Annotated in this window: 56 protein-coding genes and 3 pseudogenes (1 of these 59 running past the window's edge); 27 read left to right on the forward strand and 32 right to left on the reverse strand. The window is 55.5% G+C overall.

Annotated elements, in window-relative coordinates:
* Positions 1-760: 760 nt before the first annotated feature.
* A complete protein-coding gene (locus AC007G_RS22545) occupies positions 761-1,708 on the forward strand; it encodes a hypothetical protein (protein WP_369121831.1) in 948 nt (315 codons plus the stop codon).
* Positions 1,709-2,001: 293 nt separating this feature from the next.
* Positions 2,002-2,333: pseudogene (locus AC007G_RS22550) on the forward strand (ISNCY family transposase); the annotation flags it as partial.
* Positions 2,334-2,440: 107 nt separating this feature from the next.
* Here the strand turns inward: AC007G_RS22550 and AC007G_RS22555 are convergent.
* The 6 genes from AC007G_RS22555 to AC007G_RS22580 all read right to left on the reverse strand — a co-directional run bounded on the left by AC007G_RS22555 (position 2,441) and on the right by AC007G_RS22580 (position 8,319).
* Complete coding sequence (locus AC007G_RS22555; protein WP_223306625.1) at positions 2,441-2,989, reverse strand: DUF4451 domain-containing protein; 549 nt, start codon at positions 2,987-2,989, stop codon at positions 2,441-2,443.
* Positions 2,990-3,153: 164 nt separating this feature from the next.
* On the reverse strand, positions 3,154-5,028 hold the full coding sequence (locus tag AC007G_RS22560; RefSeq protein ID WP_142631060.1) for a potassium transporter Kup: 1,875 nt from the start codon (positions 5,026-5,028) through the stop codon (positions 3,154-3,156).
* 23 nt (positions 5,029-5,051) lie between these two features.
* Positions 5,052-5,546 carry a DUF1003 domain-containing protein gene (locus AC007G_RS22565; RefSeq protein WP_142631059.1) on the reverse strand — a complete coding sequence of 165 codons (495 nt, stop codon included), beginning with the start codon at positions 5,544-5,546 and terminating at the stop codon, positions 5,052-5,054.
* Positions 5,547-5,878: 332 nt separating this feature from the next.
* Positions 5,879-6,214: a YcgJ family protein gene (locus tag AC007G_RS22570; RefSeq protein WP_133959621.1), complete on the reverse strand. Its 336-nt coding sequence runs from the start codon at positions 6,212-6,214 to the stop codon at positions 5,879-5,881.
* A gap of 158 nt (positions 6,215-6,372) precedes the next feature.
* Positions 6,373-6,807 carry a GNAT family N-acetyltransferase gene (locus AC007G_RS22575; RefSeq protein WP_032696184.1) on the reverse strand — a complete coding sequence of 145 codons (435 nt, stop codon included), beginning with the start codon at positions 6,805-6,807 and terminating at the stop codon, positions 6,373-6,375.
* Between the two features lie 177 nt (positions 6,808-6,984).
* The gene (locus AC007G_RS22580) at positions 6,985-8,319 is read right to left on the reverse strand and encodes an aminotransferase-like domain-containing protein (RefSeq protein ID WP_142631058.1); all 1,335 of its coding nucleotides are present in this window, start codon (positions 8,317-8,319) and stop codon (positions 6,985-6,987) included.
* Positions 8,320-8,422: 103 nt separating this feature from the next.
* Between AC007G_RS22580 and AC007G_RS22585 the strand changes: the two genes are divergently transcribed.
* From AC007G_RS22585 to AC007G_RS22595, 3 genes and pseudogenes are all read left to right on the forward strand, one after another.
* Positions 8,423-9,313, forward strand: a complete 891-nt coding sequence (locus AC007G_RS22585) for a DMT family transporter (RefSeq protein WP_049264339.1) — start codon at positions 8,423-8,425, stop codon at positions 9,311-9,313.
* 551 nt (positions 9,314-9,864) lie between these two features.
* Positions 9,865-10,458 carry an AvrPphF family type III effector gene (locus AC007G_RS22590; protein ID WP_072009529.1) on the forward strand — a complete coding sequence of 198 codons (594 nt, stop codon included), beginning with the start codon at positions 9,865-9,867 and terminating at the stop codon, positions 10,456-10,458.
* 103 nt (positions 10,459-10,561) lie between these two features.
* A pseudogene (locus AC007G_RS22595) lies at positions 10,562-10,648 on the forward strand (hypothetical protein); the annotation flags it as partial.
* A 206-nt stretch (positions 10,649-10,854) separates the two neighbouring features.
* Here AC007G_RS22595 and AC007G_RS22600 read toward each other — a convergent pair.
* Both AC007G_RS22600 and AC007G_RS22605 read right to left on the reverse strand, forming a co-directional pair.
* Entirely contained in the window at positions 10,855-11,217 is a 363-nt protein-coding gene (locus AC007G_RS22600) for a glyoxalase/bleomycin resistance/dioxygenase family protein (RefSeq protein ID WP_032687708.1), read from the reverse strand.
* Between the two features lie 109 nt (positions 11,218-11,326).
* Positions 11,327-11,782: a winged helix-turn-helix transcriptional regulator gene (locus tag AC007G_RS22605; protein ID WP_047664906.1), complete on the reverse strand. Its 456-nt coding sequence runs from the start codon at positions 11,780-11,782 to the stop codon at positions 11,327-11,329.
* Between the two features lie 142 nt (positions 11,783-11,924).
* Between AC007G_RS22605 and AC007G_RS22610 the strand changes: the two genes are divergently transcribed.
* Positions 11,925-13,166, forward strand: coding sequence for an MFS transporter (locus AC007G_RS22610; protein WP_142631057.1), 1,242 nt, complete (start codon positions 11,925-11,927; stop codon positions 13,164-13,166).
* On the opposite strand, the gene AC007G_RS22615 is transcribed toward AC007G_RS22610, so the two are convergent.
* Positions 13,134-13,319, reverse strand: a complete 186-nt coding sequence (locus AC007G_RS22615) for a hypothetical protein (RefSeq protein ID WP_260612565.1) — start codon at positions 13,317-13,319, stop codon at positions 13,134-13,136. The genes AC007G_RS22610 and AC007G_RS22615 overlap by 33 nt on opposite strands.
* A gap of 94 nt (positions 13,320-13,413) precedes the next feature.
* Between AC007G_RS22615 and AC007G_RS22620 the strand changes: the two genes are divergently transcribed.
* The 3 genes from AC007G_RS22620 (at position 13,414) to AC007G_RS22630 (ending at position 15,386) form a co-directional block, all read left to right on the forward strand.
* A complete protein-coding gene (locus AC007G_RS22620) occupies positions 13,414-13,995 on the forward strand; it encodes a nuclear transport factor 2 family protein (RefSeq protein ID WP_032687672.1) in 582 nt (193 codons plus the stop codon).
* Between the two features lie 193 nt (positions 13,996-14,188).
* Positions 14,189-14,797 carry a maltose acetyltransferase domain-containing protein gene (locus tag AC007G_RS22625; protein WP_185935647.1) on the forward strand — a complete coding sequence of 203 codons (609 nt, stop codon included), beginning with the start codon at positions 14,189-14,191 and terminating at the stop codon, positions 14,795-14,797.
* Positions 14,798-14,837: 40 nt separating this feature from the next.
* The gene (locus AC007G_RS22630; RefSeq protein ID WP_142631056.1) at positions 14,838-15,386 is read left to right on the forward strand and encodes a DUF924 family protein; all 549 of its coding nucleotides are present in this window, start codon (positions 14,838-14,840) and stop codon (positions 15,384-15,386) included.
* Between the two features lie 12 nt (positions 15,387-15,398).
* Here the strand turns inward: AC007G_RS22630 and AC007G_RS22635 are convergent, their stop codons facing one another.
* Positions 15,399-16,418 carry a LacI family DNA-binding transcriptional regulator gene (locus tag AC007G_RS22635; protein WP_032699823.1) on the reverse strand — a complete coding sequence of 340 codons (1,020 nt, stop codon included), beginning with the start codon at positions 16,416-16,418 and terminating at the stop codon, positions 15,399-15,401.
* A 198-nt stretch (positions 16,419-16,616) separates the two neighbouring features.
* Between AC007G_RS22635 and AC007G_RS22640 the strand changes: the two genes are divergently transcribed.
* Both AC007G_RS22640 and AC007G_RS22645 read left to right on the forward strand, forming a co-directional pair.
* A complete protein-coding gene (locus AC007G_RS22640; RefSeq protein WP_046852494.1) occupies positions 16,617-17,741 on the forward strand; it encodes an aryl-sulfate sulfotransferase in 1,125 nt (374 codons plus the stop codon).
* A gap of 60 nt (positions 17,742-17,801) precedes the next feature.
* Positions 17,802-19,127, forward strand: a complete 1,326-nt coding sequence (locus AC007G_RS22645; RefSeq protein WP_032699821.1) for a uracil-xanthine permease family protein — start codon at positions 17,802-17,804, stop codon at positions 19,125-19,127.
* Positions 19,128-19,137: 10 nt separating this feature from the next.
* Here AC007G_RS22645 and pgtA read toward each other — a convergent pair whose 3' ends face one another.
* Genes pgtA through AC007G_RS22660 form a run of 3 tightly spaced genes read right to left on the reverse strand, consistent with a single transcriptional unit; the run spans position 19,138 to position 23,565 of the window.
* Positions 19,138-20,382, reverse strand: a complete 1,245-nt coding sequence (pgtA, locus tag AC007G_RS22650; RefSeq protein ID WP_032687668.1) for a two-component system response regulator PgtA — start codon at positions 20,380-20,382, stop codon at positions 19,138-19,140.
* Positions 20,348-22,375 (reverse strand): two-component system sensor histidine kinase PgtB, encoded by a 2,028-nt coding sequence (gene pgtB / locus AC007G_RS22655; protein WP_142631054.1) that lies wholly within the window; start codon positions 22,373-22,375, stop codon positions 20,348-20,350. Before pgtB ends, pgtA begins: the two co-directional genes overlap by 35 nt.
* Positions 22,372-23,565, reverse strand: a complete 1,194-nt coding sequence (locus tag AC007G_RS22660; RefSeq protein ID WP_099973228.1) for an ABC transporter substrate-binding protein — start codon at positions 23,563-23,565, stop codon at positions 22,372-22,374. Before AC007G_RS22660 ends, pgtB begins: the two co-directional genes overlap by 4 nt.
* Before the next feature lie 526 nt (positions 23,566-24,091).
* Between AC007G_RS22660 and pgtP the strand changes: the two genes are divergently transcribed.
* Positions 24,092-25,477 carry a phosphoglycerate transporter PgtP gene (gene pgtP, locus AC007G_RS22665; protein ID WP_032696173.1) on the forward strand — a complete coding sequence of 462 codons (1,386 nt, stop codon included), beginning with the start codon at positions 24,092-24,094 and terminating at the stop codon, positions 25,475-25,477.
* 84 nt (positions 25,478-25,561) lie between these two features.
* On the opposite strand, the gene oxlT is transcribed toward pgtP, so the two are convergent.
* Positions 25,562-26,836 carry an oxalate/formate MFS antiporter gene (oxlT, locus tag AC007G_RS22670; RefSeq protein WP_046852492.1) on the reverse strand — a complete coding sequence of 425 codons (1,275 nt, stop codon included), beginning with the start codon at positions 26,834-26,836 and terminating at the stop codon, positions 25,562-25,564.
* A 306-nt stretch (positions 26,837-27,142) separates the two neighbouring features.
* Between oxlT and AC007G_RS22675 the strand changes: the two genes are divergently transcribed.
* Positions 27,143-27,610, forward strand: a complete 468-nt coding sequence (locus AC007G_RS22675; protein ID WP_047664913.1) for a GNAT family N-acetyltransferase — start codon at positions 27,143-27,145, stop codon at positions 27,608-27,610.
* Between the two features lie 24 nt (positions 27,611-27,634).
* Here AC007G_RS22675 and AC007G_RS22680 read toward each other — a convergent pair whose 3' ends face one another.
* On the reverse strand, positions 27,635-28,834 hold the full coding sequence (locus tag AC007G_RS22680; RefSeq protein WP_032687665.1) for an MFS transporter: 1,200 nt from the start codon (positions 28,832-28,834) through the stop codon (positions 27,635-27,637).
* 108 nt (positions 28,835-28,942) lie between these two features.
* Here AC007G_RS22680 and AC007G_RS22685 point away from each other — a divergent pair, with 108 nt between their 5' ends.
* Entirely contained in the window at positions 28,943-29,890 is a 948-nt protein-coding gene (locus AC007G_RS22685; RefSeq protein WP_142631053.1) for an AraC family transcriptional regulator, read from the forward strand.
* Positions 29,891-29,920: 30 nt separating this feature from the next.
* Here AC007G_RS22685 and AC007G_RS22690 read toward each other — a convergent pair whose 3' ends face one another.
* A complete protein-coding gene (locus tag AC007G_RS22690) occupies positions 29,921-30,199 on the reverse strand; it encodes a VF530 family protein (RefSeq protein WP_046852490.1) in 279 nt (92 codons plus the stop codon).
* Positions 30,200-30,484: 285 nt separating this feature from the next.
* On the opposite strand from AC007G_RS22690, the gene AC007G_RS22695 reads away from it, so the two are divergent.
* From AC007G_RS22695 to AC007G_RS22710, 4 genes are read left to right on the forward strand one after another with little or no spacing between them, the layout of a single operon-like run.
* Positions 30,485-31,513, forward strand: a complete 1,029-nt coding sequence (locus tag AC007G_RS22695) for an isopenicillin N synthase family dioxygenase (protein WP_032687662.1) — start codon at positions 30,485-30,487, stop codon at positions 31,511-31,513.
* Positions 31,514-31,536: 23 nt separating this feature from the next.
* Positions 31,537-32,343, forward strand: coding sequence for a MetQ/NlpA family ABC transporter substrate-binding protein (locus tag AC007G_RS22700; RefSeq protein WP_032687661.1), 807 nt, complete (start codon positions 31,537-31,539; stop codon positions 32,341-32,343).
* Complete coding sequence (locus AC007G_RS22705; RefSeq protein ID WP_073554066.1) at positions 32,340-33,131, forward strand: methionine ABC transporter ATP-binding protein; 792 nt, start codon at positions 32,340-32,342, stop codon at positions 33,129-33,131. Before AC007G_RS22700 ends, AC007G_RS22705 begins: the two co-directional genes overlap by 4 nt.
* On the forward strand, positions 33,128-33,787 hold the full coding sequence (locus AC007G_RS22710; protein WP_162180096.1) for a methionine ABC transporter permease: 660 nt from the start codon (positions 33,128-33,130) through the stop codon (positions 33,785-33,787). The genes AC007G_RS22705 and AC007G_RS22710 overlap by 4 nt, the downstream gene beginning before the upstream one ends.
* 51 nt (positions 33,788-33,838) lie before the next feature.
* Here AC007G_RS22710 and AC007G_RS22715 read toward each other — a convergent pair whose 3' ends face one another.
* Positions 33,839-34,906, reverse strand: a complete 1,068-nt coding sequence (locus AC007G_RS22715) for an NAD(P)H-dependent flavin oxidoreductase (protein WP_142631052.1) — start codon at positions 34,904-34,906, stop codon at positions 33,839-33,841.
* 90 nt (positions 34,907-34,996) lie between these two features.
* Between AC007G_RS22715 and AC007G_RS22720 the strand changes: the two genes are divergently transcribed.
* Positions 34,997-35,839, forward strand: coding sequence for a LysR family transcriptional regulator (locus AC007G_RS22720; protein WP_046852488.1), 843 nt, complete (start codon positions 34,997-34,999; stop codon positions 35,837-35,839).
* On the opposite strand, the gene AC007G_RS22725 is transcribed toward AC007G_RS22720, so the two are convergent.
* From AC007G_RS22725 to AC007G_RS22740, 4 genes are all read right to left on the reverse strand, one after another.
* The gene (locus AC007G_RS22725) at positions 35,836-37,011 is read right to left on the reverse strand and encodes a YbfB/YjiJ family MFS transporter (protein WP_046852487.1); all 1,176 of its coding nucleotides are present in this window, start codon (positions 37,009-37,011) and stop codon (positions 35,836-35,838) included. The genes AC007G_RS22720 and AC007G_RS22725 overlap by 4 nt on opposite strands.
* Before the next feature lie 206 nt (positions 37,012-37,217).
* On the reverse strand, positions 37,218-37,838 hold the full coding sequence (locus AC007G_RS22730; RefSeq protein WP_032687653.1) for a LysE family translocator: 621 nt from the start codon (positions 37,836-37,838) through the stop codon (positions 37,218-37,220).
* A 125-nt stretch (positions 37,839-37,963) separates the two neighbouring features.
* On the reverse strand, positions 37,964-38,509 hold the full coding sequence (locus tag AC007G_RS22735) for a GNAT family N-acetyltransferase (protein ID WP_032687651.1): 546 nt from the start codon (positions 38,507-38,509) through the stop codon (positions 37,964-37,966).
* Positions 38,506-38,952 (reverse strand): VOC family protein, encoded by a 447-nt coding sequence (locus AC007G_RS22740; protein WP_032687649.1) that lies wholly within the window; start codon positions 38,950-38,952, stop codon positions 38,506-38,508. The genes AC007G_RS22735 and AC007G_RS22740 overlap by 4 nt, the downstream gene beginning before the upstream one ends.
* A 201-nt stretch (positions 38,953-39,153) precedes the next feature.
* On the opposite strand from AC007G_RS22740, the gene AC007G_RS22745 reads away from it, so the two are divergent.
* The 3 genes from AC007G_RS22745 (at position 39,154) to tam (ending at position 41,821) form a co-directional block, all read left to right on the forward strand.
* On the forward strand, positions 39,154-40,344 hold the full coding sequence (locus AC007G_RS22745) for an MFS transporter (RefSeq protein ID WP_046852486.1): 1,191 nt from the start codon (positions 39,154-39,156) through the stop codon (positions 40,342-40,344).
* Positions 40,345-40,572: 228 nt separating this feature from the next.
* Complete coding sequence (locus AC007G_RS22750; RefSeq protein ID WP_004862141.1) at positions 40,573-40,863, forward strand: hypothetical protein; 291 nt, start codon at positions 40,573-40,575, stop codon at positions 40,861-40,863.
* 193 nt (positions 40,864-41,056) lie between these two features.
* Complete coding sequence (tam, locus tag AC007G_RS22755; RefSeq protein WP_142631051.1) at positions 41,057-41,821, forward strand: trans-aconitate 2-methyltransferase; 765 nt, start codon at positions 41,057-41,059, stop codon at positions 41,819-41,821.
* A gap of 294 nt (positions 41,822-42,115) precedes the next feature.
* Here the strand turns inward: tam and AC007G_RS22760 are convergent, their stop codons facing one another.
* The 7 genes and pseudogenes from AC007G_RS22760 to sad form a co-directional block, all read right to left on the reverse strand.
* Positions 42,116-42,556, reverse strand: coding sequence for a GNAT family N-acetyltransferase (locus AC007G_RS22760; RefSeq protein WP_142631050.1), 441 nt, complete (start codon positions 42,554-42,556; stop codon positions 42,116-42,118).
* A gap of 298 nt (positions 42,557-42,854) precedes the next feature.
* Entirely contained in the window at positions 42,855-44,306 is a 1,452-nt protein-coding gene (locus AC007G_RS22765) for a tagaturonate reductase (RefSeq protein ID WP_142631049.1), read from the reverse strand.
* A gap of 105 nt (positions 44,307-44,411) precedes the next feature.
* Positions 44,412-44,936 (reverse strand): GNAT family N-acetyltransferase, encoded by a 525-nt coding sequence (locus tag AC007G_RS22770; protein WP_142631048.1) that lies wholly within the window; start codon positions 44,934-44,936, stop codon positions 44,412-44,414.
* Between the two features lie 81 nt (positions 44,937-45,017).
* Positions 45,018-46,438 (reverse strand): annotated as a pseudogene (locus tag AC007G_RS22775) (GGDEF domain-containing protein).
* A 112-nt stretch (positions 46,439-46,550) separates the two neighbouring features.
* Positions 46,551-46,919 (reverse strand): DUF4186 domain-containing protein, encoded by a 369-nt coding sequence (locus AC007G_RS22780; RefSeq protein WP_032687639.1) that lies wholly within the window; start codon positions 46,917-46,919, stop codon positions 46,551-46,553.
* A complete protein-coding gene (gene glsB, locus AC007G_RS22785) occupies positions 46,919-47,845 on the reverse strand; it encodes a glutaminase B (RefSeq protein ID WP_032687638.1) in 927 nt (308 codons plus the stop codon). The genes AC007G_RS22780 and glsB overlap by 1 nt, the downstream gene beginning before the upstream one ends.
* 79 nt (positions 47,846-47,924) lie before the next feature.
* Positions 47,925-49,310: a succinate-semialdehyde dehydrogenase gene (gene sad, locus AC007G_RS22790; RefSeq protein ID WP_032699805.1), complete on the reverse strand. Its 1,386-nt coding sequence runs from the start codon at positions 49,308-49,310 to the stop codon at positions 47,925-47,927.
* Between the two features lie 118 nt (positions 49,311-49,428).
* Between sad and ptrR the strand changes: the two genes are divergently transcribed.
* Entirely contained in the window at positions 49,429-50,307 is an 879-nt protein-coding gene (gene ptrR / locus AC007G_RS22795; RefSeq protein ID WP_032687636.1) for a putrescine utilization regulator PtrR, read from the forward strand.
* Here ptrR and AC007G_RS22800 read toward each other — a convergent pair.
* Positions 50,261-50,743, reverse strand: a complete 483-nt coding sequence (locus AC007G_RS22800) for a GNAT family N-acetyltransferase (protein WP_142631047.1) — start codon at positions 50,741-50,743, stop codon at positions 50,261-50,263. The two genes, ptrR and AC007G_RS22800, sit on opposite strands and share 47 nt — an antisense overlap.
* A gap of 143 nt (positions 50,744-50,886) precedes the next feature.
* Between AC007G_RS22800 and AC007G_RS22805 the strand changes: the two genes are divergently transcribed.
* Positions 50,887-51,831: an L-lactate dehydrogenase gene (locus tag AC007G_RS22805; protein WP_142631046.1), complete on the forward strand. Its 945-nt coding sequence runs from the start codon at positions 50,887-50,889 to the stop codon at positions 51,829-51,831.
* A 74-nt stretch (positions 51,832-51,905) separates the two neighbouring features.
* Here the strand turns inward: AC007G_RS22805 and AC007G_RS22810 are convergent, their stop codons facing one another.
* Together AC007G_RS22810 and AC007G_RS22815 are read right to left on the reverse strand one after the other, a co-directional pair.
* Positions 51,906-52,694, reverse strand: coding sequence for a PhzF family phenazine biosynthesis protein (locus tag AC007G_RS22810; protein ID WP_032687631.1), 789 nt, complete (start codon positions 52,692-52,694; stop codon positions 51,906-51,908).
* 9 nt (positions 52,695-52,703) lie between these two features.
* The gene (locus tag AC007G_RS22815; RefSeq protein ID WP_142631063.1) at positions 52,704-53,495 is read right to left on the reverse strand and encodes a PhzF family phenazine biosynthesis protein; all 792 of its coding nucleotides are present in this window, start codon (positions 53,493-53,495) and stop codon (positions 52,704-52,706) included.
* 204 nt (positions 53,496-53,699) lie between these two features.
* Here AC007G_RS22815 and AC007G_RS22820 point away from each other — a divergent pair, with 204 nt between their 5' ends.
* Positions 53,700-54,899 (forward strand): sugar transporter, encoded by a 1,200-nt coding sequence (locus AC007G_RS22820; protein WP_142631045.1) that lies wholly within the window; start codon positions 53,700-53,702, stop codon positions 54,897-54,899.
* A gap of 89 nt (positions 54,900-54,988) precedes the next feature.
* Here AC007G_RS22820 and AC007G_RS22825 read toward each other — a convergent pair whose 3' ends face one another.
* Complete coding sequence (locus tag AC007G_RS22825; protein ID WP_032687629.1) at positions 54,989-55,657, reverse strand: MarC family NAAT transporter; 669 nt, start codon at positions 55,655-55,657, stop codon at positions 54,989-54,991.
* Between the two features lie 240 nt (positions 55,658-55,897).
* Between AC007G_RS22825 and marR the strand changes: the two genes are divergently transcribed.
* Both marR and marA read left to right on the forward strand, forming a co-directional pair.
* On the forward strand, positions 55,898-56,332 hold the full coding sequence (marR, locus tag AC007G_RS22830; RefSeq protein ID WP_004862187.1) for a multiple antibiotic resistance transcriptional regulator MarR: 435 nt from the start codon (positions 55,898-55,900) through the stop codon (positions 56,330-56,332).
* 17 nt (positions 56,333-56,349) lie between these two features.
* Positions 56,350-56,390 carry the beginning of an MDR efflux pump AcrAB transcriptional activator MarA gene (gene marA / locus AC007G_RS22835; protein WP_004862191.1) on the forward strand. It continues 340 nt past the right edge of the window, so only the first 41 of its 381 coding nucleotides appear in the window; its start codon is at positions 56,350-56,352; the stop codon falls past the right edge of the window.

Consider the following 56,390-nt stretch of genomic DNA (forward strand, 5'->3'; position numbering starts at 1 on the left):
TTATTGTCAGCTCAAGCCGCATGGCTCTCCTGCGGAGGGCTTAATATTGGGATAATATTGAAACATCAAAGACAGATGCAGATAAGTACAGAAAACCGATAATAACAATTAAACAGCAAGTCTATATAAGAGAATAACAGAACATATATAAAAGAATTAACCCCGGTTGGCGATTTGGCGATGGTAGCACGGATATTTAAATCTGTAAAACGGTTATGTTTATTTTTCTATTCCCCCACCCTGTCGGGTGATTCCGGCGCAGTCCTGACCCTGAGTGCGCTCCCTGTAATGCACCATGCGCAACGCCAGAGTCAGTGGCAATGCAAAACCATGACTAAGGCCAAAATCACCCCAAAACCGCATACAGGCAGTCAGCGGTCACGATGCAAGCAAAATACCAGGCACTGTATAAATAAACAGCCCTGCAATTGTCAGGCATATGCGCCCTCTCACACTGGCAACCCCCCTGTTCCGCCCTGTTTATTGCATCTGTACAGCCATCTGAGCGCATCCGGCTGCAACCTGACGCATTTGTATGTGCCGTAATAATGATGCCACACAGCGCGCCTGACGGTTTGTACCATCATCTGTCACAATTCATTGTTTGAAAAGTTTTATATTTTATTTTTTGAAGTGATTACATAAATATAATCCATCTCTCCGGCATGAGTGCCTGACTGAAGGTGAATCGAAAAAGAAGGACCCGCCCCGATTCTTTTTACTCCCTTCCCTTTCAGTTAAATCACGCAGGAGAAATATCATGCCCCGCTACAAAAAAGGCATCCGTAATAATTGCTTTCATCAAAATTATACTCATGACGTATTGTTCCCCGGCGCAACATTCAGAACCCGACATAATGGAGAATGCGCCATTCTTGGTCGCTCTGATGATAAATCAAGGCGAGGCTATTATGTCGTGGAATTCAAAGACAGTGGCATCATCAAGGAAGCCTATGGCTCGCATATTAAAACTGGTTCTGTATCAGACGAAGCTTTTCCATCATCGGAGGAAGAACGACGAAAGTTACTGATGACACCAAAATATTACGGCGTCGGATATATTGGTAATGGATGTCATTCAACTATTGAAAACACCCGAACACACCAAAGAACGAGAGCATTCATACTCTGGCATAACATGCTGGCAAGGTGCTACATGACAACCAAAGGGAAGCAGTATTTTAAAGGCTACAAAGGTGTCACTGTATGCGAGCGATGGCATAACTTTCAGAACTTCTGCAATGACCTTCCAAAATTGCATGGCTACAACAAATGGAAGGATAATCCGGGAGAGTATGAGCTCGATAAGGATTACTCACATCGCCGGATTTATTCTGCTGACACGGTGGCATTTATCAGCACAGAAGAAAATGCCAGGGAAGCTGGATTACGACGCGTTGCCATGAAGATTCCTTCCGGGCATTATCATGAAATAAATAAAATTCGAGATAAGATATTAATGGAGGCTGAAGATGAATTAAAAAACAATCAAATTAATTATGAAGTTGTTCTTAACGGGAATATGAAAGTAATCCTGTCTGAAACCCCTTATGGCACAGTGTTGTTCTGGCCTCTCACGAAAAAGATTCAGCGTAATTGCTACATGATTGATGGTGATGTACAGGTTTATGTTCATTACCTGCGCTGGCTCATACTTCAGTGGGAAAACAGAAATCCCGACATAAACTGTGTTGCCACAACCTGTTGATGATGCTATAAAATAGTCATAAAATAACCAGCATTTCACAATGCTATCTATTAATAAGAAAAAACGAACATTCAGGATGTATCTGTAATTCCGCTGTTGCAGTGATTTTCTATGCCAGAAAACAAGTAACAACGTCTGGCAGTTCATTGCAGAAGGCTAAATGCCAGCACTTCGTGCAGTCATTTAACATGTTCAACACATTATGCGCACCAATGATGTGATAGCAAAATTGTAGTATCCGACCAGGACTAAGTTAACCATCAAGGGATTCTGATGACGGCGAGTTTTTCACGTTGGATGAAGTTAACCGACTCAAAACCAGTCAGGATGTTGTCGACCGGCGTTTGACAACACAGACGGCCGCGCAGCGCCTGGGTATCTCCGATCGTCAGTGTCGATGTCGTCTTCTTTCGCGTTATTGTGAATCTGGTCCACTGGGTATGGCTAGCCGTCGTCGCGGAAAACCAAGCAATAATGAGCTGCCTGTTGGTCTTGCCCGATATGCACTCAACCTAATCCGTGAACGTTATACCGACTTTGGATCGACGCTGGTCACGATGTCTATCAGTCGAAAGAAACTGTCCGGTCGCTTATGGTTAAAGCCAGTCTCTGGGTTCCCCGCAAATAACGAGCACCAAAACTTCAGCAACCACGCTATCGACGTGCCTGTTGTGGTGAGCGGATCGCTTTCTCTTGTCTTCGTTTCCTTATCTCCTGTCACTGCTGTCGAATTTATCTAAAACTCCACTGTGCCGTAATGACAAATACTGACGGTATGATAATGCCAACATCCATCCCAAAATAAGACGTAAAATTATACTGAAAGCCATGATAGATATAGGGGGAAAAGCCTATTCCTGTCGCTTTCTTAAAATCATGGTATGAACCATGATCGCCGCAATCACTGAAAGCATCAAAGAAAAACTCACCTACATATCCATATATTCCCTTAAAAACCCAGCCGTTATCCCAACCTGCCCAATCCCTTCTTACGCCGGCAGCCAGGCATCTGTCATCAAAGCTGTTTTTCATCGTGCCTAGCACAAAACTATATTTTGAATCATCCGAGAATTTTCGCTCCACGGAGATGAAGTTATTTTCAAAATTCTCAGTATACTGCCCGTGATTGTGCGTTAAATGATAAACATATGAGCCCGTATTTATTGAGTACAGGTTTATTTCATCCGCAGAACAGTACCATGTAACCAAATACAAACTTCCGCACCACCACCATGTGGTATATCGTTTACGGCCATCCGGTTTATATTGCGCATTATCCATACACCCTCACATTGACTAAAGTACTGAAAATTATGGCTACATTTCTAATGAGCCACGGATTAGACAATTTTACTGAGCTTTGACAATATGCTAATTTTGCTCCAACGCTGACTCCGAAGCCGATAAAACCGCCGCCGGATGAACGCCATTTCTCTACTACCGCGCTAAATTGCTACCCGCCGACCAATTTCCACCACCTGATCGCCCGGCAAGCGATAGTAATTGGTAATGTGGGTACTGTTTCTCACCATAAACGCAAAACAGTTACGCTGCCACGCGACCATGCCATGCCCCTCAAGCGCGATGATCGTCTCGTGCCCCAGATACCAGGTGATCTCTTCAGGAACAAACGGAACCGCCAGTCCTGGGACGCTATGAAGAAGCTCTGGAATATGCGGTTGCTCCATAAAGCCATAATGCGCAACGCCCTGCAGATAACCCGGTGCCCGCTCGGTAAGCACCAGTCGCCTCCCCGCTTCCACATAAGGGATGTTCTGTACTTCAATGGTCAACGAGATGACTTGCTGTTGCAGAGCGCGATTGCGCGCGACGTGCCAGCGCATGACCGGCGGCACACCATTCTGACTACGCGTTAAAAACACCGCAGTACCCTGAACGCGAGGAACCTGCAGCCGGTTGATTTTATTGAAGAACTCATCGACAGCCATCACTTTCTCATTAATCGCGCGAGACGTGGCCTTCACACCGCGGTTCCAGATAAGCATAACGCCGCAAACGATCGCCGCCAGCATAAGCGGGATATAACCGCCCTCCATCACTTTCACCAGATTGGCAATCAGAAAACTGCTGTCGATCAGCAGAAAACTGACGGCAACCAGAGTGCTGGCAAGCAGATTCCAGCCCCAGATTTGCCGCATAGCCATGAACAGCAGTCCGGAGGTCATCAACATCGTCAACGACACTGCGATCCCATAGGCTGCGGCGAGGTTCTCCGATGACTTAAACGCAATTGCGAGACCAACGGTAACGACCATCAGCAGCCAGTTAATCGTGCCGATATAGATTTGCCCGTAGCTCTCCGCGGTGGTTTGTTTGATATGCAAGCGCGGAAACCAACCCAGCTGAATTGCCTGTCGGGTCATTGAAAACGCCCCGGTAATAATGGCCTGACTGGCAATGATGGTGGCCAGAGTGGCAAGAATAACCAGTGGAATTTGCAGGAACGGTGGACAAAGACGGAAGAAGATATTCTGTGAAATGTCCGCACCTGCAAGAATTATCGCTGACTGGCCTGCATAGTTGAGTAATAACGCCGGAAACGCCAGGCCAAACCAGGCCATCCAGATTGGTTTTCTGCCGAAATGGCCCATATCCGCATAAAGTGCTTCAGCTCCAGTGACACACAGAAAGACACCGCCTAATACCAGGAAGCTGCTGAAACCATTTGAAAGTAAAAAGGAGACACCGTAAGCCGGATTAATCGCCAGCAGCACTGCCGGATACTGGACGATACCCGATATTCCCAGCGCGGCAATTGCCACAAACCACAATGTCATCACCGGACCAAAGATTTTACCTATTTTAGCGGTGCCAAAGGGTTGAATGGCGAATAAGGTAACCAGAATCACTACCGTGGCAGGCAGTATAAAAGAGTGCGCCTCGGGAAAGATAATATTCAGCCCTTCGAGGGCGGAAAGCACGGAAATAGCCGGCGTAATTGCGCCATCTCCGTATATCAGCGCCGCACCAGTCAACGCAGAAAATGTCACCCACTTACTATCTTTACCTTTATGTACCAGCAATGACATCAGGGCCATGATTCCGCCCTCGCCATTATTATCCATACGCATGGCGAAGATGGCATATTTAACGGAAGTAACCAGAATAAGCGTCCAGATGATAAGCGATAATAAACCCAGAATGACGTCGGGAGTGGGACTATCGCCGGATAACAGAAGTATCGTTTTTAACGTATACAGTGGGCTGGTGCCGATATCACCAAAAACCACCCCCAGCGCTCCTCCTGCCAGTATGATCTTTCCTGATGTCCTGTGGTTCGCTGAGTGATTATTGTCCATGATTCCCCGTCCATCTGCTTGTTTTATTTAATATTCTTATGTTGGGTGAGCTGTAGCGTTAATTTCTCAATGCGTTCAGCCATTTGCCGCGTCAGGTCCGTTAATTCGGTATTTTGCTGCAATAAAATCATCAACTGTTCAGATTGCCGCTGTGCGAGCCCCTGTCTCTGGCTTATATCTTCCGCCAGCTCCTCACGGTGCTGTGCATCGGCTAACGCGTGCGCCCCATCGCGCTCTGCCTGTCGGGTTTGCGCCAGCAGGATCAGCGGCGCCGCGTAGGCTGCCTGTAAACTGAATGCCAGATTAAGCAAAATAAAGGGATAAGGGTCAAACCGGGTCCATCCGATAATATTGATAAGGATCCAGACAACGACAATGACCGTCTGTGCCACCAAAAACGTCGGTGTGCCAAAAAAACGGGCGAATGCTTCAGCTTTCAGGGCAAACCACTCATCACCAAACGTATGCGAGTAGCGGGATAATGGTCGATGAAAGCGGAAAATATCCTTCTTATTCATAGGACACCCATAAGATAAGTTGCATTCCTGAAAGAGAAAAGCGGTTGTTCTGTATTAAGAATATAGCTAAAGGTACCCGGATTGGCTGGCTATCCTTATGAAAGGAAGCCGGTATGTTCAGGAAAACAGCGACGTCGGGCGATCGAGACGGAACGACAGCGCGCAGGGCGAACGGAGCCTCATTGGCCCCGGATGGAAGAGCGTGGTCGGCGAGCTAACGTTGACAACACCGGCGCGGGACACGTCCGGCAGATAATAAAACGGATTCAGGACAGGGATCGCAAAGCCGCAAGTGACTTCCCTGCCCTTCACCACGGGTGAGCGGGAAGGACTTATTTCCCGAACAGCAGCCGGGTATATTTTGTCGAAATTGCCCCGCTGTGTTTACCATCTGCACCATAATATCGGTCTTCACGGCACAGCTTCTCCTTAATGTCGCAGAACGTGCCGCCGGCAAAGGTAAACGAACTCGGGTCAAATTTACCCTGTGAACTCAGTCGTTTCGCCGCTTCTTTGCCCAGATATTTCTCAGTCATGGCTTGAGAAACGCCGTCTGTCGCCGTGGCGCAGATGTACTTATCACACAGGACCTGTGCTTCCGGCGAGTAAAGGGAAACCGGTTGTTTCGCACAGACGGGGATTGCTGCCGTCGCCAGCAGCAATATCAATAAGCATGGTTTTATGTGGATATGCACTGAATAATCCCGTTCAATAATCTATGTGTCTTTCGGATAATCCGCATTGCTCATGCTGAGCGATGTCAGACTATTTGAATATATTGTCGATGTCTACCGCAGATAATTCTGCAAGTCGGCAAACTGGCGGCTTATCTGATATAACCCTGCTCACGCATTTTCACTAAACCTTCATCGTTCAGGCAGACCATACCCGTCGTGAGTAATTCAAATCCGTGACGCTGATAAAATCCGGTTTTATCCGGCACCGAATAAATAAAAATTTTCCCGTAGGGTAACAGCACATCACATATTGTCTGCATTAACTGACGGCCATAGCCTTGCCCCTGATAACGCGGATCTACGGCCACATCGGCCAGATAGCTACACCAGGTGAGATCGCTTATTGCTCTGGCTACCGCAACCAGCTGGCCATTGTGAAAACCAAACCAGCAGAACGTACTGTGGCGAAAGGCCTGTTCAAGCAACGAGATATCGCGTTGCCCCAGACCGGAAGCCGCGATAAGCTCAGCCAATGCCCGCCAGTCAACCGAGTTAAGCCCCTCTTTACCTTGCAGCGTCATCATGGTGGTACCCTTTAAAACCGCAGATATAAGCGATCGTTTATAGCAGGGAACGGTTGAAATTTATATGTGTGATAAATATTCATTCGCAGGTCAGCAGACGATGAACTTTCTGGCGCGTATTCTGTCTTCTGCCGCGGATACCGAGTCCGGACCTCCCTTCCCTGCGTTTTTTTCATGCTAACGATATTGTTCTGATTCGATAGCCTCGCGGACCTGAAGCAGCGCCGTGCGTAAATGGGTGATATTCACCGAACCAAGCGCAATCCGGATAGCCTGTGGTACCGCCAGTGATGTAGAGAATGGCTCAGCCGTTGAAACGGAAATATTGTTATTCATCAGTCGGCTGGCTACCCGGTCGGCCCTGGACTCATCCGGCAGCGGGAGCCAGGCAAAATAGGACCCCGGATGGGTGATACAAGCCATATCCCCGAGCGCTTCTCTCAACATGGATTGCCGCTGGCGCGCGTCCCGTCGCTTCAGCATTTCAAAACGGGCGACGGTCCCATCTTGTATCCAGTTACATACCAGGGTCGTCATAATAGACGGCGTATTCCAGCTCGTTGCGCGGACCGCTCGTTCCAGTGCCCCTCGGTAAGCGTCAGGGCAGATAACGGCGCCGACTCTCAGTCCGGTGGCGACATTTTTGGAAAATCCGTTGATGTAGAGAGTACGTTCTGGTGCAAAAACGGCGACCGGCGGAGGTGGACGATTAGCCAGATAGGCATAAGCGGCATCTTCAATGATCACAAGATCATGAGCGCGGGCAATGTCGGCCAGTGTTTTACGTTGCCGTTGGCTCAGCACCCAGGCCAGCGGATTATGTAACGTCGGCATGGTATACACGGCGCGCACATCTCTTTTTTGGCAAAGTTGCTGCAAGGCGGCGAAGTCCGGACCGTCGGACAGAGAAGGTATCGCGATAAGTTCGAGATGGTATAGCGCGGCCAGGGCTTTAAAGCCGGGATAGGTCAGCGCATCAACGGCCACCACATCGCCGGGTCTGAGCAGGCCCATCACCGCGATAGCCAGTCCATGCTGGGCGCCGTTGACGATAATCACATTCTCCGCTGAAGGTTGAAAGCGGTTCCCGGCAAGATGCCCGGCAATGATCTCGCGTTCGCTAAGCCTGCCGGCATGAGGCTGATAGCGTAAATGTGATTCAATATCACCGGCGGCGGCAACCCGTCGCAGAGCGTCACGTAGGGCATCGCCCTGCCCAGCTAAGGTCGGATAGTTAAAATTCAAATCAAGGACATCGCTGGCCACAGCATGCTGATCGACGCCGTGGCCTGGCGGCAGCGCAATCTCTCTGACGAACGTCCCACGCCCGGTCTCCCCGCTGACCAGCCCCATCGCTTCCAGCTCTGCATAGACCCGCGTCGCCGTTGCCAGAGAAATATGCTCCTTTGCCGCAAGATCGCGATGAGTTGGCAAACGCGTCCCCGACGTGATGTCACCGCTGCGAATCAACGCCGCAAACCGATCGACGATGGCTTTATAACGGGCTTTCATCCAATGTATCCATGACAATAATTTGATTGTATCAGATTCGTGAGATTGCCATCGGCGCACCCGATGCTCAAGATGATGAGTGTCCCCGCAACGTGAGGTCATAGTGGTAAATTCTACAGCATATAAAGCCGCACCAGGTTCAGTTTCCGGCTGGCTAAATGGTCTGCTCGGCGTCGTGATATTCAGCGGCTCTTTACCCGCCACGCGGGTCGCCGTGCTCGATATGGACCCGTTTTTTCTGACCTTCCTGCGGGCAACTATTGCCGGGGCGTTAGCGATGATACTCATTTTTGGCTTCCGGGAAAAACGCCCGCAGGCGGGCCAGCTGTTACCGCTGGTCGTGGTATCACTCGGTGTGATCGTCGGTTTCCCTTTACTGACCGCAATGGCGTTGCAGCACGTGACGTCGGCGCATTCCATCGTCTTTTTAGGGTTGCTGCCGCTCGCCACGGCGATTTTCGGCGTAATTAGAGGCGGCGAGCGGCCAAAACCCATTTTCTGGATCTTCTCTCTGCTGGGGAGTCTGCTGGTCATGGGATTTGCGTTATCCCAGAGCGCCGCCGTTTCACTGACCGGGGATCTGCTGATGCTGGCCGCCGTGATTGTCTGCGGTCTGGGGTACGCGGAAGGGGCGAAACTGACTCGCGTGCTGGGCGGCTGGCAGGTCATCAGTTGGGCGCTGATTATTTCCCTGCCCTTTATGCTGATGGCATCCATTCTGACTCTGCCGGCCTCTTTAAGCCAGATCTCTGCTTCCGCCTGGCTGGCGCTAGGCTATGTTTCACTCTTCAGCATGCTGATCGGCTTTATCTTCTGGTACAAAGGGCTAGCTATTGGGGGGATTGCCGCCGTCGGTCAGCTACAGCTGTTACAGCCGTTCCTCGGGCTGACGCTATCGGCTACGCTCCTGCATGAAACCGTCAGCCCGCTGATGATGCTGATCACGCTGGGCGTTATATTATGCGTGATCGGCTCGCGAAAATTTGCCAGGTAACATGTATTCCTGGCCCTGGTATCGACTTGATTCAAAGGGGTACAGGGCTATGGCGTTTGCTTTCTGCCACGACGCCCTCCATCATCGCCTCAGCTCTGGCAGCCTGAAGCGATGGTGGCCCGGGCTGGATCAAGCCCCCGCACGCGACTACTCTGAATAGTTGGTCCCTGGCTCAGATAACCCAGGCTTATCCCCGCTGAACAAAAGGCACCCCAATGAGTGAAGTCAATATGGTGTGGTGATATTTTATTTTTGAATGCCATAGTTGACATTTATTTACTAATAAATGAACGTGTGTTTTTTTGTTATTTATTTATCGATGGTGGGAAAGGGATAAATATATATTTTATTTTGACTGGGATCCTTGTTTGTTGGTTTATTACTCTGCACTCGATGAGTATACTGTGGTTTCTGGGGTGGTTTTTCGAGTTGATTGAATGGCGGACTGTTTATTGACTGAGGTTTAAAAGTCAGTTAGATTGATCGTGTGTTCTCAAATATATTTGAAAGTATTGTGTTATTATAATATATAATTTGGAATGGATTGCTTTATGTTTTCAAGAAATCATCCTCACCGACAACCTTTTAATGCTAAAAATAGCAGGCACGCTGAAAAAGTGACAGATAAAATCCTTTCACGTGCCAATTTTGGAGAAGACTATTCTCCTGTGTTATGGTCCAGATTCTCTCATTTGGATATGTGGCCTACAACAGCACACATAATGGCTTTACTCGGTATTAATCCAGAAACTAACTTAGTCCGTGTGACTGCACCCGAATTCGTCAATCGAGAAAAAATGCTCATATCAGGGCATACTAATCCTGTTGCAAAAATAGAAGATCCGTATGATCTGAAACAGCACCCTTTAGTGCCAGGGCTTATGCTTCCAAGAACAAAACCGGCCCAGTCACTGGGCTTAGAATGTCTGAATGTAGTATACACAAATACAAAAATTTCTTTAGATAAAGCCAAACGCATGGTTTCTGGATACAGAAAAACGCAAAATGATATTATCATTACTTTTAAAATAAAAGATGTTCTTTTATGTGGAGGGAAGATATACCGAGATGCCTCATCTTCGCTTGAAAATGTACTGATTATCGGGTTGCCAAAAGGTTCACAGATACCCTTTAGAATTATTTGACGTTAACACAACTCGAATATATGGCGTTTGTCGTGTTCACCACTCGATGGTTCATCCTGCGCTTGCTGATGGGCCAGTAACAGTTGTTGCGCCTGCTCACACTTACGCCCCGCAATTTCTGGCCTCGGTACAGACCATGGAGATTGTGCCGAGCTTTGCGGTCGGTTCCATGATGACTTTCTCGAGATTTTAGCTGGCAAGCTGGCAAGCCTGAACGTGCAGCGGTTAAGCAAACTGCCGTGATTTGGCTGGCAGCAAAAAATGAGACGGGCGCTGATTGAGTCACCGCACCATCATGGCGTAGAGGCCAGAAGACCTCTACCCGAGATGGGATCTTGATGCCGGGATGATAAATAATCACCGGTGGCCAGTCGGTAGCCCATCGGCAAAGAGAGATTACCAGGCCTCTGGTTCCCGCAGCATATGGACAATATTGCAGGGATTCATGATCCATCCCCCTTTAAACCCTTCCGGTAAGGGCTCAACCGCGTCGCAGCGCACGACGCCATGCTGTTCAACATGTTTTTCCGCCGCGTGAAAATCGGGTGTGAACAGTTCCAGCCAGACTTCCGCCTGACTGAGGCCCGGCGCTTCATCGATCCACAGTCGGTTTGGGCCAAGGATGAAGCCGGTGGCTGGCGCTTTATCCGTAATCTCCGGAAGCCTGAGCGTTTGCCGGTAGAAATCCAGCGTCTGCTGATACTGGTGCGGGGGAACCTTCATCGCAATATCAATTCCCCCCTTAATTTCAGTATTCATAAAGCTGACCTCATTTCGCGGGATGAACATTGCCCGGCGATGCGCGCTTGTTGCCTGCGCCGGGAAGTGGAATGAGTATAGCTTACCGGAGGCGCCTGACTTTCCGCCGCTACTCGCCTTTTACCACTCGCCGACGATGGCAATCCTGCGGCGCCAGCGGTTTGCCATCAGCAGAGCGCACCTCCAGCGGCATAACCGCCCGGTTCGACGCCTTATCCAGCAGTACCGAATGCACCTCTCCGCGTTCAAACATGTAGCGCTCTCCCCACTGCCGCATGGCTACCACGATGGGAAATGCTGCGCGACCACGCTCGGTCAGCACGTACTCTTTATAAGCGCTGCCGTCAGATGCCGGACAGATCTCGAACACGCCCAGATTAACCAACTGCTTCAGGCGCGAGGCGAGGATGTTTTTTGCCAGACCGAGATTCTTTTGAAATTCACTGAAGCGTCGGACATCGTCAAAGGCCTCACGAATGATCATCATGCACCAGCGTTCGCCGATTGCCTCCAGAGTCCTGGCGACCGGACATTCACCGTCGGTGAGTGATTTCTGCTTCGCCATTCGGCATCTCCTTCTTTCACTGGGCGAATTGCACTGCCGCCAGAATAAGCGCAAACGAAACTAGTTGCAAAAAAAAACCTTTATGATTAATTATGGGCAATCTGGTTTTAAAAAGAAACCACTATTCACGCGGAAAAACATCATGAAGACGAAGCCATGCCTGAAAGAAGAGACGGCGTTAACGGACTACGCAGCCGAGTCCGATCGGGAGGAACAGCGGTTAACGCCGTGGCTCACCTTCCTGTTTTCGCTGACGGCGGCGCTGGCCGTCGCCAATGTCTATTTTGCCCAGCCTTTGCTTGAATCGATGGCAACAAGTCTCAGCGTACAGCCCGGAACGGTAGGATTGGTGGTAACCATGACGCAGATCGGCTATGCGGTCGGTCTGCTGTTTATTGTGCCGCTCGGCGACCTTGTGAACCGCAAATATCTGGTTATCACCCAGCTGTTGCTACTGGCGACCGCGCTGACGGTCGCGGGGTTGTCACAACGCTGGTTCATGTTCCTCGGCGCCATGGCGCTTGTCGGGATCATGGCGGTCGTTGTGCAGATCGTGGTGGCCTGTACCGCCGCGCTGGCCGCCCCTGCCGAGCGCGGTAAAGCGGTAGGCAGGGTCACCAGCGGCGTAGTGCTGGGGATTCTCCTCGCCCGCTTAACCTCAGGGGTGATTGCCGATCTTGCCGGATGGCGCGCGGTATATCTGAGCGCAGCCAGCCTGATGCTGTTGCTGGCCGCGGTGCTTTCTCAGACGATGCCGGCCGCCAGGAAAGTGCCCATGTCAGGAAGCTATCTGGCGCTGATGGCATCGGTTTTCCACCTGTTGATGACGGAACCGACGCTATGGGTCAGAGGCATCTTTGCGCTGCTGATTTTTGCCGCCTTCAGCGTCTTGTGGACGGCTCTGGTTTTACCTCTCAGCGCTCAGGGTCTTTCGCATACGCAGATCGGGTTGTTTGGCCTGGCGGGCATCGCCGGCGCCCTGGCCGCGTCAAAGGCCGGACACTGGGCCGATCGCGGGGCAGCACAGCGCGTCACCGGCATCTCTTTGGCATTACTGCTCTTTGCCTGGGCCCCGATCGCCCGGGCCGAAACCTCCCTGCCGCTGCTGGTCATCGGAGTCATCATTCTGGATTTCGCCGTACAGGCAGTCCATGTCACGAACCAGAGCCTGATATTTGCCGCACGGCCCGACGCGCAAAGTCGGTTAGTCGGAGCGTACATGGGCTTTTACTCTGTCGGCAGCGCGCTGGGGGCCGTGGTGGCGACGCAATGTTATGCGCTTTGGGGCTGGAACGCAGTGTGTCTGGCTGGTGCCGGCATCAGCGCGGCGGCGCTGATTTTCTGGCTGGGGTTACGGAAAAGATCGCCTGTCCGTTGGATGTAACGGGGTGGCGACGGTGCGACCATCATCTTCCCGCGCCCCGCCTGATATACCGTGATACCGGGTGGTACTATTATCGGCTATGTAGCCAACATCTATCTGCCCGGCAAACATCGCCGTCACCTGCTGCTGCGGGCCGATCTCCGCGATCGTCACCTCCGCATCCGGGTCGCGCTTTCTGAACTGACTATTTGAATTTAACCCTGCCGTTACGCAAACTGAAGGCTGTCAACTAACAGGAACTGAAGCGATGAACAATCAACAACAAGACCGCCAACAACTCAACGACCTGGTGAATGGCTGGATGCATCGCGACCTCGGTGAATGGGCCGCGCTACGTCAGCTGTTTCACCCTGATGGCACGATCGAAATCACGTGGTTTGAAGGGCTGGCGCGCGATTTTGTCGACGGTTCCATGCGGATGGGAGCATCGGACCTACGCACCAAACACCTTATCGGCACACCCGTGATCACCTTTAACGCCAGCGGGAACAAAGCCATCCTTGAGACCAACGCCATGATCATCGCTGAAAACGTCAAACTCAATCTGGGCTGTGAATGCCATAACCGGTTTTACGATCTGGCAGAAAAAAGAGACGGAGTGTGGAGGCTGTTTCACCGGCAGAGCATTTACGATATGGGTACCTTTACCTTCCCGCTCGGTCCGGTTGAGATTGACCCGTCGGTAGCGCAGGCTTACCCCCGTGAATACGCTGCTTTGGCCTATCTCCTGGAACAGAGCGGTTTTCCGCTGGGACGGATTTTTGCTACCCGCGGCAGCGAACTGGAAGTGAAGATGAAAGCCGAAGCGAAAAGCTGGCTGTTGGCCTAAGCACACTATCAACAATCCGGGTTCGATTTTTAACACAAATCCGTGATATGTATAAAAAAGTATTTTTTATAGCCTCAAGGATGTCTCGGCTTATCACCCTGGCGAGACCCCGCCCTTGGTCCGGGCGGACGCGCGATGGCACGTAAACCAGATGCGGTAGGCCCTCTACTTCAGCAATACAAAGGATCTCAAGATGATGACGCAACGGGAACGACTCGCCAGTGGCTACCTGTATACCGATATGGATGAGGGGATGCCGGAAGAGCGGCTGCGGGGAAAAATGCTGGCGTATGAATTTAACCATACGTCCCCCGCAGAACCCGAGAAACGCGTGGCGTTGATCCGCCAGATGATGGGCCGCATCGGGAATAACGTATGGATTGAGCCACCGCTGCACGTGGCCTACGGCAGCCAAATCAGTATCGGCGATAACTTCTACGCAAATTTTAATCTGGTGGTAGTCGACGATGGCAAAGTGATTATCGGCAATAATGTCATGATTGCCCCTAACGTCACCATCTCGACCACCGGACACCCGATTGACCCCGCGGTTCGCATCACCGGTCAGCAGTTTTCACAGACCGTCACGCTGGAAGACAATGTGTGGATCGGTAGCGGCGCAATCATTAATCCTGGCGTGACCATTGGCCGTAACAGCGTGATAGGCGCCGGTAGCGTGGTAACAAAAGATATTCCCGCCAACGTCGTCGCCGCCGGCGTTCCCTGCCGGGTGCACAGACCGATCGGCGAACAAGATCGCCGGAACGCGCTGGCAGGTTTGCCGGTGATGGATGCGGAGTAAAACCACAGGCAGCCGTTGAGGATTCATAACAGGAGTGAAGATGTCGGTTAACACGATGAGAGACGCCCACGAAATTCTGGAGTTCTGGTTTCATCAAACCCCGCCTGAACGCTGGTTTCGCTCGGACGAGGACTTTGATGAACAGATTCGTCACCGCTTTTCTGCGGTTCATCAGGCAGCCTTGCGCGGTGAGCTGGCCGAGTGGCGGGAGAGCCTCTCCGGCCGGCTGGCGGAAATCATCGTGCTCGATCAGTTTTCACGCAATCTGTTTCGCAATAGCCCACTTTCATTCGCGGCTGACGGTATGGCGCTGGTCCTGGCACAGGAACTGGTCAAACAACCTGACTTTGACCAGCTTCCTGTTGAAAGACGCGATTTTGCCCTGCTGCCATTTATGCATTCGGAATCGCCAATCATTCATGATACTGCGCTCACGCTCTATCAGCGCTACGCGAGCACACGTTCACTCAGAGCAGAAACCGAGCACAAGCGGGTGATCGACCAGTTTGGCCGCTATCCGTATCGCAATCAGGCGCTCGGCAGGAGCTCGACGCCGGAAGAGCTTTGCTGGCTTCAAAAGCAACGGTAGTCGTCACCGCGCTCAGCTCAATTCAGGCAAACGGCTTGAGGCTCTGACCACCAGTTCCGGCATCTGACCGCGGCTGCCAGCGACGTTTTGCCCGGCCAACACGGCAAACAGTAGCGTAATCGCCTGCCTGGCGACCTCATCGAGATGCATGTTCACCGATGTCAGCGGCGGCTGGGATTCTCGGGCACGAATACCGTCGTATCGGGTGGCTAAACGCATTCGTTGGGGGATCGCGGTGGCGGTTTCGTGAAAGGCGCGAACCGCCCCGCTGGCAAAGGTGTCGACCAGCACCAGAAGACCATCCACATCGGGATTATCCTGCACCAGCCGACGCGCGGCCTGATAGCCAGCGGTTTCCCCCTCCTCTTCATTGAGGTAATAGATGACCGGCGCCTGCCGTCCTTCGCACCAGAGCTGGTAAGCGGCTTCTGTTTCCAGCGTTGAGGCCCGACGCGTTGTGCCGACAAAAAGCGCGCACCGGTCGGCGCCTTGCGTCTGCAGGTGCGTCAGCAGCAGCGTGGCCGTGGCGGCAGAATGGAGATCCACCCACGGAACCGGAGTTGGCGTTCCCGGCGTGCGGCCAATGGTAATACAGGGGATCCCTGCCTGCTCAAGCGCACGCAGCTGCGGATCGTTTTCCGCGGGTTCCAGCAGAATCGCGGCATCAAAGGTCACCATATCCAGCGGGTTCTTTCCCGGCGGCACCAGGATCAGCGCATGCTGCTTCTCCAGCGCCATAATCGCTGCGGTAAGCGCAATTTCCATCATAAAACCCAGCTTCGACGCCCCGGACGCAATGGTCAGCGGCAGAGAAGAGAGAAGTGCAATGGTGTTTGTTTTTCCGGTTCGTAGCTGGCGCGCGCGAATATTCGGGGTGTAGTTGAGCGCCTGAATCGCCTCTTCGATTCGCTGTCGCGTCTCAGGTTCAACAAAACGGGTGTTATGCAACGCATTGGAGACGGTACCCGGCGACACGCCAGCGTGACGGGCAACATCGATCAGTTTTGCGCGTTTCTTATCGTGAACAGACATAGACCTGGCGTTCCCTGTGTTTTTACGCTCAGGGTAGCACATTTCCCTCGTATGATTTTCCGCACTATGACATAACAAAATCATATTAAAAAAGTGGCTATCACCCGTAGCTCTGAAACGGTCGTTCCTATCTAATGTTGTTTCATTAAAACGTTTTAATGAACAATTTTGACGGCAAATCGTTCCTCAGGAGGCTACGTGGCACACTTATCTCAGGATCCGGCTTTTACCCTCGGGCGTCGTCCGAGCGGATTGACCCTCGCCAACAGGGAGAAAAGCTTTGGCGGCTATACCCTCTTTGCCCCACAGACTGCCGAAGGTCGGGTCTATCTGATTGATGAACAAGGAGAGGTGGCGCACCAGTGGCAGCTCCCGGTTCGCGCCGGACGTGATGCGGTGCTGTTACCTAACGGTAACCTCGGCTATAACGGCAGCCATCGCACCTCGGCGAATCTCTATCCGGCCTGGGACCTGTGGCACGGCGGCGATTTCTATGAAGTCACGCCGGATAACGAAGTGGTCTGGCATTACGAGGATATTTTCCATCATCACGATGCGCAGTGGCTGGCGAACGGTCATCTCCTGTACACCGCCGCCGCCCCGCTGCCGGCGGAAATAGCCGCCCGGGTTACCGGCGGCGACCCGCGCCGCGATGCGCCGGATGGCATCATTCAAAGCGATGTTGTCAAAGAGGTTAACCGCGACGGCGAAGTGGTATGGGAATGGCGCGCCTGGGAGCATCTGTCGCCGGAGGATTATCCGGTACATACGATCTTCGATCGCCGTCACTGGCCGATGATCAACGGCCTCTCGGTTACCCGTGAGGGGCTGGTGCTGATGAGCCTGCGCACAACATCCGGCGTCATTGCCGTAGAGAAAGAGAGTGGCAACGTTGTCTGGCACGCGGGAGCGGATATTGTCGCCCAACAGCACACGCCGGTCGAGATGGCCAATGGCACCATTCTGGTGTTTGATAACGGCAATCTTCGTCAGGGGGTAACCTCTCCGCACTCAACGGTGCTGGAATTCGATCCACACACCATGGCTATCACCTGGCAATATCGCGATATTTTCCCCCCTGCTTTTTTCTCGCCCTATATGGGAAGCGCTCAGCGCCTGGCGAACGGCAACACCTTTATTTGCGAATCGGCATTTGGCCGTCTGTTTGAAGTGACGCCGCAGGGCGAGACGGTATGGGAATACATCATTCCCTACTTCAATACCTACCCGGAACACCTCAGCAAGGGCATTATCCCCGGTCTGCAGAACAGCGCTTTCCGCGCGCACCGCTATGCTGCCGATGCGCTGCCGTGGTTGAAATAATTCGCCGCCGTCGGCCTGTGTCGACGGCTCTCTTTTGACCTCTTTGGGAGGCATTTATCTATGCCGCGTTCTGACTCGGATATTCCGGATAACGAAGCCCTGCCCTGGCAAACTCTGCTGTTGCTGGCGTTTCAGCATGTTCTGGTGGTGGTCGCCACGCCAATCACCGCCGTTTTCCTCATCGCCCAGGCGCTGCACTTCAGCGATACCGTCACCACGTCGCTACTGAGCGCGACCTTTTTGCTGTGCGGGCTGGGAGCCATCGTACAAAGCCTCGGTATCGGGAGCGTCGGCGCGCGGCTGCCTTTCATCATGGTGCCCGGCGGCGCGCCGATTGCAATTTTTATCGCGATTGCCCTACAAACGTCGATACAGACGGCGATTGGCGCAGTAATCTTAACGTCGCTGTTTTACTTTATCGCCCTGCCCGTTTTCCGCCGTTTTCTGCACCATTTCCCGCCGTTTATCATCGGGATCATGCTGCTGATGGTCTCGATTAACCTGATTCGTTTGTACGGCGGACTGATTATCGGGCCACCGGGCAGCGGCCATTTTGCCCAGCCAACCCACATTCTTCTGGCGCTGACGACCATCCTGATTACGCTTATCTTCGCGCTGGCGTTTACCGGGATCCTGCGTCAGCTGTCGGTGATGTTTGGTTTACTGGCCGGTACTCTGCTGGGGGTGGCCCTGGGCAGCGCCGATTTCAGCGAGGTCAGTCACGGGCCGCTGTTCAGCCTGCCACAGCTGTTCCCGTTCGGCTGGCCGGTTTTTAATCTTACGGCTTCGCTACCGTTATTAATTTACGCCGTCATCTCAATGGCGGAAGCGGCCGGGCAAACGATCGCCACCGCGGAGATCGTCAACTCGCCGCAAAACGTGCACAAAGCGATTCCCCGGACGATTCGCGGCGACGCCATTATTTCGCTGCTGGGAGGACTGTTCGGCACCTCCCTGATTATTACCTCCGGCGAAAATATTGGCGTCGTGCGCACGACCAACGTCAGATCCCGTTATGTCACGGCGACGGCGGGAGCGCTGCTGATCCTGATTGCGCTGCTTTCCCCACTGGTTCGCCTTGCCACCTGCCTGCCAGGCCCGGTGGTCTGCGGTACGGCGGTGATCGTTTTCAGTATCATCGGCGTCATCGGCATCGGTATGATTGCCCGCGAACCGCTGCATACGCCGGGGAAAACCTATGCCTTAGCTGCCGGTCTGGCGATGGGGATGTTGCCGATACTTGTGCCCGGGCTGTATCAGAATTTCCCGTCAGGAATACAGATGGTACTGGGCAACGGTATGGCGGCCGGCACCCTGACTGCCATCATCGTCAATTCGCTGTTTATGCTGAGCGAAAAACGGGCAGCCGTCAGACTTAAGCATTAGGCCGTACCGCTCAGCGATAATGATGTTTGTCTAAGCCAAATTTTTTCATTCGCAGGTAGAGCTTTTTGCGCGGGATCTGCAAATACTCTGAGACATCGTTGATCCGGCCCTGATGGATGTTCAGGGCCTCAATAATGATCTGCCGTTCATAATCCTCAACCCGCTGGTCAAGCTGCATCGGCTCAACCTGATGCAGCAGCGGATTGGGGATTTCAGCCAGCGGCATCACCCCGACGGCAAATAGCTTGGCCGCATTTGCCAGTTCGCGCACGTTGTTCGGCCAGTGGCGATTGACCAGCTTTTTAGCCAGCGCCGCCGGCAGTTCTGGTACCGGATGATTCAGCCGTAAACAGGCCTGCTGTAGATAGTGCAGAAACAGGGGCTCGATATCGTCGAGACGCTGCGCCAGCGGCGGGCAAAACTGCTGGGTCATGGCAAAGCAATAATAGAGATCGGGAAGAATAAGGTTATTGCCCACCAGGGCAATGAGCGGCTGCAGCCCCGTGGCAACCAGTCGACACGGCGGTTCATCCTGCGCTTGCTGATGGGCCAGTACCAACTGCTGTGCCTGGCTCAGAAACTCGATATTCCGCAGAACCAGCGTCCCGCCCTGCGCCTGCTCACACCACGCCTGCAGCGGTGCCTCCTGGCCTTGCAGGATATCGCCGAAAATTATCGGCCGGTCGCCGCGCGTGCTGAGGCGATGCAGGTAGCATGCCGCCAGCGTTCGCCCCGTTCCCCGTTCGCCATGAAAATAGACCGCGACATCCGTTTCGGCCAGCTGCTGAAGCGTTTGTCGCATCTGGGTAACCCACTCGCTGCGGCCAATCAGGTTGTCTTCCAGCTGCTCTTTTTGCCACTGTCGCCGCACCACCTGCGACTGACGCTGGGCCAGCGCTTTATCGATCAGGTCTAGCAGTTGCCCGGGATTAACCGGTTTTTGCAGAAAATCCCATGCGCCTTTCTTAACCGCCTCAACCGCCATCGGGACATCGCCATGGCCGGTAATTAATATCACCGGCAGATGCGGGTCGTGTTTAAGCAGTATCTTCAGCAAATCGATGCCGGAACAGTGCGGCATACACACATCGCTGAGCACGATGCCGGGCCATGCTTCGCTGACCAGATCCTGCGCGCGCAGCGGATCGCCACAGGCGTAAACCCGATGCCCGGCCTGGGTGAGCAGCTGGGTATAGGCGTCGAGGACATCGCTGTCATCGTCAATCAGCAATATATTGTGGTGATCGGTCAACATGGCTTATTTCCGTAGCTAAAAATTGCAAAACAACACAGGCATGACGATCCAGCGTCGACGCCAGCCGCAGATGCCCTTCCATCTGTATCATTAATGATTCGCTGATCGACAGGCCGATGCCCAGCCCCAGCTGCTTGCTGGTTACAAACGGCTTGAGGAGCGACCCCGCCAGCGCCAGCGGCCAGCCGCCGCCATTATCCGCAATCATCACCGTCCAGCCTTCCGCCGTACGTTCCCACGCCACGTTAATGCAGGGCGCCGTCTGGGCGGCATCCAGCGCGTTGGTGAGCACATTTACCAGCACCTGCTGGATGCGCACCTCGTCACCGAGGACCTGCGGTTCATCAGGCGGCAGGTTCAGTACGCCGCACAGCGGTTTATGGCGCAGCGCCAGCAGCTCCCAGGCGGCAACGAATGCCTGGCGCAGACTGACGGCGCTGGCAGGCGTATCCGCTTCCGAACGACGAGAGAACTGCCGCAGGTTGCGGATAATGGCGTCGATTCGACCAATCAGCCCTTCCGCCCTGGCCAGGGTCTGGCTGGCGCTGGCCATCTGCTCATGCTTAATGGCGGTGCGGGCGCTGTAGAGATACATCGACAGAGCGTTAAGCGGCTGATTGATTTCATGCGCCAGGGTCGTCATCGTCTGCCCGACGACCGCCAGCTTGGCCGCCTGAACCAGCTCATCCTGGGTCGTACGCAGATGGAGATCGATCCTCTTGCGCTCCGCGATCTCCTGTTCCAGCAGCTGGCGTTGTTGAGTAAGCTGTCCCAGGGTATGGCGCAGCAGTTTCCCGATGCGCCCCAGTTCATCTTCGCCATACACCGGAATAGCGGCGTTAACATCGCCCAGTCCGATACGCACCACCGCCTGATTAAGCTGAATAAACCGTTTAACCAGCCGCGAACGGATAAAATAGTGGTTGAGCAAATATGCCAGCGCCAGCGCCAGCAGCGTGGCAATCAGAATCAGACTGCCGCTGAACCACATGGTATGTTCGAGGCGCTGATTGAAGGCGCGCATTTTTCCGTGGCTGTCGCTGAGCTGGGACTCCAGCTGGGCGCGAAAACGCGCCAGCGTGCTCTCTTTGGCTTGCGTCACCTGCGCCAGCGCCTTTTGCGCTTCAATATATTGCCGAATCGCGGCCGGCATTTTGTTTTCCGCGATCCCGGTATCGAGCAGCTCGTCAATGGTTTGCCGCAGGGTTATCGTGCTGGGATAGCCTTCCAGCAGATGCATATTTTCATCCGCGGTGTTTTTAAGGTAGGTCAGGTAGCGAATATGCCCTTCCACGTTACCGTCGCCCTCCGTGCTGGACTGCACCTCGGTGAGTCTGTCGCGCAGGTCGCTGATAATCTGGCTCTCAATACGCGCCAGGGTGTAGACCTGCTGCTGTTCCCCCTGCACCGCCCGCAGATTGGCCTGCAGACGATGAACGGCGTGGCCCTGCTTGTCCTCCATCTGATCTAGCAAGGCGCCCTGCTGCCAGCTGAAGTCCTGCACCAGAGAGTTCATCTCTGAGGTAAAGTCATCATGCAGCCAGTTAATCCGCGCGGTGATTTCATTGACCTTTTCCCGCGCGATAAACATGTTGTAGAGCGAACGATCGAGCCTGGCGAGCAGCTGACGGCTGTCGCGAAGCGTCAGCTCAATTTGCTGGCGTTCCGGCATATCAAGACGCTGGCTTAACCTGTCGATGTCATCCAGGTGTTGCAGGATCTGGTTGCGTAATTGCAGGCGCAAGGTGGTATTGGCCGCCAGTAAAAACTCATTAAGCTGATCGACCAGCGTATTCAGGCTGTTTTCAATCAGGAACGAGGTCTGAATCCGCGGGAAATAGTCGTTGAGCGCATAGCGAATTTGCGAGCTCTGCTCGTGCCAGGAGTAGAGGCTGACGCCGCTGACGACGAGGGTCAGCAGCGCGCCGGTCAGGAACGCGCCGCGCAGGCTGGCGCTGATGGTCAGGTTCCTGATAAAGCCGGGCAACCTCATTTCAGGTTCTCCAGTTTAACGATCGCCTGCCGTTGTTGTTCCTGGAAAAAGAGCTGCCACTCCATCATGAGCTGTTCGGCCCGATCTTTATTATCCAGCTGTCGGAGATAGTCCTCATCGCGACTCTGCTGCTCGCTGACCGGCATGGCGGTCAGCAACGCGCGGACCTCCGGTAGCGGCGTTTTTAGCCGGGCTTCTGCATTGTGCAACGCTCGCCAGGCATCCTTCAGCTGCGACAGACGAAAGCTTATCGCAGTATCAAACAACTTTTGTACCAGACGCTGACGTTGCAGGATCAGCTGATAGTTGAGTGAGGGTTCGCTCAGTAGCTGGCGCTGCTGGCGCGCGCGCGGTGTATTTCCCGGATCGGGGATAATCGAGTATTTTCCGGTGTTGGTATCCGAGAGCGCCTGCTGGCCTTCCGGACTGAGCAAAAACTGAATAAAGCGCCGGGCATCCGCCGGGTACGGGTTATGACCAATCATCGCCACATAGGTAGGTGACGCCGCCGAGTGCGGAAAATAGTGAAACGTCAGGTTTGGATCGTCGAGCAACAGATTGGCGTAGTTATCAATCACCGGGCCGACCGAGCCTAAGCCGCTTTTGATTTTATCCGCCACGCCAAAACTGCGGCTGGAGATGGTGATCAGGTTCCCCGCCATGCTCAAAATGATTTCCCATCCGTGGTTCCAGCCCTCCTGTTGCAGCAGTGATTCCACCATCAGATGGTTAGTATCCGAACGCGAGGGGCTACTCATTAATAAGGTGCCCTGGTAGCGCGCCTGCATCAGATCGTCCCAGCTGGCGGGCAGCGGCAGCTGGCGCTCGCGGAGATTACGCTGGTTAATGAGCAGACCAAACCCGGAGATGGCCACCGCGACTGCGGTACCGCGGATCGAAGCCGGTACCCGCTGCTGCGACTGGGCCGGCGCGTCCGGGTAGGCGGCCAGCCGCTGATGTTCCTGCAGGTGCTGCAACAGCATGGGCGATGAAGTCAGCACCAGATCGATATTCTCGCCTCCGGCGCCGTCCAGCAGTTGTTCCAGCGAGGCGCTGGTGCGATTCAGAGTACGGATGATCACCGATTGCGGCTGAGTCTGCCAGCGGCTGATGATATAGGCGGTCGCATCTGGTGAGAAAGTGGTGGCAATCACCAGCTCATTCTTTTTGGCCTCAACGCTAAAGACCATCAGCAAACTGAGGAAGAGTCCAATACCCCAGCCCCGCTGTCGTTTATTTGACCGCTTTGTCATGAAATACCCTTCTCGCTGCCAGCGTTTTGTGATCGTTTTCATAAAACCAGAACATGAATAAATAATATCTCGCTGAGCTTTGTGACAAAAAAGTTCATTGCCCGACGCGTTCGTTAAAGCCGGGGAAATATCCATATTCGGCTTTATCCTACAGAATAATAAACAGCCTACCACCGCTATTAAAATTATACTGTTAACAAGGTCAAACTAACAAGAACGCAGGCCCTTAGGGCTATTGCGCAATTTGCACCCAGCTCGGCTAAGTATTTCACAAAAAGAGTGGCGGCCGGTAAATATATTTGGGTCAAAAAAAGAACCTCCGGATTTATATTTGAGTCATTTTTGACTCAAATAGCCTGGATTGTATTTCCGCTTTGTTTTCACCACAATTGATAACGTACTGACGACAGCTTAATTGAATTATCCCGACATTCACCACCGCTAATAAAATACAGGTACGGTTATGCTTTCATTATTAAAACCCAAGGTCGCCGCGGCCACGATTCCTGCGCAACAAATTGTCCCTACCTATAAACGCTATCGGATGCAGGCGCTACTGAGCGTCTTCCTCGGCTATCTCGCCTACTACATCGTGCGTAATAACTTCACGTTGTCGACTCCCTACCTCAAAGAGCAGCTTGACCTGAGCGCCACCCAAATTGGCATGCTCAGCAGCTGCATGTTGATCGCCTACGGTATCAGCAAAGGGGTGATGAGCAGCCTGGCGGATAAGGCCAGCCCGAAAGTCTTTATGGCCTGCGGGCTGGTGATGTGCGCGGCAGTGAACGTCGGGCTGGGCTTCAGCAGCGCGTTCTGGATTTTCGTCGCGCTGGTGGTGATCAACGGGCTGTTCCAGGGCATGGGCGTTGGCCCCTCGTTTATCACCATCGCCAACTGGTTTCCACGCCGCGAACGTGGCCGGGTCGGCGCATTCTGGAACATCTCGCACAACGTTGGCGGTGGTATTGTCGCCCCCATCGTCGGAACCGCTTTTGCGCTGCTCGGGACCGAACACTGGCAGACCGCCAGCTATATCGTCCCCGCCGCGGTTGCGGTGCTGTTTGCCGTTGTGGTGCTGATTCTGGGAAAAGGCTCGCCGCGCAGTGAAGGGCTGCCGGCGCTCGACGAAATGCTCCCGGAAGAGAAAGTGCTGCTCAATACCGGCAAAGTGGAAAAAGCCCCGGAAAACATGAGCGCATGGCAAATCTTTTGTACCTATGTGCTGAAAAACAAGAACGCCTGGTACGTCTCGATGGTCGATGTGTTCGTCTACATGGTGCGCTTCGGAATGATCAGCTGGCTGCCTATCTATCTTCTGTCGGTGAAGCACTTCTCGAAAGAAGAGATGAGCGTCGCGTTTCTGTTTTTCGAATGGGCGGCCATTCCGTCGACGCTGCTGGCCGGCTGGCTGTCGGATAAGCTGTTTAAAGGTCGCCGCATGCCGCTGGCGATGATCTGCATGACGCTGATCTTCTTCTGCCTGATTGGCTACTGGAAAAGTGATTCGCTGTTTATGGTCACGGTGTTTGCCGCCATTGTGGGTTGCCTGATTTACGTCCCGCAATTTCTGGCCTCGGTACAGACTATGGAGATTGTGCCGAGCTTTGCGGTCGGTTCTGCCGTTGGTTTACGCGGTTTTATGAGCTACATCTTCGGCGCGTCGCTGGGCACCAGTCTGTTCGGCGTGATGGTGGATAAGCTGGGCTGGCACGGCGGTTTCTATCTGCTGATGGGCGGCGTGGTGTGCTGCATTCTGTTTTGCTATCTGTCACACCGTGGGGCGCTGGAGCTGGAACGTAAGCGTCAGGAGGCGGCCAACGCGCACGAGCTGTCGCTGGCACAGGCGTAAATTCGCCGGTATGAGATAAAGGTTGAGATAAAGAATAGCCCCGGCGGCGGCAAACTGGCGCCGGGGCAGACATCCGGAGAGCCTTTAGTCAATCGCGGCAGCGTCACTGTGTTGACGGATAAACCGCGCGCGCCAGGGTTTCAACAGCGCAATCGCCAGCGCGGCGGTAATAAAATCAAGTCCTATCGCGCAGCTAAAGACCACCTCCCACCCTTGAGTATGCTGGTACAGCAGCGCCGCCAGCGGGCCGCCAAAAATCGATCCGATCCCTTGCGATATATACAACCAGCCGTAGTTAGAGCTCGCATATTCGCTGCCGAACGTGTCGGTCAACGTGGAGGGAAACAGCGAAAAAATCTCCCCCCAGCCGAAAAACACCACGCCGGACAACAGCACAAACAGCATCGGATCGTCACGACAGGCCAGCCACAGGGTCATCGCCACCCCTTCCAGCGCAAAGGCGATAAACATGGTGTTTTCCCGGCCATAGCGATCGGAAATAAATCCGAACAGCGGTCGCGTCAGGCCATTGGTAAAACGGTCGATAGTCAGCGCTAGCGGCAGCGCGGCCATGCCGAACACCACCGCCTTACTGATGCCGAAATCCTCAGCAAAGACCGCCATCTGCGACGTCACCATCAGTCCGGAGGTCGACATCATCGCCATCATGGCAAACATCAGCCAGAAAAGCGGTTGGCGCAGCATTTCGCGCGAAGTGAATTGCCGGCTACTTTGCGCGACGGTCTGGCTGGCGGGCAACGCACCGCTATCGGGCGGCAGCTTCAGCCCCTGACTGGCCAGAAATCCCACGGCGGCAAAGAGGAGGCCGAAGACCGTCATGGTCTGTTCTAATCCGTATTGGCCCAGCGAGACGGAGACAGGAAAGGTGGTCATAATCGCCCCCATGCCATACCCTGCCGCAACGGCGCCAGCGGCAAATCCACGATGGCGGGGAAACCAGCGCACCATTAAACCGACGACGCCGATATAGACAATACCGGTCCCCAGCCCGCCGAGGCCGCCATAGACGAGGTACAGCGCGGCCAGGCCGCTGACCTGAGCCGAGAGAACCCAGCTCAGCCCCGCCATGACCGTGCCGAGAGAGATAAGCAGCCGCGGGCCAAAGCGTTCAACCAGCCGTCCCTGAAACGGCGAGAAAAACGTCTGCAGGATAATCAACAGCGAAAAGGTCACCTGTAGTTCCGCTAACCCGACGCCCAGCTTGTCGGTCAACGGTCTGGTCAGCAACGTCCAGACATATTGCGGACTGGATATCGCAGCCATACAGATCAGGCCAAGTGCGAGTTGCGTCCATTTGCCATATCTGGCGACAACCAAAGGTTCTCTGAGAACGGTCATAATCAGCTCCAGTAATCCGTTAGCCACAAATCAAAAATGACGGCCACGACGGTATGGGGTCGTAGAAACCCCGCCCCGTCCCCTGCGCATCCCAATACTTACAGTGCTAAGCATTAACCGTGCCACGTTACTTATTTGTTATTTATCAATGCATTATTAAAATAACCGGCCGTCGTGCCGCAGCCCTGCACCGCTGAAGGGCGGTTTTTGTTCGCCAGATGTGCAGGTAAAAAGGGAGATTCGCTATAATTGCGTCGCCGCCGGGGATGTTCTGGATTCAGGCAGAGAAAAGAGAAAGGAGTGAGATTGACTATTTCAGTTCGTCAGGCAACCCGTCATGACTGGCCGGCATTACAGCGGCTGTTTCTTTTATCGCGGTGTCATACGTTTACGTGGCTGAACGTCACCGATTTCCGCTTAACCGATCTGGAAAAGCAGACTGAAGGTGAAACGATCTGGCTGGCACACGATCCTCAGGGAGAGCTGGCTGGCTTCATTGCCGTCTGGATGCCAGACCACTTTATTCACCATTTGCATGTCGCTCCCGCCCGTCAGGGCTGCGGGGTTGGTAAAATGTTGCTGCAGGCACTACCCGGCTGGCAAGAGCACGGCTATCGGCTCAAGTGCCTGACGCGTAATCGCAATGCGCTGGCGTTTTATGCCGCCAGCGGCTTTGTCACGATTGGCGAAGGGATCAGCGACGAGGGAGCGTATCACCTGCTGGAACGCAAAGCGGCCTGGCCGGAACAACAGGCGAAGAAAATGCGCCCGTAGGCGCATCGTTGACGCGGCGCGGATTTATTCTTCGCTGACCGTGGATTTCACCCGCACGCCGGCAAAGACAATAATCATGGCGGTGAGCAAGAGTAAACCGCTGCCGGTAAAGACGCCGCTGGCGCCATTGAGGTCAAACACCGCCCCGCCGCCGGCCGCTCCGGCGCTGATCGCCAGCTGAATAGAGGCAACCAGCAGCCCGCCCGCGCTTTCCGCTTCATCCGGCACCGTCGTCGCCAGCCAGGTTGACCAGCCTACCGGTACCAGACCGAAGGCGAAGCCCCACATGGCGACCAGCAATCCATCGAGGAGCGCGATATGACCGAAGGTCACCATCATCAGCGCCAGCACGCTCATAGCCAGAGGAACCAGCGCCAGCGTCAACCGCAGGCTGCGACTCAACAGATGCCCGGCGATCGAGGTCCCGATAAAGTTCGCCACCCCGAATCCCAGCAGAATCAGGGAGACGCCTTCGACGCTGGCCTGGGCGACGGTCTCGAGGAACGGCCGCAGATAGGTGAAAAAGGCAAAATGGCCGCTGAAGATTAAAATGGTGGCCAGCATCCCGCCAACCATGCCGGGACGGCGCAGCACCTTAAACAGCGTAGCAAAGCTGCCGACGCTTTCCGGGCGCATTGAGGGCAGCACCCACAGTTGCCACAGCAGCGCCAGAACGCTTGGGACCGTACAAAGAATAAAGACGCTGCGCCAGCCGATCAGGCCGCCCAGATAGCTGCCCAGCGGCGCAGCCACTACGGTCGCTATCGACACGGCGGAGAAGATCACCGCCAGCGCTTTCGGCACCAACGCGGCAGGCACCAGACGCATCGCCGTGGCGGTCGACATCGACCAGAACCCGCCGATCGCTATCCCCAGCAGCAGGCGTCCCAGCAGCAGAAACTCCAGCGAACTGGCGAAGGCCACCATCAGGCTGGAGACGATCTGCAGGACAGAAAAGAACATCAGTACCCAGCGGCGATCGATATTTTTGGTGGCGGGGGTGATCAGCAAGCCGGTCACCAGCGCCACCAGGGCCGTTGCGGTCACCGCCTGCCCTGCCATCCCTTCGCTGACTCCAAGGCTGGCCGCCATCGGTGTCAACAGGCTGGCGGGAAGGAACTCGGCAACAATCAGGCCAAACACGCCCAGCGCCAGCGCATAGACGGCGCGCCACGCGGGCCTGGCATTTGCCAGGCTCTCTTCAGCTGCAATGCAGGAACTCATAAACATCTCTCCAGAACAATTAACATTTCGTTAAGGTTAGGAGCTTCCGCCAGGACGATCTATGATAAATACTCTGTGATTATTGATAATTCGTCCGGGAATGATGTTATGACTCAGCAAGCCCTCGATCTCACCAGCGAACTCCTGCGCGGCATGCGCCTTTCCGGCGTCAACTACCGGCGCATCGAAACCTCCCGTCCTTTCGGCGTCGAGTTCGGCTTCGTGCCCGGTAAAGCGCAGTTTCACTTTGTCAGCCGGGGACCGGTACTGCTGCGCATGGTCAGCGGTCAGCACTTAATGTTGCAAAGCGGCGATGCGCTGTTTATTCCCAACGGCGATGGGCACGTGCTGCTCTCTGATGACCAGGCATCGGTAGTCAACGTCTCCAGACTTCCCAGTGAACCGGTTTGTGGCTCGGTAAGCTGCGTCAAAAACGCGTGCGACGACGCGAAAAGCGACAGCGCCATTATCTTCAGCGCGTGTATGGACTTTGAGCTGGGCGGCATGCAGCCTCTGGTCAAAGCGATGCCGGAAGTGATGCTGGTCAGCAGCCTGCTGACCAGCCGCCCGGAAATCCAGCCGATGCTGGCGGCCATGGAACGCGAAAGCCTCACCCGACAGGCGGGCTATGCCGGTATTCTGGCGCGGTTGGCCGATGTGGTCGCCGCGCTGATCGTTCGCGGCTGGGTGGAGTGCGGTTGCGGCAACGCCACCGGCTGGGTACAGGTGCTGCGCGACCCTAAGCTGGCCAAAGCCATTTACGTTATGCATCAGCAGCCCGGCATTAACTGGAAAGTCGAAGATCTGGCCCGCGAGACCGGGACCTCACGTTCCGTTTTTGCGGAGCGTTTCCTCACCGCCACCGGTACCACACCCGCGCGTTATCTTACCGAGCTGCGGATGCGTCTGGCCGTGCAGTATATTTCGGATGAAGGTCAGACGCTGGAAAAGGTCGCCTTCCGCCTCGGATACAGTTCGCTAGCCGCCTTCAGCCGGGCCTTTAAGCGCATCACCGGCAAGGCGCCGGGGTCGCTCCGTGGCGAGACGGTGCTGTAACGCGACGCACCATCACACCCGGGCTACGCCCTACTCTTTTTTCTGCCAGTTCGCCCACGGGCTCTCCGCCGGCAGCGGCGTACTGGCGGAGCTTGAATCGTCGAGGGAGTCGATATAGAGGTCTTCAACTGCTTTGCGCGCCCACGGCGTTCGCCGTAAAAATTTGAGGCTCGATTTGATGCTCGGGTCGCTCTTAAAACAGTTGATCTTGATCCGTTTTGCCAACTCGGCCCAGCCATACTTTGCCACCAGGGCGTTGAGTAAAGCCTCGAGGGTGACGCCATGAAGAGGATCTTTGGAAGGCTGCATTGCGATGTTGAATCCTGAATACCTGGGAAATGTCGCACACCATACTGGCTACATCGCCCCTGCGCAAGGTTGAAAGAAGGTTCGCGTCACCTTTATCCATTATTCGCAAAAGCACAGAACCCCGCCCGGTCATAAATTAGAAAAGAAGGTTATTGGTTGATTATTTGCCGTTGAGGCAAGCTGTGTTCACCCCACAGAATGAGGAAATCACCATGCGCTGTTGTTGTCCCCGAACCCTGAACCTGAATAAACGCAACTCCCTGAACGCTGTCTTCGGAGAACACAATGAACGCAACGACTTTGCCGATTCTCGATCTTGCCCGCTACGCCGATCCTACTGAAAAAACGGCTTTTCTGGCCGACCTTCGCCATGCGGCCCGCGAGATCGGCTTCTTTTATCTGATCAATCATGGCGTCGACGATGGCTTGCAAAAAGCTGTCCAGCATCAATCCCGCCGCTTTTTTGCCCTGCCTGATGAGCAAAAGCAGCCGGTCGCGATGATTCATTCCCCACACTTTCGCGGCTATAACCGCGCCGCATCGGAGCTGACCCGCGGAGAGCCAGACTGGCGAGAACAATTTGATATTGGCGCCGAGCGTCCAGCGCTGCGTCTGGATGACAATGCGCCGCGCTGGCAGCGCCTACAGGGGCCCAACCTATGGCCGGATGCCCTACCGACGCTGAAACCCACGCTGCTCAGCTGGCAGCGCGCCATGACCCAGGTCGGCACAACCCTGCTGCGCGCCTTTGCTGAAGCGCTGGCGCTACCTGATGACGCCTTTGAAACCTTATATGGCAATAAACCCAACGAGCATATCAAACTGATCCGCTATCCCGGTCAGCATGAGACGCAAAGCCACCAGGGCGTCGGCGCGCACAAGGACTCCGGGTTCCTTAGCTTCCTGCTTCAGGATGAGCAAAAGGGCCTGCAGGTAGAAGTAGCCCCTGGGCACTGGATCGATGCGACCCCGCTGGCCGGCAGTTTTGTGGTCAATATTGGCGAACTGCTGGAGCTGGCCACCAATGGCTATCTGCGCGCCACCGTGCATCGGGTAGTCTCTCCGCCGGCACACCAGGAACGTCTCTCTATCGCCTTTTTCCTTGGTGCGCAGCTGGATGCCACCGTCCCGGTCTACACCCTTCCACCGGAACTGGCGCAGGAAGCGCTCGGGCCGGACAGCGATCCACAAAACCCGCTGCTGCGCGAAGTGGGCTGGAATTACCTGAAGGGCCGCCTGCGCTCACACCCGGATGTGGCTGAACGCTACTACCAGGATCTGTTTCGCGAACGTACCGAGCAACCGATCGTTTAAAGATAAAAATAAAGGAAAACACCATGAAAATTGCCGCTTTTAAACTGGCAGGGGTTGCTCTGTCTCTCTCCTTAGCCTGGACATCAGCACAGGCCGCCGCATTACGCGTAGCGGCGGACCCGGTTCCGCATGCGGAGATCCTTAACTACATCAAGAAAATCGACCCGAGCCTGGATCTGAAGGTGGTCGAACTGACCAGCGGCGTGAACGCCAATGAGCTGCTGGCCAACGGCGACGTGGACGCAAACTATTTCCAGCACGTTCCCTATTTGAAAGATCAGGAAAAGGCGCTGGGCAAGACCTTCGCCGTCGCCGCCACGGTCCATATTGAGCCGCTGGGTATCTATTCGCGCAAGCACAAAGACTTTGCTTCACTGCCGGAAAATGCCACCGTCGCCGTGCCCAATAACACCACCAACCTGAGCCGGGCCCTGTTCCTGTTGCAAAGCCAGGGGCTGATCAAGCTGGCCTCCACCTTCACCGACCCGGCCACGACGCTGGCGACGCCAAAAGATATTGTGGAAAACCCGAAGCATCTGAAGATTCTCGAAATTGAATCGCCGCAGATCCCGCGCTCCCTCGACGATGTTGATCTGGCCGTGATCAACGGTAACTATGCGCTGGAAGCCGGGCTGACGCCGGCAAAAGACGCGCTTGGCCTCGAGAGCGCCAGCCATAACCCTTACGCCAACATTCTGGTCACCAATCCTTCCCTGGCAAGCGACCCGCGCATCAAACAGCTGGCGAAAGACCTGACTTCACCGCAGGTGGCTGAATTTATCCGACAACGCTATAACGGCTCGGTTATCCCGGTTGCGCCGAAATCATGATTGAAGCGATCGGGCTGAGTAAAACCTACGCCGGAACAGGCCGACCGGCGCTGAACAATGTGTCGCTGCAGGTCCCGAAGGGCGCGATTTACGGCATCCTCGGACGCAGCGGCGCAGGGAAAAGTACGCTGATCCGCTGTCTGAATCTGCTGGAGCGGCCCACGTCGGGCCGCATTATTGTGAACGGACAGGATATTACGCAGATGGATAAAGCCGCGCTGCGCGCCTATCGCCTGCGTACCGGGATGATCTTTCAACATTTTAACCTACTGCACGCGCGCAACGTCGCCGACAATATCGCGGTGCCGCTGGAAATTGCCGGCGTGAGCAAAACGGCGCGTCAGGCGCGCGTGGCGGAGTTGCTTGAGCTGGTCGGGCTTAGTGATAAAGCCCACGCGTTCCCTTCCCAGCTTTCGGGCGGGCAAAAGCAGCGCGTGGGTATTGCAAGAGCGCTGGCGTCAAGGCCGGACGTCCTGCTGTGCGACGAGGCGACCAGCGCCCTGGATCCCGAGACCACCGCCTCGGTGCTGGCGCTGCTGGCGGATATTAATCAGCGTCTGAATCTGACGATTGTGCTGATCACCCATGAACTGGAGGTGGTCAAAACCCTGTGCGACCACGCCGCGCTGCTGGAAAATGGCGAGATCGTCGAAAGCGGCAGTATTGCCGAACTGCTGGTGGCGCCGTGGTCGAAGCTGCGCCAGTCATTGCTGCACGATCCGCAGTCGGAACGCGATTTTCTTGCTCGTCATGGTTATCATCGGAGGCCATTATGCACAGTCGCATGAGCTGGGATGACCTCTGGCCGCTGCTGTTGGACGGTACGCTGGACACGGTGTATATGGTAGGGCTGGCGGCGTTATTTACCGTTCTGCTCGGCCTTCCTGTCGGCGTGGTGCTGTTTATTTCGCGCAAAAACGGATTGCTGCCGATGCCGAAACTCAACGCGCTGCTGGGGGCGGTGATTAACTTTGGTCGCTCGCTGCCGTTTATCGTACTGCTGATTGCCCTGATCCCGTTTACCCGGCTGATCATCGGGACTACGCTCGGGAGCACGGCGGCGGTGGTGCCGGTCACGATTGGCGCCTTCCCTTTTTTCGCCCGGCTGACGGAAAACGCGCTTGATGAAGTGGATTACGGACGTATTGAAGCCATTTTGTCGATGGGCGGCACGATCTGGCATGTGATTTTTAAATCGCTACTGCCGGAAGCATTGCCAACCCTGCTGGCTGGCGTCACGCTGACTATCGTGATGTTGATTGGCTTCTCGTCCATGGCCGGCGTCATTGGCGGCGGCGGGCTGGGCGATTTGGCGATTCGCTATGGCTATCAGCGATTTAATAATGAAGTGATGGTCGGCACGGTGCTGATTCTGGTGGCCCTGGTGCAGGGCGTGCAGATGGCGGGCGACCGCCTGGTCCGCCGACTGGCCCACCGTCGTTAAACGTCCGCAAAGTCTGACCTCAGCCGTAGCGGCAGGTCGCCATCACCGCCGCTACGGCTGAGGGGAAAATCCGCCTTCGCGGATCAGCGCTTGCATCAGGTCCGCTGCCGGCAACGCCCGGATCATCCCGACCCCCTGTCCTGCCCAATGTGCGCCAAACCCCCATTCGCCCTGCGCTTTCGCCACTGCCGCCAGCGCTTTCCCCGCGTCGTAGGCTAGCGGGTAATCCGGGGGCATAACCCCGGGATTGCGCCGGCCGGTTTCACAAAATGCATTATCGATACTGCGCGCCGGGCGGCCGGAAATCGCCGTCGTCATCACGGTTTTTGGCGCCGGTTCACCGCTCAGCGCCTGACGATATCCGGCGTCGGTAGCCGATTCCGGGCAGAGCAGGAACGCGGTCCCCAGTTGAACCCCTTCTGCGCCCAGATGCATCATGCTGCGGATCCCGGCGCCGTCCATGATCCCCCCTGCGGCAATAACCGGTATTGACACCGTTCGCTTAAGCGCCTGAACCAGCGTCAAGATACTCATTTGCCGATCGTCGCCGTGGGGATCGAAGATCCCGCGATGGCCTCCGGCCTCATATCCCTGCGCAATCACCATATCGACTCCCTCGGCGACTGCCCGCTGCGCCTCGTCTACGCTGGTGGCGCTGGCCATTATCACCACACCTTTTTCCTTCAGGCGGCGAATGAATGTCTTATCCGCCACGCCAAAGTGGAAACTGACCACCTCAGGCACCAGGTCAAGTAGCAGCTCGGCCATGGGCTGATTCACAAGGAAACTTTGATAGATTTCAGTCAGCGTCCCGGGCGGTTCGCCGCCGAAACGAGCAAATAGCGGGCGCAACAGCGCGGTCCACCTTGCTTCCGTGTGCGGGTCCCGGCGCGCCGGCGCATGGCAAAACAGATTGACATTGACGGGTTGCGTGGTCAGATGACGAGTACGTGCAATCAGCGCTTCGGCCTGGGACACGGTCGATGCCCCCAGCCCCAGCGAGCCGAGCCCGCCGCTGTTACTCACCGCCGCGGCCAGCTCTGGCGTTGAAACCCCGGCCATCGGCGCCTGTATGATGGGATAAGCAATATCCAGTCTCTGCGTAAAGCGGTTGCGCATGGTCACCCTTTTGAATGTGTGATATTGAATACTTAACATCTCTTTTTGAGATGATAAGATCAATATCATTCCCATATTTAGAAGAAAAATATGAACCACGCCACGTTACTGATCTTTAAAATTGTCGCGGAAGAGCAAAGCATTACCCGGGCAGCCAAAAAGCTGGGCCGCGCGCAATCCAACATCACCACGCGCATCCAGCAACTGGAAGAAGAGCTTGATGTCGAGTTGTTCAAACGCGGCAATAAAAAAATGGTGCTCTCCACTGCCGGAAAGCAGTTCCTCGATTACGCGCTAAGAATACTGAGCCTTGCCGAAGAGGCGAAACAGGCGCTGCACCCGACAAAGCCCGCCGGGCGCCTGCGCCTGGGGGCGATGGAAGCGACAGCCGCGAGCCGGCTTATTCACTTTCTTCCACAGTTTCGCGCGATCTGTCCGCAGGTCGAACTGACGTTGCATACCCAGCCTACGCAACAGTTGACCGATCGGGTACAGCGTGCCGCCCTCGACTGCGCGCTGGTGAGTCTGCCGGTAACCGCCGAAGGTGAGCTTGTCTGCCCGCCGGATATCGATGCGATCCCCGTTTTTGTTGAGCAGCTGATGCTGGTGAGCACAACGGGTCCGGCAGATAGCAGGCTTGCAGCGTTCCCCAGGGGCTGCAGCTATCGGGCGCTCGGGGAAGCGTTTTTCGCCAGCGACGCGCGCGTCGAAATTCAGGATGTGGGTTCGTACCACGCCATGATCGCCTGCATTGCGTCCGGTGGTTATAGCGGTATCCTGCCGCAAAGCGTAATCGATATCCTGACTCTGCCAGACAACTGCCAGATTCAGCCGTTTAAGCAGGTACAGACCCAGCTCATCTGGCGCCGGGGATATATGTCCCCTGCGCTCAGTGAAATGCGGCAGCTGCTGACGTCAGCCGCCCCCTTTTAATGGCGCGCGCGTGCAGGCCTGACCGCAACCAGCCCTGCCGCCAGACCCAGAGACGCTGCCGCCACAATCAGTGAGGGATTAAACGATCCCGTCAGGTTATGCAGCGTCCCGGCGACAAATGGCCCGATAATCTGTCCGACGCCATAAGTGGCCGTCATCGCCGCGATCATGTTGAATTTTACCCGTTGATTCAGCCTTCTGGCTTCCGGGAGCGCAATGGTAACGGTGCCCATAAAGGTAAAACCGACCAGCAGCGCGCTGAGCAGGCAAGAGAGCAGCGCCTGGCTGAGGGCTGGCAGTACAACGCCCGCCGCCTGGATCAGCAGATTGACGGTCAGCGCCCGCCGGAAGCCCAGCTTCACCACCAGTTTGTGCCAGATAAAGCATGAAGGTACCGCCGCAAGACCAAACAGCGCCCAGATTTGCACCGGATCGATCTGCACCAGCGAAGCGGATAAAAACAGCGGCAGATAGGTTGCGGTAATGATGTACCCAAAGCCAGAAAAACCATATATCGCCAGTAATCGCCAGGCATCGGCGGTTGGTCCATCCGTCTCGATTAAAGCCTGCGACTGCGGCGGCCAGCTCTGCACCTCATGGGCCGGCGTCAGCAGCAGGCGCACGACCAGTAAAAAGAGGATCGTCGCGCTAGCGGCGCAGATAAGCCAGATTTGTGGGCTGGAGAGCGCCCCACGTTTCGCCAGAGAGATACATTCGGCGGATAAAAATATCCCCATTCCAACGCCGGAAAAGAGTACCGGCGCACCGTGATGGTGTCTCATATACTGAAGAAGCCATAGCGAGGCGGCGATCATCGTCACCGCACTCAGCACCCCCGCCAGCCCCCGGATAAGTATTATCCCCCAGGGTGAGCTCACCCACGCCAGTAGCGCCAGACACGCCAACGTGCCTGCCACAGAGGCGAGAGTCAGACGGGTGCTGTCAGCCGGTCGGGCTTTCGCCAGCAGTAGCGCCCCGATCAGATAACCCGCGTAGTTAACCGAGGCGGCCAGATTTCCCTGCTGCAGCGATAGAATCTGCTCATGCAGCATGACCGGGAGAATCCCGGTATAGGCAAAACGCCCGTATCCCATGCCGATAATCAGTACCACTGAACCGGCCAGCGCCAGCCACAAAGCCTGACGTTCCTGCCGCTGTTTCGTCGTGTTCACACGCTACCTCGCCGCTTAACATCTCAAAAAGAGAATGATGTTTCTCTTGTTGTCGTGGTAATGAATATGCCGGCCAGCAGGATATGTGGAGCGCGGGCCGACGTCTGCAGCCAGTGTAGAGTAGCCCGATGAAGATGCTTCGCTGAACAGCGAAGTGTGGGGTTAATGCGACGGATAAATTCGGGGGCTTGCAGCCCCCGTAACGGTTAGCGGTGACTGAGTGCCAGTCTGGCGGCAAAGAGCATAAATACCCCGCCGGTGGCGCGATCCATCCATTGGATAAAGCGCGGCTTTTTGAGCAATCCGGAGGCGTAACGGGTTGCCAGGATCAGGGTTAATGACCACAGCGTACCGATTAACACATGGATGGCGACCAGCAGGAAGGTCCAGATGATCGGCGAGTGCCCTGCCGGGATAAACTGCGGCAAAAAGGAGACATAAAACACCCCCATTTTCGGATTCAATACGTTGCCGAGCATTCCTTTTAAAAACCAGTTGCTGGTAGACGGCGCGGCAGGCTGGTGCGTATCAAAGGCCTGACGTGGACGAAGCAGAAGCTGAAAGCCGAGCCAGCATAAATAGGCTGCCCCGCACCATTTCAGGATGTTATAGGCCACTTCCGATGCGGCAAGCAACGCGCCTAAGCCAAAAGCGACGATCGCGCCCCAGATAAAGCAACCGGTATCGATACCCAGGGCCGCCTGAAAGGCTTTTTTACCCCCTTCCACGGTTGAGGTGCGAAGGATGAGCGCGGTATCAAGGCCGGGGGTTAAAGTCAGAAGTAACGCGGCTAAGGAGTAAGCCAGAAGTGCATCGGTAACGGACATGTTCTCTCTCCGAAAGAGCTGATTCTATGGAAAACGACCCGCCCAGGCAATCAAATAACGGCGGCCTTAGCGTGATGGCGTTTCGCCATAGCCTGTAACCATGTGGTCACGGGGCGCACCGTTTTTCAGCGCACCAGGCGGTTCCACTCATCCCGGGTGATTTCCCACAATTCCGCATCCAGCATGCCCGCGGTAAACTGCTGTTTCTCTACGCGAATCAGGCGCATGCCGCTGTTCATCGAGATTTTCCGCGACCCCTCGTTGTCGCGGGCTTTTGGCGCACGCAGCACCTCCCGATGGAGCGTGTTAAACCAGAAATCGGTCACGCAGCGGCAGGCTTCGGTCATGAGCCCCTGGCGCTGCCAGGCCGGATCCAGCCAGAACCCGCGATTGTTATCCGCCTGGTCGGAGAGCGTAATCAGGCCGATAAGCTGCTCCGGGGCGGCCTGGCGGCGAATCGTCCAGAACCAGGCGCTACCCTTTTCGGCAGCCGGTAAAGCAATCGTGTTCACATAGCGAGACGCCCCGTCATCCGGGAACGGCCACGGAAAACTGGCCGCCAGATGACGCACGATTTCCCATTGCGGAAACACCGCCTGAATCTGCGGCGCATCGTCTTTGACCAGTGGGACCAGCCGCAGCCTGTCGGTGGTTAAGAGTGGCGCTTTCACGGAGCCTCCTCGCGGAGCCATGGCGTAATGGTGACGCCCGTCAGCAGTCCTTCCGGGCTGAGCAGTCGGCTGACTGTCTGACCCCAGGGTTCTTCGCGGTTGGCAATCAGCAGCCGGTATCCTTTGGCAATCAGCACATCGGTGGCGACCTGAATGTCGCGCACTTCAAATTCAATCCACGCCTGGGGAACGGGCAGATCTGCCGGCCACTCTTCGCTGCCAAAGCAGGAGGTCGCCGCCTGGGCCAGCGGCCAGAGGGCAAAATGTTTCACTCCCGCCAGCGCATCCTGCCCGGTCAGCAGATAGTCCTCGTTACCCGCCATCCGTTGCAAAGGTAAACCTAACGTCTCGCCATAAAAGGCATGGCTCAGCGCGGTGTTTTGCGTGATGGGGCCGAATCCTGCGACAAACAGCACGGCGATATCGGTGAAATCTTTTGCCATCTTCCCTCCTGACGATGAGCACAGAAACAGAGCCGGTAGAAAATTTATACATTGAATACGCAGACTTGCACAGATTCGTCTTGTCCCGACGCTAATTTTGGTGGGTTTGGCTAAAACAGCGGAAAAACGCATCCTGTGCTCGTCCGGATGACCGGGTCTGCGCTATGCTGCTCACACCTTCGTTTGAAATACCATGATGTTATGACCTCTTCAGTCAGTAATACTCAGCTTAATCTGCGCATTATCTCGATCGTTGTTTTTACCTGTATCTGCTATCTCTCCATCGGCCTGCCGCTCGCCGTCTTGCCGGGATATATCCATTACCAGCTGGGATACAGTACGCTGATTGCCGGTGTTGTTATCAGCCTGCAATATATCTCTACGCTGTTCAGCCGTCCGCACGCCGGGCGCTATACGGATATTTGGGGACCGAAAAAAGTCGTCAGTCTTGGGATCGTCTGCTGTCTGTTGAGCGGGCTGTTCACGCTCGGTGCCGTGGCGCTGCAATCGGTGCCGCTGCTGGCGATTAGCGCTTTGCTGATTGGCCGTATTTTTCTCGGCGTCGGTGAAAGCTTTACCGCGACGGGGGCAACGCTGTGGGGAATTAAAACCGTGGGGGCAATACATACTTCGCGAGTGATCTCGTGGAATGGCGTGGCCACCTATGTGGCGATGGCGGTAGGCGCGCCGCTCGGTGTGATGCTGAATAGCGAGTTTGGTATCAGCGGTTTTGCCACGGTGGTCGTTCTGGTGGCTCTGATTGGCCTGCTCTTTGCCCGTACGCGCCAGGATGTCAGCGTCACCGCCGGTATCCGGGCGCCGTTCCACGTGGTGGTACGCAAAATCTGGCCTTATGGTCTGGGTCTGGCCCTGGGGACCGTGGGGTTCGGGGTTATCGCGACCTTTATCACGCTCTACTTTTCCGCACATCGCTGGCAAGGCGCGGCATTTACCCTTTCGCTGTTCAGCGCCGGGTTTATCTGTGTTCGCCTGGTGGCGGGTAATATGATTACCCGCTATGGCGGCGTTCGCGTCTCTCTGGTCTGCTTCGTGGTCGAATGTCTCGGTCTGGTGATTATCTGGCTCGCGCCTTCCGCATGGATAGCCGGCCTCGGCGCACTGCTGACCGGCTCTGGTTTCTCTTTGGTATTCCCGGCGCTGGGCGTGGAAGCGGTCAGACAGGTTGAAGAACAAAACCAGGGAACGGCGCTGGGAACCTATTCGGCCTTTCTCGATCTAGCGCTGGGTTTGACCGGTCCCGTCGCTGGCTGGGTCGCCGGGTATTATGCTCTGGATACGATTTATCTGTTGGCCGCGGTGGTCGTCGTGCTGGCCTTCCTGCTGATTTTTCGTGTCTACCTGCAGCAACGCGTCGGGGTGCGCCACGTATGAGCGACGATCTCCGGTAGCCGCAGGTTACCGGGACCGGTAAAAAACTAATCAATAATTGACTGTGATTCCGCATCCGTGCCAACATCCTTGTCACGTCTGGTTACAGACGCACTGACGTGGCGGGTGGCATAACAGAGATCGCGTAATAAAAGATCCGGCCCGTGACGTAACCCAATCCGAATCACTGACCACGACGGTGAGTTCTTGAGCCTGGCGGGAAATACGCAAATGCATCAAAGCTTTAATCAGCGCGTTCATTTCTATTACTGCATCTTAGTCGCGCTGAAAATTCATGGAAAATCAAAAAAATCGGGTGGAATCAGAGGAAAGAACAATTTCCTGCTGAAATGGCTGCGCAAAGCTCAGGACAACAATATCTTCCACCCGGATATCACCAGCGAAATCGAATGGCTACGCGGTAAAATTATCCAGGCCGGATATGACACCGATCTGGAGCCGATGCTGGATTTCGTCTATGCCACGGCAAAACGCGCCGAAGCGCTCAAGGAGAGCGATTAACCGCCTGCACCTTGCACATGCCGGGCTCCCCGGCATCATCCACGAGTACACTCTGACCTCTATCCTATCCACCGCACGTGCGTGACATTGTCACAAAAATAGTCGCCATTCCCTCATCCCGTTCGAAAGACATTTGATCCGACGGCATTGCCCTTTATGCTGGTGAATGCGTCTATCTCATCCGGAGTCACCCATGGCCGACTGGAATCCCTCTCTGTATCTGAAGTTTGGCGCTGAACGTACGCGCCCCGCCGCTGAATTGATCGCCCGTATCGCACAGCATCCCGTCACATTTGCCGTCGATCTGGGCTGCGGTCCCGGTAACAGCACCGCGTTGCTTCATCATGCCTGGCCGGAAGCGACGCTTATCGGCGTCGACAGTTCGCCGGCAATGCTCGATGACGCCGCCCGGGCGCTGCCAAACTGCCGGTTCGTTGCCGCCGATATTCGCCAGTATCAACCCGAACGGCCCGCGGATCTTCTCTATGCGAACGCGTCGCTCCAGTGGTTGACGGATCATGAAACCCTGTTTCCGCAGTTGGTCAATCGGCTGGCGGATAACGGCTTGCTGGCGGTACAAATGCCGGACAACTGGCAGGAACCTTCTCATAAGCTGATGCGTCAGGTGGCGCAAGAAATGGGGTTCCCGGAGAGCGGGCGTCATCCGCTGCCGGGGGCACAGGCGTATTACGATATTCTTACCGCCTGCGGCTGTGAGGTGGATATCTGGCGAACGACCTATTACCACCCGCTGGAGTCGCACCAGGCGATTATCGACTGGCTGCAATCCACGGGGCTTCGCCCCTACCTGCAACCGCTCGACGCCGGACAGCGGGAGGCTTTTCTCAATCGTTATCTGGCGCTGTTGCAGCAACACTATCCGTTACAGTGTAACGGAAAGGTTCTGCTCCTGTTCCCGCGCCTGTTTATCGTCGCGCAGCGCAAAGCTCATATCTGATGACAGAGACGCCCGGTGATATAGCGGTCACCGGGCGTCAGCGTCGTTTTGGTTGTTGTCATGACCGGCTTCTGGCATTACGCGTTTTTACTCATTGACCGGCAACTCATCCGGCGTCGCAGCTGCGTTACCAGGAAAGATGGTGCACCAGAGAGAGATCCCACGCGGTGGCCAGCAGCGAAAGAAACATAATCAGGTTAATGGCGGTCTCGATACGTTTTTCCATTTTTGATTCTCCTGAGTTATTTTCAGCCGCCAGGCGACGCTGAACAACGGCTTTTCTTTTAACCCGTTTTAACAGGTGATGCGATAACGCACGTAATCATCAGCGGGAGTAAATTCGTCATACAGTCGACGGGCCGGATTGTCGGCCTGCGTATGCCAGTAAAGGCGCGACCATCCTTGCTCTTTGGCTTCGGCTCGTAGCGCCTGCATCAATTGCCGGGCAATGCCGCGGCCGCGGACCTGCGGATCGACGAACAAGTCTTCCAGATAGCAAACCGGGGTTTTCACCCAGGTCCCTTCATGGAGAACGCATATTGCGAATCCCACCACGCGATCGTCAACCACCGCCACACGCCCCAGAACCGGCGAGCTGTGGTCCAGTAACCGCTGCCAGGTATATTCCGTGACATCGTCCGGCTGCGGGCTGCCATAAAAAGAGGTATAGCCTTGCCAAAGCTGCAGCCATTGTGATTTGTCTTGCCCACAGATCTCACGAATATCAACAACCATTGATTATCTCTCCTGATGCCCAAACTGCACCGGTTACGCGGGCGATCGATGTACACTTTTGCCGTTACGATAACCCATTATTTTCCTGGCCTAAAATTTCTTCAAGCGGCAGGGGCACAATTTGCCCTTATTCGTCTTTATCTGTAAGCCCCCTTTCCGCTGTTTAACGATTGCCCCTGAAGGAGTGACAGAACTGCACGGTCTGCTTTTTGATTCACGGTTATTGTATGTTGTAACTAAAATGAGTGAATCAATAACCCGGCCGTGGCCGGGTCACCTTTTATCAACGATGTTTAGATCAGCACAACGGCTTCACCGCTTCACGCATTCCGCGTAGCAGGATCGCGTCAAGATCCCGCGTCACCTGTTCAACCAGACCATTAACCTGGGTCAGGTCCTGCTCCCAATGGGAGGTCACCGATAGCACCGCTTTCACCAGTTCGCGGGTGCCGATCTGCGCATCGCGATGCTGCGCCCACAGCGTCTGGAAACGGGTTATCCATTCGGCGTCATCCTGCACCGGATAAGTTTCGCCATCGCGCTCCGCGCGATAGAACGCAATCAACGCCGCCAGCGCAAACGTCAGACGCGCCGGTAGTTTACCTGATTTCTCCTGCCCTGCCAGCAGCTGCGGCAGAATGCGGGTGCGGAATTTGGTCATGCCGTTCAGCGCAATGGAGAGCAGCTGATGTTTGATATACGGATTGCGAAAACGCCCTGTCACCGCGCTGGCAAAAGACTCCAGTTCCGCGCGCGGCAGATCGAGCACCGGAATAATCTCTGCATAAATCGCTTTCTCAACGAACGCACAAATCTCCGGGTCGTCCATCGCTTCGCCAACGGTATCCAGCCCTGCCTGGTAGGCAACCGGCACCAACGCGGTATGTGCGCCGTTAAGAATCGCCACTTTCCGCTCTTTGTACGGCTTAATATCATCAACAATCAGGACATTAAGTGGCAATTTATCCAGTCGCAGTTCAGCGGCCAGCGATTTGGGTCCCTGGATAACAAACAGATAGAAGTGTTCGGCGGTGGCGAGGAAACCGTCTTTGTAACCCAGCTGCGCTTCGATAGCCCCCGCTTCATCACGCGGGTAGCCGGTGACGATACGGTCCACCAGCGTCGAGCAGAACGCATTTGCCTCCTGCAGCCAGGTAATAAATGCCGCCGGCAGCGCCCATTCATGAGCATAGCGCAGCACCAGCTCGCGCAGCGCCTCGCCATTATAATCGATCAGTTCGCAAGGAATGATGATCCAGCCTTTATCCGCCGCGCCGGCGAAATGGCTGTAACGTTCGTATAGCAGACGGGTCAGTTTTGCCGGGTAGCTCACTGCCGGCGCATCTTCAAATCGATCGCCTGGGTGATAGCTGATGCCGGCTTCGGTCGTATTGGAAAACACAAACCGCATATCCGGGTTATGAGCCAGCTGAAGGAAGGCGTCGTAATCCGCGTAAACGCTGATTTCCCGGTTTACCGAACGGATCAGACGCGCATCGCTGACCGCTTCACCCCGTTCGTTCAAACCGCGGATAATGGTGGTGTACAGTCCATCCTGCGTGCTCAACGACGGGGGAAACGCGCTTTCTATGGGACGAACGATCACCACGCCGGCGTTCAGGTCGGTATGCTCATTCAGCAGATCAAGTTGCCAGTCGACAAATGCCCGAAGAAAATTACCTTCACCGAACTGGATAATGCGTTCAGGGTACTGCGCGCCGGGAAAATCACGACGGTTTAATGTTTTCACAATAGGTTCCCTCGTAGAGTGGTCATACAACCTGAGTAATTGGTGTAATAACTTAACAGCTTTTCTAAGAGTAAAACCGTGTTTTGATCAAACCTGACTCTGTTATTACAGGATCTTATAGAACAGTGAGGTCGCCGTCATCGTTCCGTCCGGCATTAAGGCATAACGCGGAATTTCCCCGGCTTTTTCCCAGCCGTACTGGACATAGAAGCGTTCCGCGCCACTGCCGGTGGCCGTATCAAGCACCAGTACCGACTTGCCCTGCTCGCGGGCAAGCTGCTCCAGGTAGTTCATCAGCGCATTAGCCAGCCCCTGCCGTCGCGCATTTTGGTGAACCAAAAGTTTTGCCACGTCGGCGCGATGAGGCTGGTTTTCCGGTTGATCGATGACTAATTGTACCGTGCCGACAATCTGCCCGGCCTGTTCGGCCACCAGCACGAGGCGCTCCCCGGCCGCCACGCTTTCGGCGATGCGCAGCCAGAACGTTCGCGCCGTTTGCAACGAAAAAGGCAGCATAAAGCTGACGGAGGCGCCGCTGTTAACGCAATCGGCCAAAATATCGCTCAGTGGGGAAAGGTTTTCGAGAATATCAGCACGCGAAAGCGTACGAAGAGAAAAGGATGTGGTCATTGGTCACTCCATGAAATTGACCACATCACTATGTTTTTAACTTATATTTAACACAAGCGGAATTGTCATTCCGTTTTCTTATTACTGATTCTCCGCCAGCGTCGGGGTGCAAATCCGATTGCGTCCGGCTTGCTTCGCATTAATAAGATAGTCATCGGCAGCCATCAGCAGTTGATTAAACAGCTCGGTGATCCGTCCGCCGCCGACCGGACGACACTCCAGCCCCATGCTGAGGGTCAGTTTGATCTTGTGCGGCCCCCAGACAAAGGTTTGCGCCGCCACGCCCTGGCGAATTTTCTCAGCCAGCAGCTGACCCTCCTGCGGCCTGCGCTCAACATGGCGACGGCAAACTCCTCCCCGCCAATGCGCGCCACCAGCCCCTGCTCGCCCACCAGATCCCGCACCCGTTGGGCGAACTGAGCCAGCACGCAATCTCCGCACTCGTGGCCCCAGCTATCATTCACTCGCTTAAAGCCATCGATATCCAGCAACATCACGGTAAGCTGCTGCGTTGCTGATTGCGGTTGACGCTTCAGCGCCTCGCTCAGACCGGAACGCGAGTAAACCCGCGTCTGGAAATCAAAATCAGCCCGCAGCGCCAGCTGTTTCACCAGGTTATTAATCGCGTCAACGCTGGAGGCAACAATCACCGGGCTGATTAACATCGCCGCAATGCCAAGGCGGGTCGAGAACAGCTGCCATGGCTGCAGATGCGCATCGGGAGAGAGATGAATTAATGCGTTCGCGACCAGCAGGATCTCACCGATGCCGGTGAGGAAAGTCAGCAGACAGGTCAACGGCAGCGGATAACGAATCGCACACCAGATCAGCGCAGGCAGCGGGAAGGTGATACTTTCGGCGCCCCCTACGGCGACGCCAAGAATAATGGACAACACCAGCACCATGACCGGCAGCAGCTGACTCCAGCGGAAACCGCTTAACGTCGAAGGGATCGTCACCGTCAGGATAAACGGCAGGATCAGCACCGCCGTCGAGAACTGTTCGCTAAACCAATCGGCCAGCAGAGAGATAAATGTCTCCCGCTCTACATCCATCGAGCCAAGCGTCCCCACGGCGGCGCTCAGGAAAGCCGCCAGCAGGCAGTAACAGAACAAATTCAGCACATTGATCGGGCCCGGCATGGAATCAGTCCGTCGCTTATCCCACAGCAGCAGCTGCGCCAGGCTGACGATAAAGACAATATTCGAGAAATTAATCAGCAGCGAGGCAAAGCCCATCCCCCAGCGTGAGGTCAGGCCGTCGTAGACCATCATCGCCACAAAACAGGTGGCATAAAAATAGCTACGATTGAGCCAGACATAGCGGGCGAAGATCCCGACCATCACGGCATTCAGCGGCCAGAAAAAGGACAGTTCCTGGACCAGACGCAGCATGGCACCGAAAAAATGGAGCAACAACGTTATGGTGAATAACACCAGCGCGTCACGCACGGGATGTTCCTCACGAAACAGCGTGAATAACCGAATCGACAGTGAAGACATTCAGTGATTATCCGTCTAATTGTTTCAGGCAATTATTATGTTAATAATTAGTTAGCGGATTATCATAACATGAGAATATTTATCCAGCATACCCATGACGGATAAATGCGCATTATTGAGGGCCGGATAAATTCATCTGGATAACCAGCCAGCGATGGATAACCTGCACCACATAGTGCTGCTCGCGGTCTGTCAGTTCGCGACCGGCGGGAATATCATGCCACTTCGCCAGACAGCCACGACAGCAGGTGGCGGTGGCATGCTGGGCGATAAACACCGGATGCCCGCGCATCGGCGTCTGTTTACCGTCATTCGCAATATGCGCCGGCGCCAGACGGCGGGCAATAAAATCCGCCGCGTGCTGGTCGATGGTCTCCGGCCCTTTATCGACACAATACTGCCGCTCTTTACTGCCAAGATGAAAGCGGGAACGAAAGGTCGAACGCTGGAGACGGGCAAATAAATAATCCATGTTCACCATCAGAATACCGACCTTCCCAGGCGTTGGGTGAGTTTTTCCAGTACCGCGGTTCCCGCCAGCGAGTTACCGGCCGCATCCAGCTCCGGACTCCACACCGCGATAGCCATCTCCTGCGGGACAATAGCGACAATACCACCGCCTACGCCAGATTTTGCCGGCAGTCCGACGCGCCAGGCAAACTCGCCGGCGTTCTGATACATCCCGCTGGTCATCATTAAGGCATTCACCTGCCGCGACTGGATCGGGGCAATCACCGGGGTATCCAGATGCGGAGCCACCCCGCGATCGGCGAGAAACAGAAACGTGCGCGCCAGTTCGACACAGCTCATTTCCAGCGAGCAGTAGTGAAAATAGTTTTGCAGAACCGTCGCGACATCATTATGGAAGTTGCCGAACGATTTCATCAGCCATGCGATCGCGGCATTGCGTGCCGAATGTTCGAACTCCGAACGCGCCACCAGCGGATCATACGCGATATCCGTCACCCCACTCAGACGACGCACGATTTCCAGCATTCTCTGCCGCGGCGCGCTCAGCCGGCTTTGCAACATATCGCAGACCACCAACGCGCCGGCATTAATAAAGGGGTTGCGCGGTTTGCCCTGCTCGATTTCCAGCTGTAATAACGAATTGAACGGCTGTCCGGAAGGATCTTTCCCCACCCGTTGCCAGATTTCATCCTCCTGATAGTGGTTCATCGCCACCACCAGGCTCAGCACTTTAGAGATGGACTGAATAGAAAAACGTTCGTGGGCATCGCCGGCAGAATAGTGTTGACCCTCTACCGTGCAAATCGCCACGCCAAGCTTATTGCCGCTTACGCTTGCCAGCGCCGGAATATAATCCGCCACTTTGCCACGCCCAATCAGCGGCCTGATTTCTGCCAGAATCGTCTCCAGCATTGCATTATTGATGACCGTCGCCACACCCGGCTCCTTGCCCGCCGTCAAAATTCGGGCTGCGAGTATAGCAGAGCACGGCGACGATCGTCAGGTGCGACTTCCGTTAGCGACGGTCTTTCCATACGGTCTGGACGTTACAGAACTCATGCAGGCCAAAGTGGGACAGCTCGCGACCAAAGCCGCTCTTCTTCACCCCGCCAAACGCCACGCGCGCATCGCTGGCGCTGTAACCGTTGATAAAGACGCCACCGCACTCCAGCTCGCGAGAAAAACGTCCGGCTTCATCGACGCTGGCGGTAAACACGGTCGCCGACAGACCGAATTCGCTGTCATTGGCCAGCGTCAGCGCATGGGCTGCGTCTCGCGCCACGGTAATAGTCGCCACCGGGCCAAACAGCTCCTGGCGGAATCCGGTCATCTCCGGGGTCACGTTGCCCAGTACCGTTGGCGCATAGTAGTTGCCCGGCCCGGCGATTTTCTCCGCCCCGAGCAGCAGGGTCGCCCCTTCAGCCAGCGTCGCCGTCACCTGTTGATGCAGCTCATCACGCAGATCGAAACGCGCCATCGGCCCGAGGTAATTGGCCTCATCACGCGGATCGCCCATCTTCAGCGCTTCAACCGCGGCAACAAATTTTTTGCTGAAGGCCTCGGCAATCCCGGCCTCAACGATAAAGCGCTTCGCGGCGGCGCAAACCTGCCCGGTATTTTGATAGCGGCCAATCACCGCGGCTTTTACCGCTTCATCGAGGTCGGCATCATTCAGGACGATAAACGGATCGGAACCGCCCAGTTCAAGAACGCATTTCTTCAACGCCGCGCCGGCCTGGGCGCCAATCGCCTTGCCGGCGCGCACGCTGCCGGTTACCGTCACCGCGGCAATACGCGAATCGTCGATCATCCGGGAAACACCATCATTCGTCGCGTTAACCCAGCCAAATACGCCAGCCGGCAACCCTGCCTGATTGAAGATCTCGCCAATCAACGCCGCGCTGCCCATCACGTTCGGCGCATGTTTCAACAGATAGCTATTCCCCGCCAGCAGAATCGGCACCGCGCCGCGCAGAACCTGCCACAGCGGGAAGTTCCACGGCATAATGGCGAGAATCGCGCCCAGCGGACGGTACTCAATCACCGCATTGTTATTTTCCACCTGGGTGGCTTCGGTCGCCAGCATGGCCGGGCCGTGTTCCGCATACCAGTCGCAGAGATTCGCGGATTTCGTCACTTCACCACGCGCCTGGGCGATCGGTTTGCCCATCTCAAGGCTGATCATTTGCGCCATCTCTTCGGCGCGGGCGCGCAGCGCGTTACCGACTTTACGCAGAGCATCGGCGCGCTGTTCAAGACTGACGGTACGCCACTGACGATAACCCTGCTCAGCAAGCGCAATCGCCGAATCCACCTCTTGTTCGCTCGCCCAGGGCAGAGACGATACCCTTTCTCCCGTGGCCGGGTTGACGGAAACCGCGTGAGTTGCAGATAAATTCATCGTTATGCTCTCTCTGTTGATGACCAATGTTGATTGCGAATTGACCTCATTCTGGCTTACCCTTCCTTTCATTGAAAATGAATAATATTAAGCAACCTATTCACAAAAGAAGAACACTATGGACCTGACCCAGCTTGAGATGTTTAACGCCGTCGCCAGCACCGGCAGCATTACCCAGGCCGCGCAGAAGGTGCACCGCGTCCCGTCAAACCTGACGACCCGTATTCGCCAGCTGGAGGCCGACCTCGGCGTCGAGCTGTTTATTCGTGAGAACCAGCGCCTGCGCCTTTCGCCGGCGGGACACAGCTTTTTGCGCTACAGCCAGCAGATCCTCGCGCTGGTCGATGAAGCCCGAATGGTGGTCGCCGGAGATGAGCCGCAGGGGCTGTTTTCGCTGGGTTCGCTGGAGAGTACCGCCGCGGTTCGCATTCCATCGACGCTGGCGCTTTATAACCAGCGCTATCCGAAAATCCATCTCGCGCTCTCTACCGGCCCGTCCGGGACGATGATTGATGGCGTACTGGAAGGCACTTTAAGCGCCGCATTTGTCGACGGGCCGCTGGTCCATCCAGGCCTTGAGGGGTTACCGGTCTTTCCGGAAGAGATGATGATTGTGGCGCCCTTCGGCCATCCGCCGATTACCCGCGCCAGCGAGGTGAACGGCAGCAACGTCTACGCCTTTCGCGCCAACTGTTCCTATCGCCGCCATTTTGAAAGCTGGTTCCACGCCGACCGGGCAACGCCAGGGCGGATCCATGAAATGGAGTCCTATCACGGGATGCTGGCCTGCGTCATTGCCGGCGCCGGACTGGCGCTGATCCCGCGCAGTATGCTGGAGAGTATGCCCGGCCATCATCAGGTGTCGGCCTGGCCGCTGGCCGAAGAGTGGCGCTGGCTGACGACCTGGCTGGTCTGGCGACGCGGGGCGAAAACCCGTCAGCTGGAAGCGTTTATAGCGCAGCTGAACGAAGATCGGCAACGAGCAGTTTCTCCATAAACAGGCTCAGCGGGTCGGGTTGATACGGTGCGAAGGCGCTGCGGGTCTGATAACCCCAGCGGGTATACAATCTGACCGCCGCCTGCTGATAGATTCCGGTCTCCAGCCGCACGGTATGGCAGTCCCGGCGCAGCGCTTCCGTTTCCAGCGCCTCCAGCAGCCGTTCGCCCAGCTTTTGCCCGCGATGCTCCGGGTCGATAAACACCCGCTTCATTTCCCCAACCCCATCGTGGCCGAGCACAATCGCCCCGCAACCGACCGCCTGATGTTGGACATCGCGGATCAGCAGCACAATCACCGACTCCTCCGCCAGCTGGCTCAAATCAACGAGGTGGTTGCTCTCGGCCGGATAGAGGGATTCCTGATATGCATCCAGGCGGGCAATCAGCGCCGTCAGATCCGGATCGGTTATGGCTGTCGTGGCGATGGTATACATAGGCGAGCTCCTTTTTTCGCCTACTGTAGCGCAGCGCATACCCCTGTTCTCATAGTTTTAACTTATACAACCCGCAGCCGCTTGCGCTAAGCGATTGAACCGCAGTAATTTTATGCCATGACGCTTGATATCGGGAATGAACCATGAATACCAAAGCACGCAAGGTAATGATTATCGGTGCCGGCAATGTCGGCACGTCGGCGGCCTACGCATTGTTAAACCAGACGATCTGCGAGGAGTTGATCCTTGTGGACCTCGATACGGCCAGAGCACAGGCGCATGCTCAGGATCTGAGCGATGCAGCCGCCTATATGCCGGGAATGATGACCATTTCAACGCGGGACATCAGCGAGTGTGCCGATGTCGATATCGCGGTGATTACCGTTTCCGGCGGAGCGCTGAAACAAGGCCAGAGTCGCCTTGACGAGCTGAACGCCACGGCCAACATCGTGAACAGTATCGTTCCACCGATGATGGGCAACGGCTTCAACGGTATCTTTCTGGTGGCCACCAACCCCTGCGATATTATTACCTGGCAGGTCTGGAAGCTGTCCGGACTCCCGCGCAGCCAGGTGATAGGCACCGGCGTCTGGCTGGATACTACCCGCTTGCGACGGGTACTCGCCCAGGCACTCGATATTGGCGCCCAGAGCATTGACGCTTTTATTCTCGGCGAACATGGCGATACCCAGTTTCCGGTCTGGTCGCACTCGTCGGTTTACGGTTCTCCGATTGCCGATGTTTACCTGAAACATACCGGTCAGCAACTGGATCGCCAGCAGATCGCAGAGAAGGTTCGCACCCTTGGCTTTGAAATTTACGCCGGGAAAGGATGCACGGAGTACGGCGTCGCCGGCACCATCGCCGAGATCTGTCGCAATATATTCACCGGCAGCCATCGCGCGCTGGCTATCTCGTGCATTCTTGACGGCGAATACGGTATGGATGATGTCGCGGTCGGCGTACCGGCGGTCCTGGCGCAGAGCGGCGTTCAGCAGATTATTGAACTGCAATTAGCCGAGGATGAGGCGGCGCAATTCCGCCACTCTGTTGAGGTGATTAAAGCCAATATCGCCCGTCTCGCGTAAACCCGCTTCCCTTGCGTTGACGCCCGCTTTACGCGGGCATCCCGCTCTCACGGCTAGCGGCGGTCGGGATAGATTCAGCGTAGCAAAATTCTCCCCTGCAGCCAGGTCACCGCCTGGCCGGCCATCAGCACGCGATCGCCCTTCAGCTCACAGCGAATATCGCCGCCGCGCGGCGATATCTGCCGGGCCAGCATCTTGCTTTTTCCGAGCCTGGCGCTCCAGAACGGGATCAGCATGGTATGCGCCGAACCGGTGACCGGATCCTCCCAGACCGCTTCTCCCGGGGAGAAAAAACGGCTGACAAAGTCATACTCGCCATCGCCGGGTGCGGTAATCGTCACCTTATGCTCACCGGGCGTCATTGCCGCGATAGTCGGGCGCACGGCGGCAACCTCCTCGCGACTGGCCAGCTCGATAAGCCATGCCCGGCCACGGCGGGCGCTCACGTACCGCTCAATGCCTAATCCGGCGAGCAGGGCCGCAGGCGGAGTACTCTCTTGCGTGGCACAGGCCGGAAAATCCAGGGTCAGCCAGTCCCCTTCCCGGCTCACGGTCAGGCGACCGGAGGCGGTCGCAAAATGAATCGCCGCATGAGGGAAGTCGAGATGATGAAAAATGACGTGTGCGCTGGCGAGAGTGGCGTGACCACAGAGGTTCACTTCATTGCGGGTGGTGAACCAACGTAGGGAGAACGACTCTCCCTCGCGCACCACGAAGGCGGTTTCAGACTGATTATGCTGCTGCGCCATTTTAAGCAAAATATCATCCGCCAGCCACGCGTCCAGCAGGCAGACCGCCGCCGGGTTACCGGCAAAAGGCCGCTCACTGAACGCAGAAACCAGATACATGGGGATCTCTTTCACCGTATCTCCTTAGCGTAGCGTAATGGTGCCTGTCATGTACGTGGTCGCCTGCCCGCCAATCAGCACCCGATCGCCATGCCACTGGCATCGCAGATCGCCACCGCGGGCGGAGACCTGTCGCGCCTGCATGGTCGTTTTGGCCAGTTTTTCCCCCCAGTAGGGGATCAGCATACTGTGCGCCGAGCCGGTCACCGGGTCTTCAACAACCCCCTCGCCCGGACAGAAAAAGCGGCTGACGAAATCATATTCATCATCGGCGGCGCTGACGCAGATCATTTTGCCCGTGAGCTCAAGCAACGACATATTCGGCCGCACGGCTTCCACCTGCTGACGATTTTCGAGGATCACCAGGTAATCCCGCCCCTCGCGAATCTCTACGGCCTTGTCCAGCCCAAGCCCGGCAAGCAGCTCCGGCGGCGGCGCGATAAGCGGGGTGGTTTGCCACGCCGGGAAGTCTAACGTCAGCCAGTCGCCATTACGCGTGACCCTCAGTTCCCCCACAAAACGGGTACTGAACACCACAGTGGTGGAAGGATGGTCGAGATATTCAAAGATAATGTGCGCCGAGGCCAGCGTGGCGTGGCCGCAGAGGTTAATCTCATGCAGCGTGGTGAACCAACGCAGCTCATAACCCTCATCGGTGCGGACAAAAAAGGCGGTCTCAGACTGGTTGTGCTGCTGCGCCATACTCAGCAGCGTGTCGTCCGGTAACCATTCGGTGAGTGGGCACACCGCGGCAGCATTACCGCCAAAATTGCGATCGCTGAAGGCATCAACCAGGTAAAAATCAATTTCCTGCATCATACAACTCTTCCTGTTTTTACTTTTCTTCAACATGACATAAAAGCGTGCCATGTACACGATCTATATAAAAATGAATCCGTTAGCTTATAAATGCCGCCAGATGCCATAGTGAGATCCAGATCACAAAACGATTGTATTTTCACCAGCAATCGTTTTAAGATCGAGACCTCTTCTTCCTCTTTAGTAACCAGCTCAGAACCTATGATTACAAACACGGTTTCACGCAGGGTCGCGTGGCTTCGGGTAGTCACGCTTGCGATCGCCGCTTTCATTTTTAACACCACTGAATTCGCTCCGGTCGGTCTGCTGTCCGACATTGCCGACAGCTTCGGCATGGAAACCGCTCAGGTGGGCATGATGCTGACCATCTATGCGTGGGTGGTCGCGTTAATGTCGCTGCCGTTTATGCTGCTGACCAGCCAGATGGAGCGCCGCCGCCTGCTGATCGGCCTGTTCATTCTGTTTATTGCCAGCCACGTGCTGTCGTTCTTTGCCTGGAGCTTTAACGTTCTGGTGATCAGCCGCATCGGTATCGCCTTTGCGCATGCGGTCTTCTGGTCGATAACTTCTGCACTCGCAATACGTCTGGCGCCACCGGGCAAACGTGCGCAGGCGCTGAGTCTGATTGCAACCGGCACCGCGCTGGCGATGGTATTCGGCATTCCTATCGGCCGCATCATCGGGCAGTACTTTGGCTGGCGGACCACCTTCCTGGCGATCGGCCTGGGGGCGCTGGTGACGCTGGTGTGCCTGTTTAAGCTGCTGCCCAAACTGCCTAGCGAGCATTCCGGTTCGCTGAAAAGCCTGCCGGTACTGTTCCGTCGCCCGGCGCTGTTGAGCATCTATCTGCTGACCGTCATTGTGGTGACCGCGCATTACACCGCCTACAGCTATATTGAGCCGTTTGTGCAGACGGTAGCCGGTATGAGCGGTAATTTTGCCACCGTGCTGCTGCTGATCCTTGGCGGCGCAGGAATCATCGGCAGCGTGCTGTTTGGTAAACTGGGCAACCAGCATGCTTCCGGACTGATTAGCATCGCCATTGGCCTGCTGCTGGTCAGCCTGCTGCTGCTGTTGCCGGCATCGCAAAACGCTCATCACCTGATGGTGTTAAGCATCTTCTGGGGCATCGCTATCATGATTATTGGTCTGGGGATGCAGGTGAAGGTTCTGGCGCTGGCGCCGGATGCCACCGACGTGGCGATGTCGCTGTTTTCGGGGATCTTTAATATTGGTATCGGCGCGGGCGCGCTGGTCGGCGGCCAGGTCAGTACGCATCTTTCAATGGCCTCGATCGGCTATGTCGGGGCGCTTCCGGCGCTGGTGGCGCTGGTGTGGTCAATCATGATATTCCGCCGCTGGCCGGTGTCGCTGGACGATCATCAGCCTCACCACTCCTGAACGGGGTGACGAAAGAAAAAAAAGCCTGCCGGTTGTTCCATCGGCAGGCTTTTTTATTCGCGGGTCGCCAGTCAGGCGACGGGGCGTTATCAGGCGTGGTAGTGAGTAATGATTTCCAGCACGCCGTTGATAATAAACTGTACGCCCATGCAGACCAGCAGAAAGCCCATCAGGCGCGAAATCGCTTCGATTCCCCCTTTCCCCACCAGACGCATGATTGCCCCGGAACTGCGCAGGCAGCCCCAGAGGATAATCCCGACCAGGGCAAAGATAATCGGCGGCGCGGTCAGTACCACCCAGTCGGGAAAATCGACGCCATGCTTCACCGTCGATGCCGTACTGATCAGCATGGCGATGGTCCCTGGCCCGGCGGTGCTCGGCATTGCCAGCGGCACAAACGCGATATTGGCCGTCGGTTCATCCACCAGCTCTTCGGATTTGATCTTCGCTTCCATCGAGTCATGCGATTTCTGCTGCGGGAAGAGCATGCGAAAACCGATGAAGGCTACAATCAATCCACCGGCAATGCGCAGGCCAGGGATAGAGATGCCGAAGGTGCTCATCACCACCTGACCGGCATACCAGGCAACCATCAGGATGATGAATACGTACACCGAGGCCATCAGCGATTGTTTGTTGCGCTCCTCGTTGTTCATGTTGCCAGCCAGCCCGAGGAACAACGCAACGGTCGTCAGCGGGTTCGCCAGCGGTAAAATCACCACCAGCCCCAGACCTATCGCCTGAAAGAGTTCAATCATAATGAATTAAGGCCCCGTTAATCTTTCACTATTAAAAAAGTTTTGCCGCGCAAGTATAACTTTGGTCGTCAATATCATTCCAGCGCTTATCAACCGGCCGGCGCGCCGCCTCACCGCCGCTTCATCCCAGGTCAGAAGTCTGCTTTAGCAAATCGTGTCATCGTCTAATCCCTCAGGTTGACATATTATTGCCTGGGCAATAATATCAGCAGCAATTAACTACTTGCCTGGGCAACCATTGTGAAAAACACCAGCGATCTGTTTAACGAAATGATCCCTCTCGGTCGCTTGATCCAAATGGTTAACCAGAAAAAAGATCGCCTGCTCAACGAATATCTCTCGCCGATGGATATTACATCCACCCAGTTTCGGGTGCTTTGTTCTATTCGTTGCGAAGTATGTATTACCCCCGTTGAGCTGAAAACCGTGCTGTCGGTCGACCCAGGCGCAATGACGCGCATGCTCGACCGTCTGGTCTGTAAAGGCTGGATTGAACGGTTACCCAACCCCAATGACAAACGCGGCGTACTGGTGCAGTTGACACCGGACGGTGCGGCCCTTTGTGAGCAGTGTCATCAGGTTGTGGGTCAGAAATTGCACCAGGAATTAACAAAAAATCTGTCGGCGGATGAAGTGGTCAACCTTGAGCATTTACTCAAAAAAGTCCTGCCGTAATAAGAAGAGGTAAGATGATGTCCAGACGCAATAATGACGCCATCACTATCCATAGTAT

The organism is Klebsiella sp. CSG-1, assembly GCF_056521145.1.

Coding starts and splice junctions, on each gene's coding strand:
- AC007G_RS22545 (WP_369121831.1), top strand. CDS start 761: ATGCCCCGCTACAAAAAAGGCATCCGTAATAATTGCTTTCATCAAAAT.
- AC007G_RS22555 (WP_223306625.1), bottom strand. CDS start 2,989: ATGGATAATGCGCAATATAAACCGGATGGCCGTAAACGATATACCACA.
- AC007G_RS22560 (WP_142631060.1), bottom strand. CDS start 5,028: ATGGACAATAATCACTCAGCGAACCACAGGACATCAGGAAAGATCATA.
- AC007G_RS22565 (WP_142631059.1), bottom strand. CDS start 5,546: ATGAATAAGAAGGATATTTTCCGCTTTCATCGACCATTATCCCGCTAC.
- AC007G_RS22575 (WP_032696184.1), bottom strand. CDS start 6,807: ATGATGACGCTGCAAGGTAAAGAGGGGCTTAACTCGGTTGACTGGCGG.
- AC007G_RS22580 (WP_142631058.1), bottom strand. CDS start 8,319: ATGAAAGCCCGTTATAAAGCCATCGTCGATCGGTTTGCGGCGTTGATT.
- AC007G_RS22590 (WP_072009529.1), top strand. CDS start 9,865: ATGTTTTCAAGAAATCATCCTCACCGACAACCTTTTAATGCTAAAAAT.
- AC007G_RS22600 (WP_032687708.1), bottom strand. CDS start 11,217: ATGAATACTGAAATTAAGGGGGGAATTGATATTGCGATGAAGGTTCCC.
- AC007G_RS22605 (WP_047664906.1), bottom strand. CDS start 11,782: ATGGCGAAGCAGAAATCACTCACCGACGGTGAATGTCCGGTCGCCAGG.
- AC007G_RS22610 (WP_142631057.1), top strand. CDS start 11,925: ATGAAGACGAAGCCATGCCTGAAAGAAGAGACGGCGTTAACGGACTAC.
- AC007G_RS22620 (WP_032687672.1), top strand. CDS start 13,414: ATGAACAATCAACAACAAGACCGCCAACAACTCAACGACCTGGTGAAT.
- AC007G_RS22625 (WP_185935647.1), top strand. CDS start 14,189: ATGATGACGCAACGGGAACGACTCGCCAGTGGCTACCTGTATACCGAT.
- AC007G_RS22630 (WP_142631056.1), top strand. CDS start 14,838: ATGTCGGTTAACACGATGAGAGACGCCCACGAAATTCTGGAGTTCTGG.
- AC007G_RS22635 (WP_032699823.1), bottom strand. CDS start 16,418: ATGTCTGTTCACGATAAGAAACGCGCAAAACTGATCGATGTTGCCCGT.
- AC007G_RS22645 (WP_032699821.1), top strand. CDS start 17,802: ATGCCGCGTTCTGACTCGGATATTCCGGATAACGAAGCCCTGCCCTGG.
- pgtA (WP_032687668.1), bottom strand. CDS start 20,382: ATGTTGACCGATCACCACAATATATTGCTGATTGACGATGACAGCGAT.
- pgtB (WP_142631054.1), bottom strand. CDS start 22,375: ATGAGGTTGCCCGGCTTTATCAGGAACCTGACCATCAGCGCCAGCCTG.
- AC007G_RS22660 (WP_099973228.1), bottom strand. CDS start 23,565: ATGGTCTTTAGCGTTGAGGCCAAAAAGAATGAGCTGGTGATTGCCACC.
- pgtP (WP_032696173.1), top strand. CDS start 24,092: ATGCTTTCATTATTAAAACCCAAGGTCGCCGCGGCCACGATTCCTGCG.
- oxlT (WP_046852492.1), bottom strand. CDS start 26,836: ATGACCGTTCTCAGAGAACCTTTGGTTGTCGCCAGATATGGCAAATGG.
- AC007G_RS22680 (WP_032687665.1), bottom strand. CDS start 28,834: ATGAGTTCCTGCATTGCAGCTGAAGAGAGCCTGGCAAATGCCAGGCCC.
- AC007G_RS22685 (WP_142631053.1), top strand. CDS start 28,943: ATGACTCAGCAAGCCCTCGATCTCACCAGCGAACTCCTGCGCGGCATG.
- AC007G_RS22690 (WP_046852490.1), bottom strand. CDS start 30,199: ATGCAGCCTTCCAAAGATCCTCTTCATGGCGTCACCCTCGAGGCTTTA.
- AC007G_RS22695 (WP_032687662.1), top strand. CDS start 30,485: ATGAACGCAACGACTTTGCCGATTCTCGATCTTGCCCGCTACGCCGAT.
- AC007G_RS22700 (WP_032687661.1), top strand. CDS start 31,537: ATGAAAATTGCCGCTTTTAAACTGGCAGGGGTTGCTCTGTCTCTCTCC.
- AC007G_RS22705 (WP_073554066.1), top strand. CDS start 32,340: ATGATTGAAGCGATCGGGCTGAGTAAAACCTACGCCGGAACAGGCCGA.
- AC007G_RS22710 (WP_162180096.1), top strand. CDS start 33,128: ATGAGCTGGGATGACCTCTGGCCGCTGCTGTTGGACGGTACGCTGGAC.
- AC007G_RS22715 (WP_142631052.1), bottom strand. CDS start 34,906: ATGCGCAACCGCTTTACGCAGAGACTGGATATTGCTTATCCCATCATA.
- AC007G_RS22720 (WP_046852488.1), top strand. CDS start 34,997: ATGAACCACGCCACGTTACTGATCTTTAAAATTGTCGCGGAAGAGCAA.
- AC007G_RS22730 (WP_032687653.1), bottom strand. CDS start 37,838: ATGTCCGTTACCGATGCACTTCTGGCTTACTCCTTAGCCGCGTTACTT.
- AC007G_RS22740 (WP_032687649.1), bottom strand. CDS start 38,952: ATGGCAAAAGATTTCACCGATATCGCCGTGCTGTTTGTCGCAGGATTC.
- AC007G_RS22745 (WP_046852486.1), top strand. CDS start 39,154: ATGACCTCTTCAGTCAGTAATACTCAGCTTAATCTGCGCATTATCTCG.
- AC007G_RS22750 (WP_004862141.1), top strand. CDS start 40,573: ATGCATCAAAGCTTTAATCAGCGCGTTCATTTCTATTACTGCATCTTA.
- tam (WP_142631051.1), top strand. CDS start 41,057: ATGGCCGACTGGAATCCCTCTCTGTATCTGAAGTTTGGCGCTGAACGT.
- AC007G_RS22760 (WP_142631050.1), bottom strand. CDS start 42,556: ATGGTTGTTGATATTCGTGAGATCTGTGGGCAAGACAAATCACAATGG.
- AC007G_RS22770 (WP_142631048.1), bottom strand. CDS start 44,936: ATGACCACATCCTTTTCTCTTCGTACGCTTTCGCGTGCTGATATTCTC.
- AC007G_RS22780 (WP_032687639.1), bottom strand. CDS start 46,919: ATGGTGAACATGGATTATTTATTTGCCCGTCTCCAGCGTTCGACCTTT.
- sad (WP_032699805.1), bottom strand. CDS start 49,310: ATGAATTTATCTGCAACTCACGCGGTTTCCGTCAACCCGGCCACGGGA.
- ptrR (WP_032687636.1), top strand. CDS start 49,429: ATGGACCTGACCCAGCTTGAGATGTTTAACGCCGTCGCCAGCACCGGC.
- AC007G_RS22800 (WP_142631047.1), bottom strand. CDS start 50,743: ATGTATACCATCGCCACGACAGCCATAACCGATCCGGATCTGACGGCG.
- AC007G_RS22805 (WP_142631046.1), top strand. CDS start 50,887: ATGAATACCAAAGCACGCAAGGTAATGATTATCGGTGCCGGCAATGTC.
- AC007G_RS22815 (WP_142631063.1), bottom strand. CDS start 53,495: ATGCAGGAAATTGATTTTTACCTGGTTGATGCCTTCAGCGATCGCAAT.
- AC007G_RS22820 (WP_142631045.1), top strand. CDS start 53,700: ATGATTACAAACACGGTTTCACGCAGGGTCGCGTGGCTTCGGGTAGTC.
- AC007G_RS22825 (WP_032687629.1), bottom strand. CDS start 55,657: ATGATTGAACTCTTTCAGGCGATAGGTCTGGGGCTGGTGGTGATTTTA.